The following is a 57,671-nucleotide window of genomic DNA, read 5'->3' as shown; positions in this document are numbered from 1 at the left end:
TCGGTCAAGCCCTTCTCGTGGTCGGTCTTTTGGATCCACTTCCATCATATTCGAATCCAATAAGGGGTAAGTGCATGAATCTGGATTTCGACAAGGCCATCGACGTGTCGGTGCCGATCCACCCCGGAATGCTGCACTGGGGCCGCCGCCCCGAGGTGGAGATCGTCGAGTCCCGCACCGCCGGCGACGCCTCCAATGTGAGCCGCTGGCGCATTGGTACCCACACCGGCACGCACATCGACGCTCCCGCCCACTTCATCGACGGCGGAAAGACGGTCGACCGGCTCGATTTGTCCGCTCTCAACGGCGCCGCGCGGGTGCTGGACCTGACGCATGTGAAGGAGCAGATCACCGCCGCCGACCTCGACGCGGCCGGCCTCGGCTCCGAAGAGCGCGTGCTGCTGCGCACCAGCAACTCGGAGGGCGTACTGCGCAGCCCGTGGAAGGCCCGGCAGTGGGTCGGACTGGCCCCGGACGGCGCGGAACGCCTCATCGAAGCCGGGGTGCGCACCGCGGGCATCGATTACCTGAGCATCGAGGCCGTCGCCCACACCACCGACTGGCCGACCCACCAACTGCTGTGCGCCGCAGACGTGTTGATCCTGGAGGTGGTCGACCTGCTGCATACGCCGGCCGGGGTGTACGACATGCTCTCCCTCCCGGTGCCGTTGCAGGGCGCCGAGGCCGCCCCCTCGCGCACCGTGCTCCTGCCGCGGGACGAGGCGTGACCGCCGCCTCCCGGCTGATCCTGGCCGCGCCGCATCCGGCGGCGCTGACGGCCGCCCGGCGGGCGGCGGAGCGGGGCGGCAACGCGGTGGACGCCGCACTGGCGGCGGCGGTCGTCCTCACCGTCGTCTATCCCCACCAATGCTCTCTCGGCGGCGACCTGATCGCACTCGTCCACTCCCCCGACGGCACGGTGCGCGCGGTGCTGTCGGCCGGCGCGGCCGCACACGACGTCGATGTCGACACGCTGCGCGCCGCGGACCGGCGGATGCCCGCGCAGGGGCCGCAGACCGTGACCGTACCCGGCGCGGTGGCCGGCTGGGCCGAGCTCGCCGAAGCCCATGGCACACCGGGGACCTTGGCCGCCACCCTGCGGGACGCCGCCGCGCTGGCGGAGGAGGGTGCCACCGTATCGGCGGGGCTGGCGCGCGCCGTGCGCGAACAGTCCGCGCGGATCGCCGCGGATCCCGGGCTCAGCGCGCTGCTGACCGGGCCCGGCGGGGCGCCGCTCGACGAGGGCGACCCACTGCCGCAGCCGCGGCTGGCCGCCGTACTGCGTGCGCTGGCGGACGATCCGTCGTCCTTCTACCGGGGGGCGGTTGCCGAGGCACTGGCGGACGGGCTGCGCCGGGCCGGCAGCCCACTGACCGCGAGCGACCTCGCGGCCCACCGCACGGAGAGCGTCGAGGCACTGACGCTGGACGTGTTCGGCACCCGCTGGTGGACCGCGCCGCCACCGAGTCAGGGCGCGAGCCTGCTGGCCGTCCTGGAGGCCGCCGACGCGGCCGCGACACTCCCCGAGCCATGGCGGACCGGCCTCCTGGCGGCCCGCTGCCAGGACGCTTCGGCGGCCCGTGACCGGCTGCTGGGCGATCCACGCGGCACGGAGGTGGGCTTGGACGGACTGCTGCGGCCGGCGCCGCTCGCCGGTGCGCGGCCGCCGAAGCCGCCGTTCCGGCCCGCCGGGGACACGGTCGCGGTCACCGCCGTGGACTCCTCGGGGCTGGCGGTCTCTCTGATCCAGAGCGTCTACCAGACCTTCGGCTCCGGCATCTGCGAGCCGGACACCGGCATCGTGCTGCACAACCGCGGCTCGGCTTTCAGTCTGCTGCCTGGCCACCCGGCCCTCATCGGCCCCGGGCTGCGGCCCCCGCACACCCTGTGCCCCGTGCTCGGCCGGTCCGCCGACTTGCTGCTGGCGGCCGGCTGCCAGGGCGGCCGGGCCCAGCCGCAGATCCTCGCCCAGACGGTGCCGGATCTGATGGACCCGGCCGCCGACCCGGCCGCCGTGCTGGACCGGCCACGCTGGGTGGTCGGCGCCCGCGACATCGGCCACGCAACGCAGACCCTGCTGGCCGAGCCCGGGTCCGTCCCCGCCGCCACGCCCGGCTTCCCGTCGAACGTACCGGTCGTTGTCGCTCCCGGCCGCACCGACCTGGCCGGTCACACCCAGGTTGTGCGGCTGGCCGCCGACGGCCGGCTGGACGGCGCCTCCGATCCACGCGCCGACGGCGCCACCGTGTTCCACGGCCCGCCCCACGGCGGCGCCGCGGCAGACCTCGCCGGATTTTTGGAAGGAAACCCCCGATGAGCACCCTCGCCCCCGAGCCCGTACCGGCGGACGCACCGCATCCGCTGGACCCCCTCACCGCGGCCGAACTGGCCACCGCCGCCAAGGTCCTGCGGGGCGACGCCCGGGTCACCGAGGACGCGCGCTTCTGGGGCGTGACACTGGACGAGGACCACGCCCGCCGTGCCGCCCCCGGCGACACCCGGAGGGCCCGCGCGGTCGTGATCTGCCCCTCCGCGCACCTCGCGTACGAGGTCGGCCTCGAACTCGGCGACACGCCGCGGAGCACCGCCTGGCGGGAGCTGGATGTGCGCAGTCCGGGCTGCTCCTCCGAGGAGGCGCGGCAGGCCGCTGCCGCTTGCCGGGCGGACCCGCGCTTCCAGCGGGCGCTGGCGCTGCGCGGCATCCACGACGTGTCGCTGGTGATGGTGGACCCGGAGTCGATCGGCGGCTTCGAACCGCCCGAGTACAAGGGCCGCCGGCTGACATGGGGCAGCGTGTGGCACCGCACCTCCGAGGACGACAACGGCTACGCGCGCCCCGTGCAGGGCGTGGTGCCGATCATCGACATGGAGTCCATGGAGATCCTGCACATCGAGGACCACGGCGTGGTTCCGCTGTCGCAGGAGTCCGGGGTGTTCTCCACCGGAGTGGTGCCGCCCCGGCCGGGTCTGCGGCCCCTGGAGGTGGTCCAGCCCGAAGGCCCCAGTTTCACCGTCACCGGTCAGCGGATCGACTGGCAGGGTTGGTCGGTGCGGGTCGGCTTCACCCACCGCGAGGGCCTGGTGCTGCACGACCTGACCTTCGACGCGGGTGGCAAGGGCCCGCGGCAGGTGATCCGGCGCGCGGCCGTCAACGAGATGTACGTCCCCTACTTCGACACCGCCTCCACTCAATACCGCAAGAACTTCTTCGACTGGGGCGAGTACGGCGCGGGCCCGCTCACCAACTCCCTGGCCCTGGGCTGCGACTGCCTGGGCGTCATCCACTACTTCGACGCCGCGGTGCTCGGCGGCGACGGCGTCCCCCGGGTCATTCCCAACGCCGTCTGCCTGCATGAGGAGGACGATGGCATCCTGTGGAAGCACCACGACGGCCGCAGCGGCCGCACGGAGGTGCGCCGGTCCCGCCGTCTGATCATCTCCGCGTTCGCCACGGTGGCCAATTACGACTACGGCTTCTACTGGTCGCTGTACCAGGACGGCTCGGTGATGCTGGAGATCAAGATGACCGGCATCCTCTCCGCCACCGGCGTGGCGGAGAGCGAAGAGACCCCCTACGCCCGGCGGGTCGCCCCGAACGTCGCGGTCACCAACCACCAGCACTTCTTCAGCGTCCGCCTCGACATGGCCGTGGACGGCCCCCGCAACCGGCTGGTCGAGGTCACCGCCGAGCACGAGACCGACCCGGAGCTGGACCCGTACGGCAACGCCGCCCGGACCGTGCTGCGCCCCATCCTCAGCGAGGCGGAGGGAGCCCGGCGCACCGATCCGTCGCGTGCGCTGCACTGGCGGGTGGAGAGCGCCGAGGCCCGCAACCGGATGGGCGAACCGACGGCGTACCGGGTGCACCTGGAGAACACCGCGGTCCTGCCGGTGCGGGAGGACAGTGTGTGCGCCCGCCGCGCTCCGTTCGTGGGCCGGCAGCTGTGGGCGACCGCCTACGACCCGGACCGACGGTTCGTCGCCGGTGAGTACCCCAACCAGGCCGAGCCGGGTGCGGACGGCGTGCACAAGTGGCAGGAGGAGGACCGCTCGCTGGACGGCACGGACCTGGTGCTGTGGGCCACCGTCGGCTCGCACCACTTCCCGCGCCCCGAGGAGTGGCCGGTGATGCCGGTGGCCAGGGCGCGGCTGCGGCTGGAGCCCGACGGGTTCTTCGACCGCAACCCGGCCCTCGACGTGCCCCCACCCGTCTCCTGCCATGCGCCGCGGCCCGCGGCGGCCGGCCACGGGTCCGGGGCGCCGGACCACTGCTGCGAATGAGCCGGGCCCTGCCGCGGCCGCTCTGGCCGACAGCGGCGGGGCTGGTGGCGGTGGCCGCGACGCTCACCGCGGCCGCGACGGCGGGCGGCACCGGGCCGGTACACGCTCCGCACACGCACGCCGCCGACGCCGCCCCGGGCCTGGTCACCGCCGTGTCGGCGTTCACCCTCGCGGTGAGCTGGCCCGCCCTCCGGGTGGCCCTGCGACCGGAGCGGCGCCGTATGACGTGGCGGTCCCTGCTCGCCGCGACGGCCGGTGCGCTGGCGCTGGCCGTACCGCTGCGCTGGGCGCACCCCGCCGACGGCTTCGACGCCCATCTGTGGGCGATGGCCCGGTTCGAGCTGCTCGCGGGGGTGGGGCCGGGTCTGCTGGCGTACGCCGTCCACGCGACCGAGGGGGCCGGGCGGTCCGCGCCTCCCCCGCGCCGGGCCCGCTCTCGCCTTCCGGAAGCGGTGTCGGGCGCCCTGGCCTGGACGGTCACGACGTACGCGTGGCACCTGCCTCCGCTGCTGGTGCTGGACGGTCCGGCCGCCCAAACCGTCTGATGCTGACGGCGGACGCCGCGATGGCGGCATGCCTGCCGCGCGGGCCGCTCGGCCTTTGCACACCCCGAGCTGTTACACGCCCGTCTCTCACACGGGCCCGAATAGGACAGAAAGGCGTCCGATGCGCGAGGAAGAAAACAAACGGCTCACCCGAACCGGACCTGGCACCCCGGCCGGGGAATGGATGCGCCGCTACTGGCAGCCCATCGCCCTCAGCGAGGAGCTCGACGGCATACGGCCCCTGGTGGCTCCCAAGGTGATGGGCCAGGACCTGGTGCTGTTCCGCGACGACGGCGGCCGGCTCGGCCTGGTCGACCGCGGCTGCCCGCACCGCGGTGCCGACCTGTCGCTCGGCCGTCTGGAGGACGGCGGACTGCGCTGCTGCTTCCACGGCTGGCTCTTCGGCCGCGACGGCTCCTGCCTGGACACACCCGCCGAGCCCGTAGGCAGCACGCTCGCGTCCCGGGTCACGCTGGGCAGCTACCCGGTGCGCGAGCGGAACGGCATCATCTGGGGCTACCTCGGCCCCGGCGAGCCGCCGGAGCTGCCCGCCCTCGACTGTTTCCGGGCGCCCGCCGACCGCGCGTTCGCATGGAAGGGCCTGCTGGAGTGCAACTGGCTCCAGGCCCTGGAAGTCGGCATCGACCCCGCCCACGCCTCCTACCTCCACCGCTTCTTCCAGGACGACGATCCCCAGGACGGCTACGGCAAGCAGTTCCGCGCCGCCTCCCAGGGCACCGAACTGCCGATGACGAAGATCCTGCGCGAGTACGGGCGGCCCGACATCGACGCCGTCCGCACCCCGTACGGCATCCGCATCACCGCCCTGCGCACCCTCGACGGCACCGACACCGAGAGCCGGCCGATGGACGGCAGCCGCACCCACGTCCGCATCACCCACCAGGTCTTCCCCCACGCCTTCCACATCCCGCTCGACGCGGAGACTGCCATCACCCAGTGGCACGTGCCCATCGACGACACGTCCTGCTACTGGTACGCGCTGTTCACCAGCATCGGCGGCCCGGTGGACCGGCAGGAGATGCGCCGGCAGCGGGTCGGCGCGGTCACCCTGCCCGACTACCGCCCGCGCTACGGCCGTTCGAACAACTACGGCTACGACCCGGCGGAACAGCTGACGAGCACGTACACCGGCCTCGGCACCGACATCAACGTGCACGACCAGTGGGCGGTGGAGGGCCAGGGAGCCGTCCAGGACCGCACCCGCGAACACCTGGGCCGTTCCGACAAGGCCATCGTGATGTACCGGCGGATGCTCGGCGAGGCCATATCCGCCGTCGAACGCGGCGACGACCCGCCCCTGGTGCTGTCCCCCGAGGAAGCCGCCCGGATCAAGGGCCCGGCCACCCTCGACGGCATCGGCCCCACCGAGGGCTGGCATGAGTACTGGGCCGCCGTCACCGCCAAGCAACGCGCCGACAGCAGTTGGGCGCAGCCCCTGGAAACGGACGGCTGAGCGACGTGGGATTCATCGAACACCACGCCCTGTGGAGCGCCGAACAGACCGCCGCGGCGGGCGAGATACGCGAGCGCGCTGCGGCCGGTGGAATGACGGTGGTGCGCCTGGTCTTCGCCGACCAGCACGGTCTGCTGCGCGGCAAGACCGTCACCGTGGCCGAACTGCCCAACGTGCTGCGCGACGGCACCGGCATCGCCTCGTCCTTGCTCGCCAAGGACACCTCCGGGCGGACCGTCTTCCCCCTGTTCACCAAGGAGACGCCGCTCGGGCTGCCCGAACTGCGCGGCGCCGCCGACATGGTCATGGTGCCCGACCCGTTGACCTTCCGGATGCTGCCCTGGTCGCCGGGAACGGGCTGGCTCCTGTGTGACCTGCGCTTCACCTCCGGAGCGCCGGTCCCGCTCTGCACACGAGGGCTACTGCGCTCGGTGCTGGCCCAGGCCGACGGGATGACGTACCGCACCGGCCTGGAGGTGGAGTTCCACCTCTTCCGGCTGGACGACCCCCGGCTGGGCCCCGGTGATCTGGGACAGCCCGGCGCCGCGCCCGAGGTCGGCATGCTCAACCACGGCTACCAGTACCTCAGCGAGTTGCGGTACGACGAGCTGGACCCCATGCTCGACCTCCTGCGCTCGCACCTCGAGGGCCTGGAACTGCCGCTGCGCAGCCTGGAGGTGGAGTTCGGCCCGAGCCAGTTGGAGCTGACCCTCCAGCCGGCCGACGGGCTGGGCACAGCCGACGCGATGGTGCTGCTGCGCGGCGCCGTCAAGCAGGTCGCCGCCCGCCACGGCCACCACGCCACCTTCATGTGCCGCCCCCATCTGCCCGGGGTGTTCTCCAGCGGCTGGCATCTGCACCAGAGCGTGTTGCGGGACGGCGTCGGTGTCTTCGCCCCCGAGGACGGGAGCCGCGCCGCGGCCGGCCCGCCGCTGTCTGCGTACGGCACCGCCTTCCTCGGCGGACTGCTGCGGCACGCGCGGGCCACGAGCGCGTTCTCCACGCCCACCCTCAACGGCTTCAAGCGCTTCCGCTCGCTGTCGCTGGCCCCCGACCGCGCGGTGTGGGGGTGCGACAACCGCGGGGCGATGGTGCGCGTGCTCGGTGACGGGCCGGCGTCGGTGCGGTTGGAGAACCGGATCGGAGAGCCCGCCGCCAACCCCTACCTCTACCTCGCCTCCCAACTCGCCGCCGGACTGGACGGTGTGGCGGGCGACATCCACCCCGGCCCCGCAGCCGACGAGCCGTACGCCACCCGGGCCGAACCGCTGCCCCGTTCGCTGGGCGAGGCCCTCGACGCACTGGAGGCGGACCAGGCGCTCGCGAGCCGCCTCGGCAAGGACTTCGTGTCCTACTACACGAGCATCAAGCGCGCCGAGATCAGCCGCTTCGACCAGGAGGTCACCGACTGGGAGCAACGGGAGTACTTCCGTGTCTTCTGACACCTTTCGCGCCGACGGAGTCCCCATGACCTCACCGACCACCGAACGTCTCCTGGTGAAACAGGCCCGCTGGGTCGCCCACGACGTGGTGGAACTGCGGCTGATCCGGCCGGCCGGCGGCACCCTGCCGTCGTGGGAACCCGGAGCACACGTGGAACTGACCCTGCCCTCAGGGCTGCGCCGGGCCTACTCGCTGTGCGGGGACGTCGCGGACACCGAGTCGTGGACGGTCGCGGTCCATCGGGTGCCCGACGGGCGCGGCGGGTCACGGGAGATACACGACACCGCCCTGGTGGGCCGGGAGCTGAAGGTCCGGGGGCCGGTCAACCGGTTCCCGCTCGTGCCCGCGGAGGGCTATCTGCTGCTGGCCGGCGGCATCGGCATCACCCCGCTGCTGCCGATGGCACGCGAGCTCACCACCCGCGGCTTGCCCTGGCGGCTGGTCCTGGGCGCCCGCGATCGGTCCCGTCTGGCGTACACCGAGGAGTTGGTGGCGCTGGGCGGGGACCGGGTGCTACTCGTACCGCAGGACGAGGCGGGTCTGCCGGACCTGGCCGCCGAACTCGCCGCATCCCCGCCCGCTCACGCCGTCTACGCGTGCGGCCCGCAACCGATGCTCGACGCGGTGACGGCCTTGTGCCGGGCCGCGGACCCAGTGCGGACGCCTCGCCTGGAACGCTTCGCCCCCGCCGATTCCGGGCTCCCGGAGCGATCCGGCTCGCAGAGGGGTGAGTTCGAGGTGGTGCTGCGCCGTTCGGGGGTGCGGACGACCGTGCCCGCCGACCGTTCCGTGCTGGACGTCGTCCGCGAGAAGCTGCCGGACGTGCCCTATTCCTGTGAAGAGGGCTACTGCGGCAGCTGCGAAACATCGGTCACGGCCGGGATCCCCGACCACCGTGACACGGTGATCGACCCGTCCGAACGTCCCACCGCCACCACGATGATGATCTGCGTGAGCCGGTCCGCCTCCCCCGTGCTGGAGCTCGACCTGTAGGGTGTACGTGCCAGAAATCTCGTCCGGTGCTGCTGCGACTGCCCTTGAAAGTTGTCAATATTCACGATCGGGCTGCTGAGCCGGGCATTTCCTGTGGATGATGAGGCAGCCGGGGCGGCATGGCGTGGTACTCGTTGAGCAGCCCACCGAGTTGAAGGGTGTCATTACTGCCGTATAACGGCTGACCTGGTGCTTTGCGATGGCCCGAATTTGGGCATGATCGCTGATCGTGGGGCTGCGATTGCTCTACCTGATCTTCTGCCGACTGCTGGGGTCCCTCCTGCTGTCGGGTGTGGGGCTCGGTTATTCATCGCTGCTGGTCCAACGCCCCACGCGGCGCGCAGAGAGCTGCGACCATGCTGGGATGATCGTGTCGCTCCTGTACCAGGTGACTCGACGCCTTCTCGCCGTCCCGACGGTGCTTCTGCGGCGGGACACCTCGAAGGAGGCCGAACTACTCGTCCTGCGCCATGAAAACGCCGTGCTACGACGCCAACTACAAGGACGAGTACGGTACGAACCCGCGGACCGCCTGTGGTTCGCCTCCTTGTCCTCCCTAATCCCCCGCCGCCGCTGGGCCAAGGTCTTCCCCATCACGCCCAGCACTGCGCTTGCCGGAAACCTCATCCGCCCAGGTCATGCGGCATGTCGGTATTCGCGGAGGATGCCGCCGAGGCGATCACGACGTCGTATGTTGAGGCGGGTAATCTTCTCCGGATCGGCGATCGCTGGCGGTAACGGGTGCAGCGGGCGGGCGTTGGCGATGCCCTGGTGTGGCCGGTGTCCGTTGTAGAACTGCTCGAACTCGCGCAGGGCGTGGAGCAGGTGCCGGTGATTCCAGATCAGAGTACGGTCCAGGAGTTCCCGTCTGCAGGTCTGCACCCACCGTTCCATGATCGAGTTCATTCTCGGCATCCGAACACCGCCACACCTCCGCCCAACGCAACCTCTTCAACCGACTGCTCGGATGCCTCCACCACTGCCTCACCCACAGCACCCACTACAACGAAACAACCGCATTCCCCGCACCGACAAACCCCGCCCCCGCAGCAGCCGCTTGACAGATCATCCGCATCGGACGTCTTGACCCCCAGCCCAGCGACCACTCTCCGCGATAATCCGTACCGCACCGTAGCAGCCTGCCTCGAGGTCGTACACCGCCGTACAGGGCAAGAGAACGCCGCTACCAGCAACCGGCTCCCGAGCGCACCAATCCTGCTACGCAACGCTCCAAGCCGACGGCACGACCATTCACCAGCTCGGCGTCGCCATCGCCCGCACCTCTTCGCCCCGAACACCGAGCCTGCGGAGCTCGGGCCCCAGGACCCCGACCGCCCCCACTTCGATATCACCAGCCCCGAAACAGACCCGTCCAACCCCCTCGGCGATACCCGCACGGCCATCGACCTCAAAACGACACCATTTCAGTGCCTCATACTGCTATCATTTCGGGTGTCACTGCGCCTGGCAGGAGGAACTTGATGTCGCGCACCATGATCGATCTCGACGATGAGATGGTAGAGCAGGCGATGCGCCTGTACGGCGTGAAAACGAAGGCCAAGGCCGTGCGCATGGCCATGGAAGAGGCCGTCAAGCGTCGACTGCGACAGGAGGGCATCGACGCGATCAAGTCCGGTGACCTGGACCTGACCTACGACAGCCGGACAGAGCCCGACAGCAGGAACGTGGCGTGAGTGAGCGCTTCCTGATCGACAACTCCGCCCTCCAGCGATGGCGCAAGCCGAAGGTGGCGGAGGTCCTCGACCCGCTCCACGAGGATGGCGTACTGGCTGTGTGCGGACCGGTCGAGATAGAAGTGATGTACTCCGCGCGCAACGAGAACGACGCGAAGCGCCTGCATTGGTTCCTGGCCGGCTTCGACTACCTGCCGATGACCGACGAGGTGTGGGACCGTGCCAAAGACGTCCAGCGACAGGCCATCGCCAAGGGCAACCACCGCGCGCTGTCCATGCCGGACCTGTTGATCGCCGCAGCGGCCGAACGGCATGTGGTGACGGTGCTGCATTACGACCAGGACTACGACATGATTGCCGCGATAACAGGCCAGCCCATGAAGTGGGTCGTGGAGGCGGGCACAGCGGACCACTGACTTGTCGGGTACGCGGAAGCTCCTGTCGATCCCGGCTGTGCTTCTGCGCCGACAGACCGCCAAGGGCACGGAGTTACGACCAGCACCGCGGCCCACTCAAGGCCCCCCACTCCCCCACTTCGGCCCTCACCTCACCCACCGCGTCCCAGCCCGGGACACGTGCGCCAACGCGGCCCCCGGTCCGACGATGAAAGACCCGGTGGGCACGTCTGTCGGTCGCCACCCGGCCATACGTATCGCGCGACGGTGAGCGGGACGTCGCTGCGGGTTCAGCAACTTCTGGCACACGTCGAGACCGTCGAGGTCCGGCAGACCCAGGTCGAGCAGCACCACGTCCGCGGCGGCCGGGTGAGTCCGTCCCGCCCCGTGGCTGCCCATGTCACCTCACAGCCGTAGCGGTGTCCTTGCCGAGAATGTCATCTGTGCTGGTCATGGGGTGTGTCAATTTAACGGCTGATCTTGGTGGGTGAGTGGTCAGTTGTTGCTCGGGGTCAGGTGGCCCTCGAAGGCGACCTGGAAGGCGTTCAGGGGTGCCTTCCAGCGCATGGTCCACCTCTTGCGGCCTGTGGGTGCCGGGAATTATGTCACCTGGGCTGACCTGCTGGTTCGGATCTGCCAGACCTCAGGAGCAGCGATCCGTTCTGAGGCAGCATTGAGGTTCCCCCGAGATGCGAGGAGGGGCGACAGGGCCGTCATGGCGGCACTGCTCCCGCTCGTCAGCGCAAAGCGGCGATCACAACTGGCCTTGCTGGTCTCTCCACGGTCAGTGCTGCGCTGGCACGCACGGCTCATCGTCTGGAAGTGGACCTACCCATCCCGTCGTCCGGGCCGACCTGTGCCGTTCGGAAACTCGTCGCTGCTGGTCAGGCGGCGTATCTGTACTCGTTGATCACGCCGCCGAGTATTCGGGTGTGCAGGAGCCGGTGAGTAGTCGGAGCGCTCATGGGCTTCGGGTGTTCGTGGGCGAGGGGAGGGAGCTGTGCCCGGGCCTGGTGTGGGCGATGACGGTTGTAGTGCTGGGCGTAGGCGTCGAGGATCTGTCGGGCATGGGTTTCGTTCCGTATGAGCAGGTGGTCGAGGACCTTGCGCCGCAGGGTTCCGATGACCCGTTCGCATGGCGTGTTCATCCGTGGCGTTCGAGGCGTTGTCGGCACGACCTCGATGTCATCGGCTGCGAAGACTGCGTGGAAGGAATCGGTGTACTTCGCGTCCTGGTCGCGAAGCAGGAAGCGCAGCGTGTCCATCCGCACACCCAGCTCGATGGCGAGGTTTCTCGCCTGTTGCACCGTCCAGGGCCCGGTGGGATGGGCTGTCACGCCGGCGATGTGCAGTCGGCGTGTGTCGTGCTCGAGGAACAGCAGCGCGTACACGCGGCGCAGGTCGATCAGGTCGACGTACAGGAAGTCGCAGGCGATGATGGACTCGGCTTGCGCGGTCGGGAACTCGCGCCGCGTCGGGCCTCCCCGGCGTGGGGCTGGATCGATGCCTGCCGCTGTGAGGATTTCCCAGACCGTCGCCGACCGGGTGTCCGAGCCGGATGAGTTCGCCCTGGATCCGTCGGCAGCCCCACCGCGGATTCTCCTTGGCCAGCCGCAGCACCAGCGCCTTCACCACAGGCGCGGTCGGCGGTTTCCCGGGCCTGGCCCGGCGCTTGCTGTAGTCCCACTTCCGAGCGGTCAGCCTGCGGTGCCATACGAGCGGCGTCGCGGGCGTCACCGGGAACGCGTTCGCCTACCGGCACCGGGGGATTAGCGGCGACAGCGCCGCGAACCACAGCCGATCCGCCGGCTCGTACCGCACAGGCCTCGTGAGCTGCCTGCGCAGCACCGCGTTCTCGTGTCGCAGCACCAGCAGTTCCGCGTCCTTGGCCGCGTCCCGACGCAACAGCAACGCCGGGAACGCGAGCAGCTTCCGAGCCACCTGGTACACCAGAGAGACGATCACCCGGACAGGGTTCCAGCAGACCGTGATGGAACGCCAGACCCGCCCCGAGCAGCAGCGATGACATTCCGAACGGCACAGGCGGGGCTGCCGGTGAGCGTGTACCACTCGTCGGCCCCGGCGCACTGGAGACCCCGTCGACTCGCATTGTCGGCAGCCCAGCCAAGGATCTGCCGCCCGCCCCGGCGCCGTACGGAAACCCGGCAGCCGGGGCGAAGGGCCCGCGATCAGGCAGCGCGTGCGGCGCGGCCGGCCACCCACGTGGCGGCGGCATCCGCGACACGACGCCCCAGCGCCTCGGCGGTGGCAATGTCGCTGGCCGTCACCCCCTCGGTCCCCTGATCCGCGTTGGACTGAGCGGCGGCACCCAGGAAGAAGCCCAGCCTGTTGAGATCGTTCTCGCTCCCTTGGGACGAGTTCCAGCCACCCGGCAGGCCGAGCGCGATCCAGTGCATACCGTGCTGCGACGCCAGCGTCGAGAAGTACTGGAGAGTTGACTGCTTGTCGCCCGCCTTGGAAGCCGAGTTGGTGAATCCGGCCGCCAGCTTGTCCTTCCAAACCTGCCCGAACCAACGCTCGGAACTGGCCTCCGCGAAGCCGTGGAAAGCGGTGGCAGCGGTTCCCATGTAGGTGGGGGAACCAAAGATGATCGCATCCGAGGCGTCCAGCTGCCTCCACTGGGCTTCGGTGATCTCACCGACGGCGATCAGGTTCACGACGGCGCCGGCCTCCTTGGCACCACGCTGAACAGCCTCGGCAATGACGGCGGTGTGGCCGTAGCCGGAGTGATAGGCAACGGACACGATGGGCGAAGTCACAAGTACCTCCTACGCTTGAAAATGAAAGCTTCGAGATTCAACTTATTGGCGTCCTCGCAGGTGAACCAGGTAGGAGGCTGACAGATCATGGTTAAAATCCGACACTTGGGTGTGACGGCTACTCCGGTTAAGCTGGTAACGGCCAGGTTCCCTGCGTGATGGTGGCTACTGGTGACGGTGAGAAAACGACAGGGCACATCGCGCGAGATCGCGGACATCGGCTTCGCTCCCGCCGTCGGAACACCTGCCGGCATCGAAATCATCTCTCTGGCCGACCTGCGGGAGCGGGCCGCCGTCCACATGGGCGAAGGAGGGCTGCAGGCACCGCAGCGACCCACGTTTCACCACCTGATCACCCTCTCCAGCGGCTCGTTGTGGCACACGGTGGACTTCACCGGCTACGCCCTCAAGCCGGGCTCCTGGCTCTGGACCCGACCTGGTCAGGTGCAGCAGTGGGGTGATCTGGACGACGCCGAGGGCACCCTGGTCCTCTTCGAGGGCGACTTCCTGGATCCGGCCACCGTGGCCGCAGCGCGGATGGACGATCCGTACGCCCCTACGCTCCAGGTTCCCGGTCCCGAGGACCGTCACGCGCTGGAGATGGCCGTGGACCATCTGGCGCTGGAGTTCCAGGCGTTGCGTGGCATCTCCCTGGAAGCGCACTTGGCGGTGTTGCGCCACCTGCTGGCAGTCCTCGTGCTGCGCCTTTCGCAGCGCACCGCGCCCGTCGGCAGCCCGGCACCGGACCCAGGGCAGACATTCCTCCACTTCCGTGACGCGGTCGAACGCGACTTCACCCGCACCCGTCGCCTGGAGGACTACGCCCGAGCCCTGGGCTACTCACCCCGCACCCTCTCCAGGGCCGCGCTGACCGGAGCCGGGGTGGGGGCGAAGGAGTTCATCGACCGGCGGGTCGTCCTGGAAGCCAAGCGCCTCCTGGCGCACGGCAATCAATCAGCCGCCCGTGTCGCGGCGCAACTGGGCTTCACCAGCGCCACCAACTTCAGCAAGTTCTTCCACCAGCGCACCGGCCAGTCTCCGATCTCCTTCCGTGTGACCGTCCGCGGCCGCTCCTCGGAGGATGGCGGGAGCGAAACGGCCGACGCCAGGCGACCTGGGCGGTGAGCGCCGCTCCCGCGAGCGGAGCCAATAGACAGAGACCCACAGAGGCCGCCTACCGGCGGGCCGGTTCGCATCAGCAGCAGGGTGACACCGAGGATCGCCGCTCAGGACACGGCTTCGGCGATGAACAACGCAGCGTCCGGCCAGGCAGGGGCGGACTCAACTGCGGCGTAGTCGATCCGCCGCCGGTCCCCACACGAGGCGGGCCAGGCGGCCATTGCCGACTACGAAACCAGCGAGCAGGGGCGATGTACACCGTCGGCGGCCGGGGAAGACGCCTGTCAACCACAGGCCGAGGGCGGCGGCCGGGTTGAGGTGTCCGCCGGAGTGACGACCCCATGGAGACGGCGGCGCCCACACGAGCACCGCGCCGACGATCACCGCCACGAACTCGAGCCGAAGGTGCGGCTCCGGCAGGTCCCGGCCGAGTGGGGAACCCACCATCACCCAGCGGACGGTGGTGGCCGCGGCGAAGAAGACACCGCCGGTCAGGACGGACTCCGCGGCGGTTGCGCCCCAGGTGGTGGTCACGGTGGCCCACCACCCGGCGCAGGGGCCCTCGTGAGTATGGGTCAGCCCCAGCTCATCTCGCCGGTGGCGACCTTGGTGCCCAGGTCCAGAGCCACCGCCAGGCCCAGGTCTGGGTAACGCTGGAGCATCGCGGACTTCAGAGCCTCGGAGTCGTTGCCGTGCTTGGCCAGTTCCTCCTCGAACTCGGCGAGTTAGGTGCGAGTGAAGCCGATCACCGAAGCATCGGTGGCGGAGTCGGCGGAACGGTGGCCGGCGACCACGAACCGGGGGCGAGCCGCTCCATCTCGGCCAGTGTCTCGGCCCAGGCGTGCCGCTCACGCGGCGTAGGGGTGTCGGCGGTCCACGCATGCAGACCGGCGAAGAGCAGGCCCCCGCCCACCACCGCGCGGTCCTCGGACTGCCACAGGTACTCGGTGCGCCAGACCAGGTCGGGGTGGCCGCCGCGCAGCTCGAAGTCGTGGCCCTCGATGCTGACGTGGTCTCCTTGCAGCACCTCCGGGACGATCACCTCGGTGGTCAGGTTCTTGCCCAGGTGTGCCCAGGTCTTGAGCTTGCCCTGCCAACTTCTCTTGATCCGCTCCACGGTGGTGGCGGGGCGACGATCCGCACCTCCGGGAACGCCTGGCGGATCACTTCCAGGCCGAAGTAGTAATCAGGGTCGGCGGTGGTGACCACGACGGTGGTCAGCTCCTTGCCGCTGTCGATGACGTCCCCCAGGATCCGGTGCTGCTCGGCGAGCGTGAACTGGCCGTCGACCAGGAGTGCTTCGCGCTCGCCCGTGACGAGGACGGACGACTTGTCCAGGCCGGTGTCGTCGGCCGTGTGAACGGAATACGTCGGGCTGGACATGGGTGCACTGCGCTTCGAGGGGTTGTGTGAGGGGTGGTTTCAGGCGGCCGTGGTGGCGGCCATGTGCTGGTCCAGGGCGTGGGTGAGCGCGTCGGCCGAGGCGACCGGGCCGCCCAGGCGGTCGGTGCCGTGGGCGGTGTGCAGCAGCAGCGTCGGGTAGGCATCGACGCCCAGGCGGCGCACCTCGAGGAAGTCGGCCTTCGCCTCGGCACGGGCGGCGGGCGAAGCGAACGCGGCCGCCACCGCCTCGGCGTCCAGACTCAGCTCGGCCGCGAGCTCCCGGTACACTCCGGCAGCGGACAGGTTGCGGCCGTCACGGTACCAAGCACGCTGCATCGCGGCCGCCGCTTCCAGGGCGTTCACGCCTGGCTGGCTGCGCAGCGCGACCAGGCCGGTGGCGGCATCGGCGGAGTCCATCACCACGTTTCCGTCCGCCAGCGCGGCCCGGTAACCGTCGCCGAAAGTGACACCGGTCAGTTGGGTGATGCGCTCGTTGGCGCCGGGGATGTGCGGGTAGGACGACACCGGAAGTGCGCGCGAGCCGGTGAACAGACCGCCGGACAGCACTCGCAGCTCCAGCCGGTCCGCGTTGGCGGTGGCGAACTCGTGCAAGGCGGGGCCGAAACCGTAGCACCAGCCGCAGTAGGCGTCGAAGGCATACGTCAGCCGAATGCGCTCCACAGAACTCATCGCGCTTCGTCCTTTCCGGAATCCGTCACCCGGCTCTCTGTATCGGTCGGGCCGACGCCGTCAAAACTATGCTCAGAAGCCCGTCGTTGCCGGATACGCAGACGACTCCCCATGGTCAAAATCCGACTGCCCGGCGATCCCCCCAGGGGAGAAGGGCGAGATTTCGGGCGGAGTCGGCTGTATGTCATGCAGATGCCATGCAAAACGCCCGGCCGGACGTCTCCGGCCGGGCGTTCCGTGGCTGCGACACGGCAGCCCCACGTCTGCCCTGTCGCTGTGCGGCTAACGCAGCGTGGTGTTGCCTTCGCCGCCGACGACGACGGGGGCGTCCTTCACCGGCGTGGCCTCGCCGAGATCCCAGCCCTTCGGCTTCGCGCCGGGCACCTCGACGACGGACGGCCCATCGGCCGTGACGGGGCCGCCCTCGACGACCGTGAGGTCGCGCAGCTTCTGTGCGGTGCCCGGCTTGATGTGCTGCGGGTGCGGGTTGCCGGGCGCCTCGGAGACCGTGGCGCCGTGGTGCTTGGTGGTGCTGCTGCCGGTCGCGGCCGCAGCGGCAACCCCGCCCGAGGCGAGCAGCACGGCCAGTGCGCCGGCCATCACGGCACCCTGACGACGCGAGATGCTGTTCCTACGCACCTTCATGCGATCAACTCCTTCGCAGGTGGAGGGAGACAGGGGTACCGGCACGCGTCCGGCCCCGTTTCCCTCGGGATCGAGAACGAGGCAACTCTCGCCCCTGCCGGCTGAAGATCCGCTGAACGTCCTGAAGATCCCCTTCAGCACCTGATGTCTCAGGCTCGATGCCTGGCGTCGAAGTCGACGGAGTGGGCGGTCAGCTTGCCAAGTAGCTCGACCAGCATGCGGGTCTCGTCCTCGCTGAGGGCGCCCGCCCACTCCTGCTCCCGCTTGTTGTGGGCGAGGAACGCGGAGGTGATCGCCTCCTGGCCGGAATCGGTGAGCGAGAGTCCCACGGCGCGTCCGTCGTAGGCCGCGCGCTCCTTCCGCACCATGCCGTCGCGCTCCAGCGTGTTCACCAGTGCCGACACGGCCGCGCGGCTCATGCCGGACAGCTCCGCGACCTTCTTCGCCTCGACCGCCGAGCACAAGGACACCCTGACCTACACCTCCCCCACCTCCGGCGAACCGGTCGGCACCTCGTTCCTGACTCCGAAGACCCCGGACGACCTGGTCAAGCGGCGCAAGGCGTTCAAGGTGTGGGCCGACTACAGCAACGGCATGCTCGGCCGCACCAGCGACTACATGAACAGCTCCCTGATGGCGCTGGCTTCCGCCGCCGACTGGTTCGCCCAAGCCGACCCGGCGTTCGGCGAGAACATCCGCCGCTACTACGAGCAGGTCCGCGAAGAGGACCTGCTGTGCACACACCCTGATCCCTCCGCAGGTCAACCGGGCGGTGGCCGGCACCCAGCGGGCCAGCGGCAAGCGTTGGTTGCGATCGGGGCCACCGGGGGGCGAGCCCTATGCGCTGCGCAGTCTCCTCGCTGAGTACGGTGCCGATGTCCGGCTGCTGCCTGTCGGATTTCCCAGCCATCTCGCCGACGTGCTGAACGGCACACTAAGCCAACCCGATCATCTCGTTCTGAGCTGTCATGGCGACGAGCGAGGCATGCTGCTCGATACGCTTGCCCCCGAGATCGCTCAGCACCAGCCTTTCAACGACGTGCTCACTCCTCAGATCGCAGCCGAGCTGGGGCGTCTGGCCAAGCTGGTGGTGCGCTCCACCGGCTGCATGCCGTTGGCTGACGCCCAGTGGGCACGGATCGCACCCGTGTCACCCGACCGGGTGCCAGGGCGGGGGTGGGCGGTGGCGGGGTCGACACGATCACGTTCAAGTACCGGACCGGCCCGCTCTGCCGACCCAGGCCGACACCGAAGGCAACCTCGGCTGGATCGTCGCGGTGGACTCCACTGTCGCCTGCGCTCACCAGCACACCGCCGGGCCCGTCAAAAGCAGCGCCGACCCCGCAGCCCACCGCGCGTTCACCAGCGCCGGGTCCAGTTGTCGAGGTTGCCCCTGAAGTGCACCAACAGAACCAGGGGCACTCCGCCCTCGCCGACCTCACGGTACGCGTACTCCATTCCGTTGGCGGCGGTCACCTTTCTGGTCGGCGCCTGAGAGTAGTTCAGCGCCATCGGAGCTGTCCCTTCCACCGGATCCACCTCTCACCGGAGCGTGCCTGGGTCCCCGGTCCGGGGTACCGGAGGCACGCGGTCACCCTTGGGATGCCGTTCCAGCGCCGTGAGCCGCCACGAGCGTTAACCAGGGCGCCCGTCCAGCCGTGTCCGGCTTCGCACGGACACCGGATCTGAATCCAGCGTCGATGATCAATCGGCCGCTTGTCTCTCACATGAATGGGCGATGAACCATTCTCCGGACCGCGGGGCCGTAAAGAGCGCAGAACACCTCTCTCGACTCTCGACGCCACGGGGGCCTTGAGCACGGCACCCACTCACGCGCCCTCACACGCGTCCGATCTTCAGTCGCGCGGCCGCGATGTGCTGTGCGGTTGGTCTTGCCTGGCGGTGATCAGGAGCAGACGGGCACCCCCGTCAGTGGTCCGAGGTGGTTCGGCAGTGAGCGTCCCCCCGTGAGCGGTCGCGATGTCGCGGGCGATAGCGAGGCCAAGACCTGTGCCTCCCTCGCTGCGGGTACGGGCGTTGTCCAGACGCGTGAAGCGGTCGAAGACCCTCTCCCGGTCGGGTTCGGGGATGCCCGGACCGTCGTCGCTCACCTCGACGACCACTTCGTGCTCCGTGTGACGCACCTCCACCGTCACCGTGCTGTGTGCGTGGCGCAGAGCGTTGTCGAGGAGGTTGGTGAAGAGGCGGGCGAGTGCCGTACGACTGCCCAGGACCGCCTCATCGGGGTCGGAGTCCGCTACGAGGACGACAGGTTGACCGGGGTAGCGCTCGGCGAGGGTCCGTCGCAAGAGGTCAGTCACGCGAAGAGGTTGGAGTTTCAGGGGCTGGCGGGCGTCCAGGCGGGCAAGGAGCAGCAGATCGGCGACGATGTCCTCAAGACGTGTGGTGTCGCGCAGCGCCTCGCTGCCGACCGCGGTCCATTCAGCCCGGTCGGGACGGGCCAGGGCCAGCTCGAGACGGGCCTTCAGGGTGGTGAGGGGGCCACGCAGTTCGTGCGAGGCATCCGAGGTGAAGGTCCGCAGGCGGCCGACGGAACGCTGGAGTTGATCGAGAGTGCCGTTCATCGTCTCCGCCAGCCATGCGACCTCGTCGTCGGAGTCGGGGACGGGGACGCGTCGCTGCAGACTGTGGGCGGTGATGTCGGCGAACTCGGCACGGATGTTCTCCACCGGTCGCAGTGCCCGGCCCATGGCGTACCACGCCAGGTAGGCCACCAGCAGGACCAGCAGGGCGGTACAGGGGACCAGGGCCCAGGTCAGAGTGATGACGGCGGTATGCGCGGGAGCACGGTTCGGAAAGGCCTGCACCAGGATCGGCCCCGTGGGCGTGCCCACACTGGCACTGGCACCCTGGTCTGCCGACGCAGTGGACGACGCATCGGCAGTGGGCGCGGTGTCCAGGATGATGTCCGGCAGGGCGGCCTGTACGTCGGCCGGAGGTGTTCCTGAGCCGAGTTGGTGGGCTGCCTTGTCGACGTGGTCACGAGCCGCGTTCTGGGCGGAGGCGACCAGGTTGGTGTGGACGGCGTAGAGCAGGACCACCGAGCAGGCGGCGAGGGCAAGGCTGGCGACCAGTGCGACGGCGGCGGTGGCACGGACGCGCACGGTCTGCGGCCGCAGCCCCAGGCGTCGGCGGTGTCCGCGGTCACGCTCCGTCGGAGCGGAGCCGGTAGGCCCCGCCGGGCACGGTTTCGATACTGGCCCGGCCGAAGGGTCGGTCGATTTTCCGGCGAAGAGCACTGACGTGGACCTCCACGATGTTCGGGCCGCCCTCGTACGCGCTGTCCCAGACCCGGTCCAGGATGGCGGCCTTGCTGATGGCGATGTCCGGTGTTGCCGTGAGCAGCGCGAGAACATCGAACTCGCGAGGAGTGAGGGCGATGTCCGTGCCTGCGCGGCGGCAGCGGCGGCCTCCTGTGTCGATCTCCAGGTCCCCGAAGTGCTGGACGACCTGCCGCTCCGGGCGCGCGCGACGTATCAGGGCGTGCAGCCGGGCGGTGAGGACGACGAAAGAGAAGGGCTTCGTCAGATAGTCGTCGGCCCCGGTCTCCAGTCCTTCCGCTTCGTCGTACTCACCGTCTTTCGCCGTCAGCATGAGGATCGGGGTGTTGTCGCCGATCGAACGCAGATGGGCGCACACCTTGTAGCCGTTCAGGCCGGGCATCATGACGTCGAGAATGATCACGTCGTAGTTGTCGGCTGCTGCCTTGGCGAGACCATCAAGGCTGTCGCTCGCGGCGTCCACCGCGAAACCCTCTGCGCGAAGGCCCTGTTGGAGCAGCTCCACGAGACGGGTGTCGTCGTCCATCACCAGCACACGCATGCCCTCTACCTTGCCTGACCGGTCGGGCCAGGCGCTGAAGAGGATCTTCAGGACGTTCAGCGACCCTTCAGTCGACGGATCGGACTGCCTGCGCGACCGGCGGGCAGAGGCGCCCGAATTCGCCGCCTGGCCCGGCAGCATATTCAACGGCGACGAGTTAATCGACCGGGTGGTGCCCCCATCATCTATCGGGTCATCTTCCTGCCCTGGATTTCCTGGCGGTGGCGATACTGCGAGCATAGAAGTAGCTGCGGACAGTGTGGTTGAGCAGCCATTCCGGAGAGTGCTCGGCAGTGAAGGCAACAGCGGCCTCCGTGGCCGCCGTACGCGGCCAGCCTCCGATCTCCTCCGGCACATTCTCGAGCACGCTCACTTGGCCTCAGCCTTCAGTGCCAGGTGCTCGGCGATGACCGCATCGGCCGGCCGCAGCTCACCCACGACGTTGGACTGCTCGAAGTAGGTGTACCAGCCGGAGCTCTCGACACCGCTCAGGAACACGTCTGCCACTTCCCTCGAAGGGGCCTGCCAGACCGCAAACCACTCATAGGACGCGGAATGCGCGGCCGGTTCCACCCTGCCCCAGCCGAGCGTCACGAATCCGATTTCCGCGAGCTGCTTCATGGCTTCCTGAATCCCTGTGAACAGGTCGTTCCGCGCCTCCTCGTCGGCGGCGAAGGAACGCGGGCTTCGGTGTCCACGTCTCGACGACTACGTACATGTTGCGTATCTCCTCATTAATCGCGATCGGCGTGACGCGACCAGCCTAGGAAGACCGAGGACACCGTACGATGGCCAGATGGACAGTAATCCCAAAGATCCGGCCAAGGTCGTAGTGGTGGTGCAGCCGGGCTACGTCCTGTTGGACGTAGCCGTTCCCCAGCAGGTGTTCGGCCGCTGGCCGGACTGGGTGACCGCCTGCTGGCCCGGCAGCGCCCCCTACGAGCTGACCTTGGTGAGTGCGGTTCCCGCGGAAAACTCGCTGGTGCCCCGCGAGGTCGAGCCGCTCGACCGGCTGGACACGGCGGACACCGTGATCGTCGCCGGGGTGCAAGACCCCACCGAGTCTCCGGACGCCGAGCTGGTCGAACGGCTGCGTGACGCGTACAACCGGGGCAGCCGGATGGTGTCGATCTGCACGGGCGCCTTCGCCCTGGCTGCGGCCGGGATTCTGGACGGCCGCAGCGCCACCACCCACTGGCGCTGGGCCGGCCTGCTGCGAGACCGCCACCCGTCGGTCACGGTCCGCGAAGCGGAGCTCTACGTCGAGGACGCCGGCGTCTTCACCTCCGCGGGTGTCCTCGCCGGAACCGACCTGTGCCTACATCTCCTGCGGCTCGACCATGGTCAAGCCGCCGCGAACACGATGGCCCGCTTCCTGGTCAGCCCGCCCCACCGCGAAGGAGGACAGGCCCAGTTCATCGAGCACATCCCGCCCGGCGGCGACTCCGAGATCACCGACGTGATCACCTGGATCCTGGAACACCTCGACGAGCCGCTCACCCTGGAGTCGGTCAGCCGGCACAGCCACATGAGCACACGAACCCTGCGCCGCAGATTCCGGGCCGTGACCGGAACGAGCGTCATGAACTGGGTGGCCATGCAACGCGTAGCCTGCGCGCGCGAACTCCTCGAGACCACTCGCCTCGGCATCGACGACATCGCCCACCGATGCGGCTTCGGCTCCGCGGAGTCATTGCGAATCCACTTCACCGCGATGACCAGGACCAGCCCATCGAGCTACCGCCGCACCTTCGCTTCCTGATGTTGTTGTCAAGCGGTCGCAGCCACAGGGGGCGCCACTTCGTAGCACCTTCGGTCACGGATCAGGGCCCACGGGACGTTGACGCGCCAACGGGCGAGGGCGAGCTCGGCTTGGAGGTACTTCTTCCCTCCGGCGCGTCTGCGGTCGTAGAACTTCCGCGAGCTCGGGTCGTAGCGGACGCTGACCAGCGCGGAGGTGTAGAACACGCGCTGGAGCCTTCGGTGGTAGACCAGTGGTCGGTGAGGGTTGCCGCCGACCTTGCCCGGACTGCCGCACAGGGCCAAGGTGCGCGATCATGCCCGTACGGGCCACGAGCCTTCTCGACGCCCTACCGTGAGGCGATCTTCCTGCCCTGAGCACTGCCGGGGCGGACGCGCGCCTGGGTCGACGGACTCTGACCCGCGCAGTCTGGCCTTCGCATTCAGGCGGCCTGGTGCTGGAAGGTGCGGCGATAGGCCGTGGGGGTATTGCCGACGGTGTCACGGAAGCGGGCGCGCATGTTGGCGCCGCTGCCGAGTCCGCACCGGACGGCGATCTGCTCCACCTGGAGGTCGGTGGCCTCCAGGAGTTCTCGCGCGCGGTTGATGCGGGCGGTCAGGAGCCATTGGTGGGGGCTGACGCCGGTTTCCTGGCGCCATAGGCGGGTCAGGGTGCGTGGGGAGACGCCGGCATGGTCGGCGAGGTGGGGGATGGTGAGGTCTTCTTCGAGGTGGAGCAGGGCCCATTCACGAGTGTCGGCGAGCGTGGTGGCCTGGGGGGTGGGGAGGGTCCTGTTGATGTATTGGGCCTGTCCGCCGTCGCGGTGTGGGGCAGCGACGATGTCCCTGGCGATGTCGTTCGCGACGGCTGCGCCGAGGTCTTTGCGGACCAGGTGCAGACACAGGTCGATGCCGGCCGTGAAGCCCGCGGAGGTCAGGATGGTGTCGTTGTCGATGTAGAGGACGTTGCGGTCGACGCGCAGCCGGGGGTAGAGCTCTTCGAGGTCATCCGCCTTGGCCCAGTGGGTGGTGACGGTGCGGCCGTCGAGCAGTCCTGCCGAGGCGACGGCGAAGGCTCCGGTGCAGATGGAAGCGATGCGTATCCCGGCGCGGCCGGCGAGCTTGAGAGCGGCCCTCACCCGTGGACGCGGAGGGCGCCGGAAGTCCTCGAAGCCCGGGACGATGATCGTGTCCGCTTCGGCGAGCGCCTCGAGACCCGCGGTCAGCCCGAGGGTGAAACCGGCGCTCGCGGTCACGGCCTCCTCCGTGTCGCCGCACACGGTGAGCTCGTAGGGGGTGTTCGGACGGGCGTTGAAGATCTGCGTGGGGATCCCCAGATCCATGGGCAGCACGCCGTCGACCGCCAGGACCATGACCCGGTGCTTGTTCATGGCTGCAATATTACGTCCGACACCAATGTCGCAGCGAGGGCCAGGGAGTCGCCATGCCCCGACTCAGGGATGTTCCTGGGATAAATCCCCTGATCAAGCCGCTGATCGTGTGACCGGAAAGCAAGGGCTCACCAGCACCGTTCTGGCCCAAAAGATGCGAATGCTGGCAGATGAGCCGTGGCCTGGAAGGGAGGTTCCGGAGCAGGATCGAAGAGCGAGCGCGGGGCAGCCGACTCCACACACTGGTGGAGCGGTCCGAGAGCCCCGGCCGTGGACGAGGAGCCGGCAATGACTTTGCAGAATGTGGTGGGTCGCTTCTTCGACGTGCAGGGCGGCCAGGTGTACGCCCACGTCCGCGAGGGTGACGGCCCGGCACTGATCTTCCTGCACTACTGGGGAGGCTCACGGCGCACCTGGATCCCGGTGCTGCGGCGTCTGGATCCCGGGCAGGGCTTCATGGCCTACGATCAGCGTGGATGGGGCGACTCCACGAGCGTGCCGGGACCTTATGACCTGGAGCAGCTCGCGGACGACGCGCAGCGGGTCGTCGACGCGCTCGGATACTCCCGCTACGTACTGGTCGGGCATTCCATGGGTGGCAAGGTGGCTCAGATGCTGGCCGCACGCAGGCCCGCCGGTCTGAGGGGAGTCGTCCTCGTGGCGCCCGCGCCGCCCGCGCCGATCGGGGTGACCGAGCAGGTGCAGGAGACGGTTTCCCACGCCTACGACAACGAGGAGACGGTTCTTCAGAGCATCGACCTGATGCTGACCCGCGGCGGGCTGACTCCCGAGCTGCGCCGGCAGGTGGTCGAGGACAGTCTGCGCGGCGGCGACGAGGCCCGTCTCGAGTGGCCGCGCCAGGGCCTGGTCCAGGACGTGTCGGCCGGCCTCTCAGCCATCGAGGTGCCGGTGCTGGTTCTCGCGGGCAGCCACGACAAGGTCGACCCGCCGACCGTGCTCGCCGACCACCTGCTGCCGCTGATCCCGACCGCCACGCTGACCGTCCTGAAGGACACCGGCCACCTCTCGCCCCTTGAGGTGCCCGACCAGGTGGCCGCGCACATCGGCGCGTTCGTCGTCCAGCTGTAAGCACAGCACTCCAGCCGCACATCCCCCGTGTGGCGATCGGCTGTCACTCCGCGTGCCGTGCAGCCGCACCCCCATACCCGGCACGCGTGAGCGTGCTGCCCGGCCACCGTGCCGATCTGCCCCGGACCGGGGCCCAAAAGAAGGAGACACATCATGACCACCGACGCACACCTGTCCGTCTTCGAGCAGCTCGACCTCCCCGACACGAGCCTCGCCCGGGACACATACGCCTATGCGGCACAGGCCACGCCTGCCTACATTCACGATCACTGCGTCCGCAGCTACGTCTTCGCCCGCGCCCATGCCCAGAACCAGGGTCTGCGCGCCGGTACCGACTACGACGACGAACTGCTGTTCGTCAGCTGCGTCCTGCACGACATGGGACTGAGCGAGGAGGGCAGCAACGGCGACCAGCGTTTCGAAGTCGAAGGCGCCGACATCGCAGCGGCATTCCTCCGCGAGCGCGGTGTCGAGGAACGGCGTATCGCCGTCGCCTGGGACGCCATCGCTCTGCACACCTCGGACGGCATCGCCGAGCGGAAGGGCACGGAGGTGGCGCTGGCCCAGGCGGGCATCGGCACCGACATCCTCGGAATCCAGCGTGAGAGCCTTCCGCCCGGCCTCGCCGACGAAGTGCACGCCCTGCTGCCGCGTCAGGACCTGGCCTACGGGTTCAGCGACGCCATCATCACCCAGGCCAAGACCAAGCCCCACAAGGCGTCCCCGACGACCTTCATTGGCGACCTGCTGCGTCGCCACCTGCCCTACGGTGCCTATCCCAGCTGGTACGACCTGATCGACGCGGCCGGCTGGGGCGACAAGCCGGTCGGCGTCACCGCCCGGCGCCGTGCCGAGACGCCCCAGCAGGTGGGGACCTTGTACATGGAGTACCTGGAGGCCGGTGACATCGAGGGTTTGGTGTCGCTCTACGAGCCGAACGCCCACTTCGTCCCCACTCCCGGAACCCACCTGGTGGGCACGGACGCCATCCGCAAGGCCATGCAGCAGATGGTCGACAGCGGTGCCCGCCTCAAGCTCGAACCGCGCGAGATCCGACAGGCCGACGACGTCGCCCTGGTGTCGAACAACGCCATCCTCACCGGGGTCGGACCGGAGCCGGTGGTCTCCACCACCACCGAGATCCTCCGACGCCAGCCGGACGGCGGCTGGGTTCACGTCGTGGACGACCCATTCTTCAGCTGACCGCGTCGGGCGGCCCGGGCACGGATGCACAGGTCGCCCGCCCCTCCCAGGGCCTGTCGGGCATCTGATCAATGTTCAGGATGCTGTGAGGGATGTCCTTTGCGGGCCAACCGCGTCCCCGCCTCATCGCCCTGCGGCCCAGCCCCCCACGCTTGTTGAGGAGTTCCTCAATGCCTCCGACCAAGATCATTGCCATTCCCGTGTTCGGTCGGCACGCCGTCAATGCCTATCTGCTGCTGGGCAGGCAACCGATCATCGTTGACGCCGGAACACCTGGCAGCGGCCGGCTGATTCACGACCAGGTCGCCGCCCGCGGCGTGGACCCCAAGCGTGACCTGCACGGACGAGGTATTCGGCAAGCGCAGGCTTCGACAAGTCCGCCTTCGCTGTGGACTGGGACAACGAGCAGGCCACCTGCCCTCGCGGACAGGTCAGCCGGAACTGGGGCCACTGCCCATCAACGGCCATAACTACATCCAGGTTCGTTTCGACAAGGTCACCTGCCTGGCCTGCTCCGACCGCCCCCAGTGCACCACTTCCGCCACCCGCCCCCGCGCACTCGCGCTTCTGCCTTCACGTGAACTCTATGAGATCCAGACCGCAACCGGGTGGAACAGCAGACCGAAGCATGGCAGCGGCGCTATGCGATCCGCGCCGGGATCGAGGCCACCATCTCCCAGAACGTTCGCACCTGCGGCCTGCGCCGATCCCGCTACCGCGGCCTGGCCAGAACCCATGTCCAGCACATCCTGACCGCGCTGGCCTGCAACCTCACCCGCGTCGCCGACTGGATAGCCGAACCCACGACCACCCGCCGCCGATCAACACGCTTCCACGCCCTGTGCACGGCCACCGCATGACCCCAGAAGATCACCAACAGAGTCCCGGTGTTGGCCCTGGGACCCGTCCTTGACCATCGCGATGTCCGAGTGGGGCACAGCGGTAGTCGAGGAGATGGTCGCCGACTCGCTGCTCGATGACCTGTCAACCGTGGCGCCGGAGCCTACACGGCGGTGCCGCGGAAGCGGTTGATGAGGGGGAGGTAGCGGGTGCGGGATTCGGGGTCGGCTATGCCCAGGCCCTCCTGGGGGGCGAGGGCGAGGACGCCGACCTTGCCCTGGTGGCGGTTGCGGTGGACCTCGCGGACGGCCTCGGCGGTTTCGGCGAGGGGGAAGACCTCGGAGAGGGTGGGGTGGATCTTGCCCTTGGCGATGAGGCGGTTGGCTTCCCATGCCTCGCGGTAGTTGGCGAAGTGGGAGCCGATGATCCGCTTGAGGGACATCCACAGGTAGCGGTTGTCGTATTCGTGGCGGTAGCCGGAGGTGGAGGCACAGGTGACGATGGTGCCGCCCTTGCGGGTGACGTAGACCGAGGAGCCGAAGGTTTCGCGGCCGGGGTGTTCGAAGACGATGTCAACGTCCTCGCCGCCGGTGAGTTCGCGGATGCGCTTGCCGAAGCGTTTCCATTCGCGCTGGTCCTGGGTGCGCTCGTCCTTCCAGAAGCGGTAGTCCTCGGCGGCCCGGTCGATGATCGCGTCGGCGCCCATCGTCCGGCAGATCTCGGCCTTCTGCGGTGAGGAGACGACGCAGATCGGGTTGGCGCCGCCGTTCAGGGCGAACTGGGTGGCGTACGAGCCGAGTCCGCCGCTCGCGCCCCAGATCAGGACGTTGTCGCCCTGCTTCATGCCCGCGCCGTTACGGGAGACCAGCTGGCGGTACGCGGTGGAGTTGACCAGGCCGGAGCAGGCGGCCTCCTCCCACGTCAGGTGGGCAGGCTTGGGCATCAGCTGGTTGGCCTTGACCAGAGAGAGTTCGGCGAGGCCGCCGAAGTTGGTCTCGAAGCCCCAGATGCGCTGCTCGGGGTCGAGCATGGTGTCGTTGTGGCCGTCGGCGCTCTCCAGCTCCACCGACAGGCAGTGGGCCACCACCCGGTCGCCGGGCTTCCAGCGGCGTACCCCCGGGCCGGTGCGCAGGACGATGCCGGACAGGTCGGAGCCGAGGACGTGGTACGGGAGGTCGTGACGCGCGCCTTCGGGGCCCAACTGGGCGTAGCGTTCCAGGAAGACGAAGGTGGGCAGGGGTTCGAAGATGGCGCTCCACACCGTGTTGTAGTTGATGGAGCTCGCCATCACCGCGATCAGCGCCTCACCGGGGCCCGGCTCCGGCGTCGGCACCTGCTCGATGTGCAGCGACTTCCCGGGGTCCTTGTCCGCCGTGGCCAGTCCCTCGAACATCGCGACCTCGTCCTTGCGCACGACAGCACCGCGGTAGGACTCCGGCACCGGCAGCCCCGCGAACTCCTCGGAGGTGGCGTCGTCGCGGAGAGCGGCGCTGATGAGGTCTTCCATGAGGGCCCCGATTCATGGGTGGGTAATGCGGCCGGCCCGCTCGACACTAGGCCGGGCCGCCGGACCGTCAGTACCCCTAACCTCGCCTTTCGACCCGTGCGTCGCGGGGCCCGAACACGGTATGGGGGGATAGGGGTTTGCCAGGCAGTGGGACTTGGTCAAGCCTTGGCCCGAAGAGTTTCTTCAAGGAGGAGGGTCTGTGACCGCCATGCAGATGCCCAAAGCCAACGTGATACTCCGTGGAGGACCCGCCTCCCAACTGCCTGAGGGTGAACGCGTCCGTTATGTGGCGGACGCGGCGATCTCGCTGAAGCTTCCGCGGGGAAACCGTTACGAGCATTTCGAGCCGTCTCCGGAAACGATCAATCACGACGGAGTCGATCTGCAGGTCTTCACCTGGACTCGGGTCACCTACGTCGCGGAGTAGTCGGTCAAGAAGAAGGAGCCGACCAAGAAGAAGGAGTAAAAAAGAAATGCCGCGGCACCCTATACGGGGGAATAGCGGTGCCGCGGCGTTTTTGGGCCCTCAAGGGGCCTGGGGTCAGGAGGCCGAGTCGCTGGTCTCCTTGTCGTCTTCCTACGGGTTGGTGTCGTCCCGCGGGGCTCGGCGTCCGCGGGCAGGGCCGCGTGCTTGGGCATGAAGGCCAGGGCGAGCAGGGCGGCGACGACGCCGATGCCGGAGCAGACGAGCAGCAGGGTGTGCATCGCGTCCACGAAGGCGTCGCGCACGGCCGCCAGCATGTGCACGTCCTTCAGCTTGGAGGCCACCGCCACGCCGGTGGAGACGCTGCAGCCGGCCGCGTCCTCGATCTTCTGGGGCACCTTGAGGTCGAGGTTGCCGCGGTAGCCGGAGCTGGCGACCGAGCCGAGCACTGCGACGCCGATCGCGCCACCGACCTGGCGCAGCGCCTGGACGACGGCGGAGCCGACGCCGCTGCGCTCCTTGGACAGTGTGTTCAGCGCGGCCGACATCGCACCGGTCATGGTCATACCAAGTCCAGCTCCGATGACGACGAGCCAGGTGGCCACGTATCCGTAGCCGGTGGAGGTCTCGGTGTAGGTGCCCATGAACAGGCCGGCACCCACCAGGAGGAAGCCGAGGGCGGGCGCGGCCCGCGGACCGGCTTCGGCGGGCAGCTTGTTGCTCACGCCGGCCCCGACCAGCAGTCCGCCGATGAGGGGCAGCATCCGCAGACCGGTGCCGAGCGCGTCCGCCCCCTGACCGCCTGGAAGTACTGCGGCAGGGCGAACATGAGGCCGAACATCGCGAAGCTGACGATGGTGCTGAGGATCGAACCCCAGATGAAGCCGCGGCCGCGGAACAGGGTGAGGTCGACGAGCGGGTCACGGCCCGCGGCGGCGATCCTGGCCTCCCACACCACGAACAGGATCAGCGCGAGCGCGCCGCCGAGCAGCGACATCACCGTCTCGGTGCTGCCCCAGCCCTTCTCACCGGCCTCGATGGTGCCGAAGGTCAACGCCGTCAGGCCGACGCTGGAGATCAGGACGCCCACGAAGTCGATGCCGGTGTCCTGCGACCCGCGCGACTCGGGCACCAGCTTGGTCACCGCGACGGTGCCCACCAGGACCAGTGGCACATTGATGAGGAAGACCGAACCCCACCAGAAGTGGTTGAGCAGCGCGCCGCCGACAATGGGCCCGAGCGGCAGCCCGAGCATCTGTGAGACGGCGATGACGCCGACGGCCTTGTTCCGCTCCTGCTCCGTCTCAAAGAGGTTGAGCAGGACGGAGGTGGACGGGGGATGAGGAACGCGGCTGCCAGCCCCAGCACCGCACGTGCCGTGATCAGCTGTCCCGCGGAGCCCGCGTGCGCACACCACAAGGTGACGCATTCGAGTCGGCGCTGACTGTGGGTAGCGCGACATTGAGGATGGTGGCGTCCACACCGACGGTGAGCATACTGACCCCGATGGCGCCGAGCGCCCACCATTTCCGGGTCTCCTCATTACTCATGACGACATCCCAGTCCCGTCCTCGTCGTTGTGTTCTTCGAGCTGAACGCCGCCGTTGAGGGCGTCCCAGCGCTCCCACATGGGTCCGGCCTCGGAGTTCAGCCACTCGAACACCCGGTGCGTTTCCCTGATGCGCGCAGCCCCCGGCCCACCGTGGGGAAAGAGCCGCAGGCCCTCGGCCGTGATGTCCACGAAGGACGTCATGCTTTCGAGCCGTCTCTTCAGGACGCCGGACCAGGCGTCCTCAGTGATGCGGTAATAGGTCGCCCGCTTGCCGGCCCGGGTCATCGCCTGCACCATCCGGGCCTCGGTGAGCAGTCGCAGAGTGCCCGTCAGGGAGGCTCTGCTGGCCTGGACAGCCTTGGCGATCTGCGCGGCGCTCTGCTCCGGCGGGTCACTGACCATGAGCCAAGCCATGGTCCGTCCCATGATCGGCGCCCAGCCCGCTTGGTGCATGAACCAAGCCGCCACACGCTCCATCCAGGCTTGCACTTTCTCCAGGTCAGGATCCGGCTCCTGGTCAGCGGTGGACGTCATGATGCAGCACCTCCTACAACTTTCAGTAACTGCTAGAAGTTTCAGTTATTACTGTAATCACAAGATGGGGCGAGAGGAAAGCGCAACAACGCGGCCAGGAGCGGGAATTCGCTCCTGGCCGCGTCAAAATTCCGTCAAGGGCCGCTGCCCGGCCCTTGATCGCCGACAAGTCCGGACACGCGCGACTCCTCGCCGCTCAGCGTGGGCTCCGTCGCGTGCGTCAACTCCCCCGCCCTGCCGAGCGCGGCCTGCACCTCTGGGGACTCCAGCGCGTCGGTCGCCCCCGAGAGCGTATTGACCTGCATGGCGGCCGCGCACACGATCGGGTCGGCCAGCGCGACGGTGCCGATCAGATCACCCTGGGCACGCCGCTCGGCGGCGTACCGGGTCAGCCGCGGGTCCTCGGTCCGGGCGTAGACATCCGGATAGCAGATGTCCTGTGAGGTGCCCAGCGACCACGGAGTGTCCACCACCGTGCCGATGGCCCGCTGCGCGGCGCGCGCCAGGCCCGGCTTCACCCCCGTCTCGGCCAGCGCGGATTCCAGCGCTGCCGCGCTGAGGGCCGCGGCGCTCATGCCGTGGCCGTAGACGGGATTGAAGGCGGCCACCGCGTCCCCCACCACCACCAGCCCGTCGGGCCAGTCGATGAGCCGATCGTAGAAGAGGCGGCGGTTCGCGGTCGAACGCGACGCCTGAACGCCGGTCAGCGGCTCGGCGCGACGGACCAGTTCGGCCAGCAGCGGATGGCGCAGGGTCTCCAAATACGCCGTGAAACCCTCCTCGGTGGCCGGGGGCTCGCCGCCGCGGGTGCCGGACAGGGTCACCATCCAGCGGCCGTCCTCGATGGGCAGCAGGATGCCATTGCGGCCCGGTATTCCGGCCCGGTGATCGGCGTACACGCTGACCAGGGGGAACTTCTTCCGGGCGCCCTCCGGGGCCTGGAAAATACGGGTCGCGTACGCCATCCCCGAGTCGATGACATCCTCCTGCACCGGCGGCAGTCCGAGCCCGGTGAGCCAGCGCTTCATCGGTGAGCCGCGGCCGGTGGCATCCACCACCACATCGGCCTCCAGCACCGAGACAGTGCCCTCCCGGCGCGGCTTGTACGTGACACCGGTGATCCGCTCGGCGTCGCCGCGCAACCCGATGACGTCAATGCCGCCGAGCACGGTCACCTTGGGGTCGCGCGCCGCCTGGTCCCGCACGATCCAGTCCAGCAGCGCCCGGCTGGCCGCGATCATGAACTGGGTCTCCGGGAAGCGCTGCTGCCAGCCGTACGCGGTCAGGGAGACCAGGTCCTCCGGCAGGCCGATGCGGTGGGCACCCGCGTCCAGCAGCCGGCCGGTGGTGCCCGGAAGCAGCGACTCGATGACCCGGGCCCCGCCGGACCACAGCACATGGGTGTGCCGGGCCTGCGGCACACCTTTGCGCGGCTCGGAGTTGCCCGGAAGCCGATCGCGGTCCAGCACCGTGACGGTGTCGACGTGGCGGGCCAGCGCGGTGGCGGACAGCATGCCCGCCATGCCCGCCCCCAGGACCACGGCCTTGGTGTGTTCGGCCATCGTTGTCTCACATTCCTTTCCGGAAGGGGAGGATCTGGGGTGTGGGCCGGTCAGCCGGTCGGGACGGACATCAGCGCATCGGCGACGGCCCGGGCGATCCGCGGCCACTGCGCGGCCAGATAGAAGTGGTCTCCGGGAAAGGTGCGGAAGACGACCGGCCCCGATGTCACCGCACGCCATCCCTCGGCCCGCTCCCGGTCCGCCCACGCGTCGTCGGCACCGAGGAAGACGCTGACCGGACAGCGCAGCGGGGGCCCGGGACGGTAGCGGTAGCCGTCCACTGCCTTGTAGTCGCTGCGCAGCACGGGCAGCACCATCCGCAGCATGCCGTCGTCGGCCAGCAGACCCGCCGCCGTACCGCTGAGGTGGCGCAGGTCGGCGATGAGCTCGGCGTCGCTGCGCAAATGGAGACGCACCTCGTTGTGCAGGGCCGGTTCCGGCCGCCCGGAGACGATCAGATGGGCCGGGCCCGAGCCACGGTCCTGGAGCCGGCGCGCCACCTCCCAGGCCAGCAGCGCGCCCATGCTGTGGCCGAACAGGGCCAGGGGAAGGTCCCCGGCGTGTTCGAGGGCGTCGGCCACGTGGTCGGCGAGCTCCGGCAGGGAGTCGACGAACGGCTCGGCGCGGCGTTCCTGACGGCCCGGGTACTGAACCGCCAGCACCTCGGCCGAGTCGGGCATCTCCCGGGCGAAAGTGGCAAAGAAGGTGGCCGAGCCGCCCGCGTGCGGCAGGCAGATGAGCTGGGTGCGGTTCCCCGCCGCCGACGCCGGGGTGTACCGCGTGAGCCAGGGCCCGGCTTTGCGGTCCCATCCGGTCATAATCGTGTTCTCATTTCTGTGCGTCGTGTGCGTGACAGGGCCGGTGACCGCGCAGCCAGTCGTCGACGGCCCGGGCGCCGCGGGCCGCATGGGCGGCCTCGAGCATCGTGAAGTGGTCGCCGGGGACGTCCACGGTGGTGTGGTCCAGATGCCACGAGGGCCGCCAGTCGTCGGTTTCCGGCCGGAAACCGGCCATGGGCTCGGTGGCCCGCACCAGCAGCGTGGGCGTGGCCAGCTCCGGTACCGCGTAGTCGAAGGTGGCGTAGCAGGCCCGGGCGGTCACCCATGCCTCACCGTCGCCCGCGGTCGCGATCCGGTCCTGACGGGCCGCCAGCGCACCGTGGATCGCAGTCATCCACTCGGGTGAGCTCATCGCGTTGGGTGCTCCCCAGGTGGGAGTGTCCAGCAGGGCGAGCCCTCGGGCCGGGGAGCCGTCGCACTCCAGGCGCGCGGCCACCACGCTCGCAATGGAACCGCCCGCGGAGTGTCCGGCCAGCGCGAACGGTCTGCCGTCCGCCGCCCGCAGGACGGCCGTGGCGAGCACGTCGGCGAGCGCTTCCAGCGAGGCGGGCAGCGGTTCGCCGTCGGCGAAGCCGGGCAAGGTGATCACCGAGACACCTCGGCGGCCCTCGAATCCGGCGGCGAACCGAGCGTACTGGTAGAGGTTCTGCTGCCATACGAAGGAGGGGAAGCAGAACAGCTCCGCGCCGGCCGTCCCGGTCTCCTGGCGCAGCGTCACCCAGCGTGGGCCGTCGGGAAGTTCGGCGGCCGAGCCGAAGGTGGGGCGGAAGGCGGCCAGGCCCGCCATCAGCTTGTGCGCCGCCACGAACTTCCCCTCGGCGCAGGCCCGCAGGAACAGGGCGCTGAGACCCTCGTTCCCCCCGGCCTCCCGCTCACCGGCCGCCGCCGGGGCCGTGTCGCCGCCCGCGGCGCCGGCGCCGAGCCGGCCGGCCAGGTGAGCGGCGAGCGCACCGGCGGTGGGGTGGTCGAAGGCGACGGTGCCCGGCAGCCGCAGCCCGGTGGCCGCGCCGAGCCGGTTCCTGAGCTCGACGGCGGTCAGCGAGTCGAAGCCCAGGGTGGCCAGTTCACGGTCCGGGGCGACGGCTTCCGGGCCGGGATAACCGAGGATGTCGGCGATACGGGCCCGGACCAGCCCGGTGAGGGCGGCCGTGCGGTCCGGCTCGGGAAGGGCGGCCAGCCGCTCCCGGTCGGCCGCCCCGGGCTGCCGCCGGGCGGCATCCGGCTCCGCGCCGCCGCGCGGGGAGTCAGCGGCGGCACGGGCCGCCGCCGCTGCCCACTCCTCAGGGTCGACGGGGCGCAGGGTCAGGGAGCGTACGGAGGCGATGGGCGCGCCCTCGGCGTCCGCCACCCAGGCGGCCACCGACGCGTCGTCGCCCGGTGCGCCGGCCGCCGGGGACAGCCGTATCCGCAGCGTCCCCGAGCCGGGTGCGTGCAGGGTGACGCCCCGCCACGCGGCGGGGAGGGCCGCCTGGTCCGCCTCGGCGTACAGCGGGTGCAGCGCGGCGTCGAGTAGGGCGGGGTGCACCCCGAAGCCCGGCGCGGCGGGCAGCCCGTCGGGGGCCACGACCTCGGCGTACACCTCCTCGCCCACGGTCCAGGCGGCGCGCAGGCCGCGGAACGCGGGTCCCCAGTGGTATCCGGCGCGCGCCGCGCGCTCCCGCAGCCCGGTCACATCCAGTGGCCGGGCGCCCTTGGGGGGCCAGGCCCGCAGGTCGAAGGCGGGTGCGTCGCCGCGGCCGAGCAGGCCGGTGGCGCAGTGGGTCCACGACTGGCCGTCGTCCGCCGGGGTGTCCTGCGCTCTGGCGTACACCTCGACCGGATACCGCCCCTCCTCGACCGGTTCCGCCACGACGACGCTGACGGCCAGGCCCGCCCCGCCGGGGAGCGGCATCGGGGCCCGCACGGTCAGCTCCTCGACCCGATCGCGGTCCACCTCGCGGCCGGCCCGTAGCGCCAGCTCCAGCAGTGCGGTGCCGGGCACCGCCACGGCCTGGAGCACCGCGTGGTCGGCCAGCCAGGGCTGGGTGCGGGTGGTGATCCTGCCGGTGAGCACCACTCCGCCGTGGCCGGGCGTTCGTACGACCGCGCCGAGCAGCGGATGGCCGGCGGGGGCGAGACCGAGGGCGGAGGCATCGGCGGTGGTGCCGGGGCCGTTCTCCAGCCAGTAGTGGGCGTGCTGGAAGGCGTAGGTGGGCAGTTCGACGCGGCGTGCGCCGGTGCCGGCGTACGCGGTCTTCCAGTCCGGGACGAGACCGCCCACGACGGCCTCGGCGACCGAGCGGTGGAACCGTACGATGCCGCCTTCCTCCCGGCGCAGGGTGCCGACAGCGACGCCGTCCACTCCCGCCGTGTCGCAGATCTCCTGCACACTGACGGTGAGGACCGGGTGCGGACTGCATTCGACGAAGAAGCCGTGGCCGTCGGCCAGCAGGGCCCCGATCGTCTCGTCGAAGCGGACCGGCTGCCGGAGGTTGGCGTACCAGTACTCGGCGTCCAGGCGGCTCGTGTCGAGCGGCCCGGCGGTGACCGAGGAGTAGAACGGGATGGCGGCGCGGCGCGGCTCGATGTCCTTGACGAGGCTGACGAGCTGGTCGCGTACGACCTCCACATGGGGCGAGTGGGATGCGTAGGCGGCCGCGAACCGGCTCGCCCGTACGCCCTCGGCCTCGCAGCGGGCCACCAGCTCGTCGAGAGCCTCGGGGTCGCCCGCGACCATGGTCGAGGAGGGGCCGTTGACGACCGCGACGGTCGGCCCAGGGCTCCCGGTGGCGATGAGTTCGCGGACACGGGCGGCGCCCGCCCGTACGGAGACCATCGTGCCGCGCCCGGACAGCGCCTCCAGGGCGACCTGCGAGCGCAGCGCCACGACCTTGGCCGCGTCCTGGAGCGACAGCGCACCGGCCACACAGGCCGCGGCGATCTCGCCCTGACTGTGGCCGACCACCGCCGCGGGTTCCACCCCGGAGGACCGCCACAGCTCGGCGAGCGAGACCATCACGGCCCACAGCACGGGCTGGATGACGTCCACGCCCTCCAGCGGCGGGGCGCCCGGTGCGCCGCGCACCACATCGGTGGCCGACCACTCGGTGTAGGGCCGCAGCGCCTCGGCGCACGCGGTGAAGCGTTCGGCGAAGGCCGGGGAGGAGTCGAGAAGTCCGGCGGCCATGCCCGCCCACTGGGAGCCCTGGCCCGGGAAGACGAACACGGCCTTGCCGCGCGCCCTCACCACGCCGGCGGCCGCGGCCGGGTCCTCGGCGCCCTGGGCCAGCGCGGTCAGGGCCCGCAGCGTGTCCTCCCGGCCGGCCGCCACCACCGCGCCGCGGTGGTCGAAGGCGGCCCGGCCGGTGGCCAGGGAGTAGCCGATGTCCACCGGCCGCAGGCCGGGGCGGGAGCGCACATGGTTCAGCAGCCGCCGTGCCTGGTCGCGCATCGCGGCCTCGGTGTGCCCGGATACGGTCCACAGCGCCACCGGTTCCTCGGCGGCCGGAGCCCGCCCATCGGGCTCCTCGGCGGGGGCCTCCTCCACGATGACGTGGGCGTTGGTGCCACTGACGCCGAACGAGGAGACGCCCGCCCGGCGCGGCCGGTCCCGCTTTGGCCACCGGGCCTCGTCCATCAGCAGCCGGACCGCGCCGGCGGACCAGTCGATCTGCGGTGACGGGGCGTCCACGTGCAGTGTTTTCGGCAGCATCCCGTGGCGCAGCGCCTGCACCGTCTTGATGACACCGGCCACGCCGGCGGCTGCCTGGGTGTGGCCAAGGTTGGATTTCACCGAGCCCAGCCACAGGGGGCGGTCCTCGGAGCGGCCCCGTCCGTACGTGGCCAGCAGGGCCTGGGCCTCGATGGGGTCACCGAGGGTGGTGCCGGTGCCGTGCGCCTCGACCAGGTCGATGTCGTCGGGCTTCAGGCGGGCGTTGGCGAGCGCGGCACGGATGACCCGCTGCTGGGAGGGGCCGTTGGGGGCGGTCAGCCCGTTGCTCGCGCCGTCCTGGTTCACGGCCGAGCCGCGCACCAGGGCCAGCACCGGATGCCCGTTGCGGTGGGCGTCCGAGAGCCGTTCCACCAGTAGGACGCCGACTCCCTCGGAGAATCCGGTGCCGTCCGCCGCGGCGGCGAACGGCTTGCACCGGCCATCCGAGGCGAGCACGCCCTGCCTGCTGAACTCGAAGAACTCCACCGGGCTCGGCATCACCATCGCCGCGCCCGTGAGCGCGAGCGAGCAGTCGCCCGCGCGCAGCGCCTGGCACGCCAGGTGCAGCGCCACCAAGGACGAGGAGCAGGCGGTGTCGACCGTGACGGCCGGGCCCTCGAGGCCGAGGGCGTAGGCGACGCGCCCGGACGCCACGCTGGTGATGGAGCCGGTCATGGAGTACGCCTCGACACCCTCCGGAATCCGGTCCGTGTCGATGCCGTACCCCGCGTAAGAGGCCCCGTAGAAGACGCCTGTGGAGCTGCCGCGCATCCCGGACGGGTCGATGCCGGCGTGCTCGAACGCCTCCCAGGAGGTTTCGAGCAGCAGCCGCTGCTGGGGGTCCATCGCCAGCGCCTCGCGCGGGGAGATGCCGAAGAATTCCGCGTCGAACTCGGCACAGTCGTACAGGAATCCGCCCCGGAAGGAGTCGGCGCCACCGTGCTCACCGTACGGGCCGAGGCAGTCGGCCAGCAGTCCTTCGACGTCCCATCCGCGGTCGTCCGGGAGCGTGGAGATCGCGTCCCGACCGGAGGCGATCAGGTCCCACAGCCCGTCGGGGGAGGTCACCCCGCCGGGGAACCGGCACGCCATCCCGACGATGGCGACCGGCTCCCTGGACGCGGCGGTCAGCTTCTGGTTCTGCCGCCGCAGCCGGTCCGTCTCGGCCAGCGACGACCGCAGTGCTTTGACGATCTGCTCGGTGGAAGTTGCGGCGGGTTCTGCCATGATCGGCGCTCCTCGTGAAGGGGTGTCTCAGTTGTCGGTGTCTTCGAGCGCCATGCGTACGAGGTCTCCCACGTCCATCGTGGCGATGGCGTGCGCTTCGTCCGCTGCCGCGAGGCCCTCGTCGGCCGCGGTCCGCACCGCGCCGTCGCGGGCGAGGCGCAGCAGGGTGTCGAGGACACCCGCGGCGCGCAGTTCGCCGATCGGGACGGCCGCGAGCGCCGCCCTGACCTCCGCCTCCTCGGTCGCGTCCGGCATATCGCCGGCCGCGGCGCCGCCGGGGGGGCCGCCGAGTTCGTCGGTGAACTCGGCGAGGAGGTACCGGGCCAGCGCGTCCGGTGTCGGATAGTCGAAGATCAGCGTGGCGGGCAGCCGCAGTCCGGACAGGGCGTTGAGCCGGTTGCGCAGTTCCACGGCGGTGAGCGAGTCGAACCCGAGGTCCTGGAAGGCCCGGTCGGCCCGGACCGTGTCCACCGTGCTGTGTCCGAGGACGGCCGCGGCGTGGCCGCGCACCGTCTCGGTCAGCGTCTCCAGGCGGCGTTCGGCGGGCAACGCGGCCAGCCGCGGCAGCAGCGTCGCTGCCTCGGCGGGCGCGGCGCCGTCCGCGGCGCGCCGGGCCCGGGCCCGTACCAGCCCGTGCAGCAGCCTGGGCAGGACTCCGGCGGCGGCCTGGGCCTGGAGGACCGAGGGATCCAGTTTGGAGCCGAGCGCGAGCGGCTGGTCGTACGCCCGGGCCAGGTCGAACAGGCCGAGCCCGTGCGCGGCGGACATGGGCTGGGCGCCGCCGAGCCGGAACCGTTCGATCTGCGCGTCGTTCATGCCGGCCGTCAGCCCGCTCTCAGCCTCCCAGTAGCCCCAGGCGACCGCCATGGCGGGCAGCCCCTGGGCCCTGCGGTGGGTGACGAAGGCGTCCTGGAAGGCGTTGGCCGCGGCGTAGTTGGCCTGGCCGGGGTTGCCGATCAGCCCCGCGCCCGCGGAGAAGACGATGAACTGGGCGAGGTCCGTCTCCTGGGTGAGGTCGTGCAGATGCAGCGTGCCGTCGACCTTCGCGGCCATCACCCGCTCCACGCGCTCGGGCGTCATGCCCTCGACCACACCGTCGTCGACGATGGCGGCCGACTGGATGACCGCGGTGAGCGGGTGCTCGTCCGGGACGAGGGCCAGCGCGGCGGCGACCGCGTCCCGGTCCGCCACATCGCACGCGGCCCAGGTGGCGGTGGCGCCGAGGCCGGCCAGCTCCTCCTGGAGTTCGGCCGCGCCGGGCGACTCCAGGCCGCGGCGGCTGAGCAGCAGCAGATGGCGTACGCCGTGTTCGGCGACCAGATGCCGGGCGACCATCAGGCCGAGCGACCCGGACGCACCGCTGATCAGGACGGTCCCGCCCTCGGCGAACGCGGGCGGGGCCGGGTCCTTCGAGCCGTCCTGCGGCCGCACCCGGGCCAGCCGTGGGACCAGCACCTCGCCCTTGCGGATCGCCACCTGTCCCTCGCCCGCCTCGGCCGCGGCGGCGACCGCCCACTGGAAGACCGCGCGGCTCGCGTCCTCGTTGTCGACGTCGACCAGCAGGAAGCGGCCGGGGTGTTCGGACTGGGCGGAGCGGATCAGGCCCCACAGCGGGGCGTTGGCCAGGTCCAGCACGATCTCGTGCTCGCTGGTGGCCACGGCGCGGCGGGTGGTGACGACCAGCCGCGCACCGGTCAGCCGGGGCTCGGCGAGCCACTGCTGGACGAGGGCCAGGCCCCTGACCGTGGCGCCGCGCGCCCGGCGGGCGAGGCCGACGCCGACCCCGCCGCCCAGCGGCCGGAAGTGCACGCCGAACTCCGGTACGGGGCCGCCGCCGTCGATCGCCGCGCCCAGTTCGTCCACGTCCGCGTGGATGGACGCGCCAGCCGCCATGAACCCCTCCGACCAGGACGGCCGGATCTCCCCCGCGCTGACCAGCGGCCACGCCTGAGCCGTCGCGGAGGCGTCGGACGCGGGCAGCGGCAGGGGTTTCCAGTCGAGCCGGAACAGGGAGTTGTCGTAGCCGTCCTGGCCCCGGCGAAGCTGATCCACGGAGACCGGGCGGAACGCCAGCGACTCCACCGACGCCACCGGGGCGCCCGAGGCGTCGGCCACCTCCACCGCGACCGCGTCGGTGCCCGCCGACCGCAGCCGGGCGCGGACCGTCCTGGGCCCCTGGGCGAGCAGCGAGACGCCCCGCCAGCTGAACGGCATCAGCGCGCTGCCCGCGGTCTTCAGGAAGCCGCCGAGGCTCATCGCCTGGAACACTCCGTCCAGCAGCGCCGGGTGGAGGCCGAACCGGTCCGCGTCGCCCCGGAGCTCGTCCGCGAGCGCGACCTCGGCGAACACCTCGTCGCCGCGCCGCCACGCGGCCCGCAGGCCCTGGAAGGCCGGGCCGATCCAGTAGTCGGAGCCGACGGCCCGGTCGTAGAAGCCGTCCAGGTCCACCGGCTCGGCGCCGGCGGGCGGCCACACGGACAGCTTCTGGCCCGCGTCGGCGGCCTCCGCCACCAGGGTGCCCACGGCATTGCGCGTCCACGGCGCGCCGTCTCCGGTGTCCTGGGCGCGGGAGTGCACGGCGACGGTGCGGCGCCCGGACTCGTCGGGGGCGCCTACCAAGACCTGCACGAGGACTCCGCCCTGTTCGGGGATGACCAGCGGGGCACCCAGGGCCAGTTCCTCCAGGGCGGCGCATCCGGCCTCCTCGCCGGCGCGCAGCGCCAGCTCCACGAACGCGGTCCCGGGCAGCAGGATCATCCCGCCCACGGCGTGGTCGGCCAGCCACGGGTGGGTGTGCCGGGACAGGCGCCCGGTGAGCAGCAGTTGGTCCTCCCCCGCCACCTGGACGGCAGCGCCCAGCAGTGGGTGGCCGGCCGGGTCGAGGCCGAGGCCCGCGGCGTCGGCCGTGTCGTACTCGGCGTCCAGCCAGAAGTGTTCCCGCTGGAAGGCGTAGGTGGGCAGCTCGGTGCGGGCCGCGCCGGAACCGGTGAACACCGCGTCCCAGTCGACCGGCAGGCCGCGGACGTACCCCTCGGCCAGCGAGGCGAGGAACCGCTCGGCGCCACCGTCGTCGCGGCGGATCGTGCCGAGGGCCGAGGCGTCGGCGCCCGCGTCCTCGAAGGTCTCCTGGAGGCCGACGGTCAGCACCGGATGGGCACTGGACTCGACGAAGAAGCGGTAGCCGTCGGCCAGCAGGGCGCGGACCGCCTCGTCGAAGCGGACGGTTCGGCGCAGGTTGGTGTACCAGTACTCGGCGTCGAGCCCCTCGGTGTCGAAGAGGCCGCCGGTGACGGTGGAGTAGAAGGGGATGTCGGCGGTGCGCGGCCGGATGTCCTTCAGCGCCTCGACGACCCGGTCGCGGATGGCCTCGACCTGGGCGGAGTGGGAAGCGTAGTCCACGGCGATACGGCGGGCGCGCACACCGTCGGCCGCGCAGGCCGCGAGCAGTTCGTCCAGCGCCTCCGGCTCGCCGGAAACCACAGTGGAGGACGGGCCGTTCACGGAGGCCACCGAGACACGCGGCGCACATGGCGCGATGCGTGTGAGTACCTCGTCGGCGGTCAGCGGCACCGACACCATGCCACCACGGCCCGAGAGACCTTCGGCGATGGCCCGGGCGCGCAGTGCGACGCCCTTGGCGGCGTCCTCCAGGGTCAGGGCGCCGGCCACGGCGGCGGCGGCGAACTCTCCCTGGCTGTGGCCGATCACGGCGGCGGGCTCCACACCCACCGACCGCCACACCGCGGCCAGCGAGACCATCACGGCCCACAGCGCGGACTGTACGACCACCACGTCGTCGAGATCGGCGGCGTCGCCCTCGCCGCGGACCGCCTCGGTCACGGACCGGCCCAGGTACGGGCGCAGCGCCGCGTCGCACGCGGCCAGCCGCTCGGCGAACACCGGCGAGGACTTGAGCAGTTCCGCCGCCATCCCCCGCCACTGCGAACCCTGCCCGGGGAAGACGAAGGCGACGCGGGGGGCGCCCGCTCGGGCGGCGCCGGTCACCACGTTCGCCACGGGCACGCCCTCGGCGAGGGCGGCCAGCGCGCGCAGCGCGTCGTCGCGGTCGGCGGCGAGCACCACGCCCCGGCGCTCCATCGCGGCCCGGGTGGAGGTGAGGGACCAGCCGAGGTCCGGCAGCGACAGGTCCTCGCGGCCGGCGGCGTACGAGGCGAGCCGGCCGGCCTGGGCGCGCAGGGCCGCGTCGCTCCTGGCCGAGACGGGCCAGGGCACGACCGGCAGTTCGAGCCGGGGGGTGCCCGTCGGCGCGGCGGTGGCCACGGCGGTGGGCGGCGTGTCCTGGGATCCGGCCGGCTCCGCCGGGTGCACGTCGTCCTGTTCCGGGGCCTCTTCGAGGATGACGTGCGCGTTCGTGCCGCTGATGCCGAAGGCCGATACACCGGCCCGGCGCGGGTGACCGTCGCGTTCCCACGGCATCGGCTCGGTGAGGAGTTCCACCGCACCGGCCGACCAGTCGATGTGCGGCGAGGGGGCGTCGACGTGCAGGGTGCGCGGCAGTACGCGGTGGCGCAGCGCCATCACCATCTTGATCACGCCGGCGACTCCGGCCGCGTGGGCGGCGTGTCCGATGTTCGACTTGACCGAGCCCAGCCGCAGCGGTTTGCCCTCGGGCCGTCCCTGCCCGTATGTGGCCAGCAACGCGTGCGCCTCGATCGGGTCGCCGAGGTGGGTACCGGTGCCGTGTGCCTCCACCGCGTCCACCTGGTCGCCCGAGAGCCGGGCGGTGGCCAGCGCGTCACGGATGACGCGTTCCTGGGAGGGGCCGTTGGGGGCGGTCAGGCCGTTGCTCGCGCCGTCCTGGTTGATCGCCGTGCCGCGGATGACCGCCAGCACCCGGTGGCCACGCCTCCGGGCGTCCGAAAGCCGCTCCAGCAGCAGCACCCCGGCGCCTTCGGACGGGCCGAACCCGTCGGCGCCGGCCGCGAACGAGCGGCACCGGCCGTCGGGGGACAGCACCCGCTGGCGGCTGAAGGCGACGAATCCCGCCAGGGTGGGCATGATGGCCGCGCCGCCGGTGAGCGCCATCGTGCAGTCACCGTCCCGCAGCGCCTGAACGGCGAGGTGCAGCGCCACCAGCGACGACGAGCACGCGGTGTCCACCGAGACGGCGGGCCCCTCCAGGCCGAGGGCGTAGGCGACCCGGCCGGAGATCACACTGGCGAACGAGCCGGTGCCGGTGTATCCCTCCAGACCCTCGGGGACACGCTGGCGGCCGGTGACGTAGTCGATGGTCGCGGCGCCGACGAAGACGCCGACCCGCTGGCCCTTCACCGAGGTCGGCGCGATGCCCGCGCGTTCCAGGGCCTCCCACGAGGTCTCCAGCAGCAGCCGCTGCTGGGGGTCCATCGCCAACGCCTCACGGGGGTTGATGCCGAAGAAGTCCGCGTCGAAGTCGCCCGCCCCGTGCAGGAATCCGCTCTGCCTGACGTACGTCTTGCCCTCCGCGTCAGCATCGGGGTCGTAGATCCCCTCCAGGTCCCAGCCACGGTTGTCCGGGAAGTCGGAAATCGCGTCGCGGCCCGAGGCGACCATGCCCCACAGCTCCTCTGGCGAGGAGGCGCCGCCGGGGTAGCGGCACGCCATGCCGACGATGGCGATGGGCTGCGGCTCCTGCAACTCACGCACGCGCCTGCGTGCCTTGCGCAGATCCGCCGTCGCCCGCTTGAGGTACTCGCGGAGCTTGTCTTCGCTGTCCATCAGGCGTTACACCTATCCATGGTCGAGTCCAGCCGGTTGCCGAGGGCGTCGCGGGCCGCGGTCACGGCGTGTCCAGTTCGTCGTCGAGCAGCGCGAAGAGTTCGCTGTCGGAGGCGGAGCCGAGGTCCTCGTCGGATCCGTCGGCCGCCTGGGCGGTGCCGCCCGTGCCCGCGTCGTTCCACTTCGACATCAGGGCGTTCAGCCGGGCCGTCACCTTCTGGCGTGTCCCGGTGTCGGTGGCCGCCACCGCGAGCAGGACGGACTCCACCCGTTCCAGCTCCTCGAGGGCGGGCGGCAGGGCCGTACCCCCCTCCGGACCGAGCTGCTCGAGGACGAACCCGGCGGTGGCGTTCAGCGTCGGGTGGTCGAAGACCAGACTCGCGGGCAGTTGCAGACCGGTGGCCGCCTGGAGCCGGTTGCGCAGTTCGAGCGCGGTGAGGGAGTCGAAGCCGAGCTCCTTGAACGCGCGGTCGGGCTCGATGGCCTCCGGTGTACCGTGCCCGAGCACCGAGGCGACATGGCCCCGGACCAGCTCGACCAGGGTGTGGTGTCGGTCCGCCGCGGACAGCCCGCTCAGCCGCCGCGCCAGGCCCGCCTCGCCGGACTCCCGCTCGGCCGCCCGGGCGGCGCGCCGGGCGGGCGCCGCGCGCACCAGGCCGCGCAGCAGGTCCGGCAGGGTGCCGTCGGCGGCGCGGGTGCGCAGCGCGGCGGTGTCCAGTGTGACGGGCATCAGCAGGGCTTCGTCGAGGGCCGCCGCTGCGTCGAACAGCCCCGTGCCCTCGTCCTCGGACATCGGCAGGATGCCCGCCCGCGCGAACTTGGCGGTGTCGGCCGCCTCGCCCATGGCGCTGCTCCCTGCCCACAGGCCCCAGGCCAGGGACTGGGCGGGCAGCCCCTGAGCGCGGCGGGCCTGGGCGAGCGCGTTCAGGAAGGCGTTCGCCGCGGCGTAGTTGGCCTGCGCGAGGCTGCCGAGCACACCCGACGCGGAGGAGAACAGCACGAACGCCGTCAGCTCGGCGTCGCGGGTGAGCTCATGCAGATGCACCGCCGCGTCCACCTTGGGGGCGAACACCCGGGCCAAGTCCTGGCCGGAGAGCGATTCGAGGGGGGCGTCGGAGAGCACGCCCGCGGCATGCACCACACCGGTCAGCGGGTGTTCGGCGGGGATGCCGGCGAGGAGCCGGGCGAGCGCGTTCCGGTCGGAGACGTCGCACGCCGCGACGGTGACGGTCGCGCCCATGGCGGTCAGCTCGCGCTCCAGGTCCCGCGCGCCGGCCGCCTCGGGGCCGCCACGGCTGACCAGCAGCAGGTGGCGTACTCCGTGCCGGGTGACCAGGTGGCGGGCGAGCACGCCGCCGAGGCCACCGGTGCCGCCAGTGATCAGCACGGTTCCGCGGTCGCTCCAGGACGGGGCGGCGGCGCCGCCGGCGGCGGCCCGCACCACCCGGGGTACCAGGACGGCACCGGCCCGCAGGGCGATCTGGGACTCGCCGGAGGCGATGACCGCCGGGACCGCACTCGGGAACACCGCGAGGGAGCCCGGGTCCACGTCGATGTCCAGCAGCGCGAAGCGGCCGGGGTGCGCGGCCTGCGCCGACCGCACCAGCCCCCACAGCGGTGCGTACGCCAGGTCGGCCGCCGCGTCGGCGGCGCACGCGGCGACTGCGTCCCGGGTCGCGACGACCAGGCGTGAGTCCGTGAACCGCTCGTCGGCCGACCACTGCTGGACGAGGGTGAGCAGCCGGGATGCCGACTCCAGGGCCTCGCCGGTGAGGTCGCCGCCGGTGCGCGCGGGTCCGCCACGGGAGACCACGACCAGCTCGGGCGCGGGCAGCCCGGCGTCCACAGCCTCGGCCAGCGCGTCCAGGTCCCGGTACATCTGCGGGTAGGCGCCCGACTCCTCCAGCGCGTCGGTCAGCCCGAGCGGGTCGTCGCCGAGGATGACCCAGTCGGCGGTCTGGCCGGGCGCGGGCACCGGGGACCACTCCACCCGGTACAGCGAGGCGCGGGACGCTCCCGCGCCGCGCATCTCCTCGGCCGTCACCGGCCGGGGCGCCACGGCGTCGACGGAGGCGACGGGCGCGCCGGTGGCGTCAGCGACGGTGACGGTCACCGCACCGTCGTCGCCGGCCGGGCGGATGTGCACGCGCAGGATGCTCGCGCCGACGGCGCTCAGCGTCACCCCGGTCCACTCCGACCACAGGGTGCTGCCCTGCGCCTCCAGCAGCGCCGGGTGCAGCGCGGCGTCCAGCAGGGCGGGGTGGAGGCCGAACCGTGCCGCTTCGGCGGCCCGTTCCTCGGGCAGCGCCACCTCGGCGTAGTACTCCTTGCCGACGCGCCACACGGCGCGCAGGCCGTCGAAGGCCGGGCCGTAGGTGTGGCCCGCGTCGGCCATCCGGGTGCGGAAGTTGGCCACGCTGACCGGCTGCGCGTCGGCGGGCGGCCAGGCCGCCGGATTCGGGACCGCCGGCGCCTCCGGCGCGGTGGCCGCGAGCACACCGGTCGCGTGCCGGGTCCACGGTGCGTCGAACTCGCAGCCCTCGGCGCGCCCGTACACGCCCAGGGCCCGGTCGCCGGAGGTGTCGGGGGCGGCCACCGTGACCTGGATCTGGACGGCGCCGGTCGCGGGCAGCGCCAGCGGGGTGTCCACGGTCAGCTCCGCGAGGTGTTCACATCCGGCGGCCTCGGCGGCCCGCAGTGCCAGCTCCACGAAGGCGCTGCCGGGCAGCAGCGCGGTGCCGTGGGCGGCGTGGTCGGCCAGCCAGGTGTGGGTCCGCGTCGACAGACGGCCGGTCAGCAGCGTCTCGCCGCCGCTCGCGAGCCGTACCGCTGCGCCCAGCAGCGGATGGCCGGTGTCACCGAGCCCGAGCCCGGCGGGGTCGCCCGCCTGCCCCGCGGTGGTCTCCAGCCAGTACCGCTCCCGTTGGAAGGCGTACGTGGGCAGGTCGGTATGGTGCGCTCCGGTGCCCGCGAACACGGCGTCCCAGCCGACCGGCAGGCCGCGCACGTACCCCTCGGCGAGCGAGGTGAGGAACCGGGTGGGGCCGCCCTCGTCACGGCGCAGCGAGCCCAGGGCCACCGCCTCGGTGCCGGCGTCCTCGAAGGTGGCCTGCATGCCCGTCGTCAGCACCGGGTGGGCGCTGTTCTCGACGAAGAACCGGAAGCCGTCGGCCAGCAGAGTGCGGACCGCGCCCTCGAAGTCCACCGGCTGCCGGGCGTTACGGAACCAGTAGCCGGCGTCGAGGGTGGCGGTGTCGACCAGGCCACCGGTGACCGTGGAGTAAAACGGCACCTGTCCGCGGCGCGGAGCGACATCGGCGAACATCTTCAGGATGCGTTCGCGCAGCGGGTCCACCTGCGCGCAGTGCGAGGCGACCGTGGAGCCGACCACACGGGCGCGGATCTCCTCGCGCTCGCATTCGAGGACGAACTCCTTGAGGGCCGCCGTGTCCCCGGCCACGGTGACCGCGCCCGGGCCGTTGCGGCCCGCAATCACCAGCGAGCCGTCCCACGGGGCCAGCCGCTCGGCCACCACGCCGGCCGGCAGCGCCACCGAGGCCACCGCGCCCCGGCCGACCAGTTCCTCGGCGAACAGGGCGCTGCGCTGGACGACGATCCGGGCCGCGTCCTCGAGGGAGAGGCCGCCCGCCACGTACGCGGCCGCGATCTCGCCCTGGCTGTGGCCGACTACGGCGGCCGGCTCCACACCCGCCGCCCGCCACAGCGCGGCCAGGGAGACGTTGACGGCGAACAGCACCGGCTGGAGCACCTCGATGGGCTCCATGGACAGCGCGTCGGCCGCACCCCGGACCACATCGTCGACCGACCAGCCCAGGTGCCGCCGCAGCGCCGCGTCGCATTCCGCGAACCGCTCCGCGAACACCGGCGAGGAGGCAAGCAGTTCCTTCGCCATGCCCCGCCACTGCGAACCCTGACCGGGGAAGACGAACACCACACGGCCGCGGACATCGACGATGCCGGAGACGACATGGGCGGCGGGCGTGCCCTCGGCAACGGCGCTCAACCCCGACCGCACGGTGTCGGGCCCGTCGGTCAGGATCACACTCCGGTGCTCCAGCGCCTCGCGGGACAGCGCCAGCGACCGGCCGGTGTCCACGGCACGGAGGGCGGGGTGTTCCCGGACATGGGCCGACAGCCGTTCGGCCTGGGCGCGCAGCGCGGCGCCCGTGCGGCCGGACACCGGCCACGGCACCACCCCGCCGACCAGGCCCAGCGTGGGCCGCGGGGCGATCGCCTCGCCGTTCGCCGGCGCCTCGACGGCTTCCCCGGGCTCCTCGGCGGGGGCCTCTTCGAGGATGACGTGGGCGTTGGTGCCGCTGATGCCGAAGGCCGACACCCCCGCCCGGCGGGTCCGGCCGTTCGCCGCCCACTTCACCGGCTCGGTCAGCAGCCTGACGGTGCCCGCCGACCAGTCCACTCGCGGGGTGGGTGCGTCCACGTGCAGCGTCTTGGGCAGCAGGTCGTGGCGCAGCGCCTGCACCATCTTGATCACCCCGGCCACGCCCGCGGCGGACTGGGTGTGGCCGAGGTTGGACTTCACCGAGCCCAGCCACAGCGGCCGGTCGGCGGAGCGGTCCTTGCCGTAGATGGCAAGCAGCGCCTGCGCCTCGATCGGGTCGCCCAGCGTCGTCCCCGTGCCGTGCGCCTCCACGGCGTCGATCTCGTCGGCGGTGAGGCGGGCGCTTGCGAGCGCGGCCTCGATGACGCGCTGCTGGGAGGGGCCGTTGGGGGCGGTGAGGCCGTTGCTGGCGCCGTCCTGGTTGACGGCGGAGCCGCGGACGACGGCCAGCACCCGGTGGCCGTTGCGGCGGGCATCGGAGAGCCGCTCCAGCAGCACCAGCCCGGCGCCTTCGGAGAACCCGGTGCCGTCGGCGGCGGCCGCGAACGCCTTGCAGCGGGCGTCGGCGGCCAGGATTCGCTGGCGGCTGAACTCCACGAACTCCATGGGGCTCGGCATCACCATCGCGCCGCCCGCGAGCGCCAGCGAGGACTCCCCCGCGCGCAGCGACTGCACCGCCCAGTGGAGTGCGACGAGCGACGAGGAGCAGGCCGTGTCGATGGTGACGGCGGGCCCCTCCAGGCCGAAGGTGTACGACACGCGGCCGGAGACGACGCTGTTCGCGGACCCCGTCATGGTGTAGCCCTCGAGGCCGTCGGGGATCTGCTCGACGTCCGCGCCGTAACCGGTGTACGAGGCGCCGACGAATACGCCGGTGCGGCTGCCACGCAGCATTCCCGGGTCGATTCCGGCCCGTTCGAACGCCTCGTAGGAGGATTCCAGGATCAACCGCTGCTGCGGGTCCATCGCAAGGGCCTCGCGCGGGGATATGCCGAAAAGGCCCGGGTCGAAGTCGGCGGCGGTTTCGATGAATCCGCCCTCGCAGGCGAGTTCCTTGCCCTCGGGGTCGGTGAGGTCCAGGGCCGTCAGGTCCCAGCCGCGGTTGCCGGGGAAGGGGGACATCGCGTCGCCGCCCTCTGCGAGCAGGTTCCACAGACTCTCCGGGGACTCCGCGCCGCCGGGGTAGCGGCAGGCCATGCCGATGATCGCGATGGGCTCGTGGTCCTTGCCCTCGACCGACCGCAGCCGCCGCTGGGTCTGGCGCAGGTCGGTCATGACCTTATTGAGGTATTCCCGAAGCTTCTTTTCGTCGTTCGTCATGTCAGTACTCTCCGGTGATAGCTGAGAAACCTGAGGGACTTTCCGGCGAGCAGGTCACGTAGTTCCCAGCTCTCGATCAATAAGGTCGAACATCTCGTTGTTGCTCACGGCCGTGAATTCGGTGTCGTCCGGCTCCGCACCGTGGACCGGAGTGGCGGTGGAATCGTTCGCACCCCATTTCCACAGCAGCTTTTCCATCCGGCCGGTGAGGGCCGCGCGGGCCGCGTCGCCGGGCGGAGCTTGCGCCAGGACGGCTTCCAGAGCCTCCAGTTCGGCGAGCCCGGGCAGCGCGCCCTCGTCTGCGGCGAGGCCCATCTCCCGCCACAGGTGCTGGGCGACGGCCTCGGGCGTGGGGAAGTCGAAGACGAGGGCGGAGGGGAGGGTGAGACCGGTGGCGGCGCCGATCCGGTTGCGCAGTTCGACCGCCATGAGGGAGTCGAAGCCCAGCTCGCGGAAGGGCTTGTGGGGGTCGATGGCGTCGCGCGCGTTCTCGTCCAGGGTGACGTGGCCCATCACGACGCCCGCGTGCGAGCGGACCACTTCGAGCAGTTCGTGTTCCTGCTCGGGCCGGGACCGCCCGGCCAGCTTCGCCCGCAGGCCGTCGGCCGCCGCGCCGCCGGTCGCGGGGTCCTCGGCCGCCGCGCCGGCGCCGTCCGCCGCGAGTGCCCGTACCGCCTCGGGGATCTCGGCGAACAGCGCGGTGGGCCGCTTGGCGTGGAAGACCGGCGCGAAGCGGTCCCAGCGCAGGTCGATGAGGACGGCGGTGGTCTCGTCGCGGTCCAGGACGTGCCGGAGGGCGGTGACGGCCAGTTCGGGCGCCATCTCGTGGATGCCTTCGAGCCGGCCGCGCGCGCCGACCGCCCCGGCGGCCATCCCGGTTCCCGCCCAGGTGCCCCAGGCCACCGAGGTGGCGGGCAGGCCCTCGGCGCGGCGGGCCTCGGCGAGCGCGTCCAGGAAGGCGTTGCCGGGCGCGTAGTTGCCGAGGGCGGGCAGTCCGAAGGTGGCGCCGAAGGACGAGCACAGGACGAACGCGGACAGGTCGAGGTCGCGGGTCAGTTCGTGCAGATGCAGCGCGCCGTGCGCCTTGACCCGCAGGACGCGGTCCATCTGTCCGGGGGTGAGCGAGTCCACCACCCCGTCGTCCAGGACGGCGGCGACGTGGATGACGGCGGTCAGCGGATGCTCGGCGGGGATGCCGTCGAGCATCCGCGCGACCGCCTCGCGGTCGGCGACGTCGCAGGCCACGACGGTGACGCGGGTACCGAGCGCGGTCAGTTCGGCCACCAGCTCGTCCGCGCCGGGCGCCTCGGCGCCGCGCCGCCCGGCCAGCACCAGATGGCCGGCGCCGGCGCGGGCCAGCGAGCGGGCCAGATGGCCGCCGATGCCACCGGTGCCACCGGTGATCAGCACGCTCCCGTCCGGTTTCCACGCGCGCACCACAGGGGTGCCGGCGGCCGGGGCGTGGACGAGGCGGCGGGCGTGGAGTCCGGCGCCGCGTACGGCGAGGTGGTCCTCGTCGGCCGGACCGGCGAGCCCGGCTGCCAGCCGGGCGACGGCGGCGTCGTCCACGGTGGCGGGCAGGTCGGCGAGCCCGCCCCACAGATGGGGCTGTTCGAGCGCGAGGACCCGGCCCAGGCCCCAGACATGGGCCTGTACGGGGTGGGTCAGCGGATCGTCCGCGCCCACCGACACCGCGCCGCGGGTGGCGCACCACAGCCGCGGGGTGGCACCCGCCTCCTCACTGGCCTCGACGAGCGCCTGGGCGAGGGCCACGGTGACGGCCAGGCCGGTGGGCAGGGCGGGGTGCCCGGGGTGCGGGGCCTCGTCGAAGGCGAGGAGGGACAGGACGCCGGCGACGCCGTCGGGGTGGGTGAGCTCGGTACGCAGCAACTCGGCCAGGTGGCCGCGGTCCGCCCCGGCCGGGTCCACGACCAGCCGCTCGGCCCGGGCACCGTGGCCGGTGAGGGCCCGGAGCGCACCGTCCGCCCAAGGATCCTCGGCCGCGCCCTCCGGAACCAGCAGCAGCCAGCGGCCGGTGAGGGACAGCGAGATGGCGGGGGCGAGCGGACGCCAGGTGACGCGGTAGCGCCAGCCGTCGACGGCCGACTGCTCACGGCGCCGCCTGCGCCACGACGACAGCGCGGGCAGCACCGCGCTCAACGGCTGGTCGGCGCCGATCTCCAGCTCGGCCGCCACCTGGTCCAGGTCGCCGCGCTCGACCGCCTCCCAGAACCCGGCCTCCGCCGGGTCGGCCGCGGGGGCCGTAGTGGTCCTGTCCGCCCCGGTGGGCTCCTCCAGCCAGTAGCGCTGCCGCTGGAAGGCGTACGTGGGCAGCTCGACGGGGCGGGGGTCCGTCCCCGCGAACACCGCGTCCCAGTCGACGCCGAGGCCGCATACGTACCCCTCGGCGAGCGAGGTCAGGAAGCGGACGGGACCGCCCTCGTCGCGGCGCAGCGTGCCCAGCGCGACGGCGGCACGGCCGGTGTCCTCGAAGGTCTCCTGGAGACCGACGGTGAGCACCGGGTGGGCGCTGGACTCGACGAAGAAGCGGAAGCCGTCGGCGAGCAGCGCCCGGACCGTCTCGTCGAAGCGGACGGTCCGGCGGAGGTTGGTGACCCAGTACTCGGGATCCAGCCCGGCGGTGTCCATGAGCCCGCCGGTCACGGTGGAGTAGAAGGGGATGTCCGAGCCGCGCGGTGTGATGCCGTCGAGGGCGTCCAGGACCTGGGCGCGAATGGCGTCCACCTGGGCGGAGTGGGAGGCGTAGTCCACGGCGATCCGGCGGGCGCGTACGCCGTCGGCCTCGCAGGACGCCAGCAGTTCCGCCAGCGTCCCGGGCTCGCCCGAAACCACCGTGGACGAGGGCCCGTTGACAGAGGCCACCGAGATCCGCTCACCCCACGGCTCGGCGCGCTTGGCGGTTTCGGCGGCGGGCAGCGGGACGGACACCATGCCGCCCTTGCCCGACAGCACCTGGCCGATCGCCCGGGCCCGCAGCGCCACCACGCGCGCCGCGTCCTCCAGCGACAGCGCGCCGGACACCGCGGCGGCGGCGATCTCGCCCTGGCTGTGGCCGATCACGGCGTCCGGTTCGACGCCCGCGGACCGCCACACCGCGGCCAGCGACACCATCACCGCCCACAGCGCCGACTGCACGACCTCCACCTCGTCGAAGGAGGGCGCGCCCGGGCCGCCGTGGATGGCCTCGGTCACCGACCAGCCCACATGCGGCCGCAGCGCGGCCTCGCACTCGGCCAGCCGGGCGGCGAACACGGGTGAGGCGGAGAGGAGTTCGATCGCCATGCCGCGCCACTGCGAGCCCTGGCCGGGGAAGACGAACACGACCCGGCCCGGCTCCTTCGCCACACCGGTGACCACTCCGGCGGCCGGCAGCCCCTCGGCCAGCGCCGCGAGCCCCGCCAGCGCGCCCTCGCGGTCCGCGGCCAGCACGGCGCCGCGGTGTTCGAAGGCGGTGCGGGTGGTGGCGAGGGAGTGGCCGGTGTCCGTCAGGGAGAGCCGCGGGCGGGCGGTGGTGTGCGCCGCGAGCCGGGCGGCCTGGGCCCGCAGCGCGGGCTCGGACCGGCCCGACACCACCCACGGAACGACGGCCGAGGTGAGCCCGGCGCCGCCCGCGATGCCGGGCGCGGTGCCGGTCTGGGTGTTGGGCTCGGTGCCGGTCCGGATGCCGGGCTCGGTGCCGCCCGCGGTGCCGGGCTCGGGCGCCTCCTCGAGGATCACGTGGGCGTTGGTGCCGCTGATGCCGAAGGCGGAGACCCCGGCCCGGCGCGGCCGCCCCTCGGCCGGCCGCCACTCCATGGGCTCGGTCAGCAACTCGACCGCGCCCGAGGACCAGTTGACATGCGAGGTGGGTCGGTCCACGTGCAGCGTCCTGGGCAGCTTCCCGTGTCGCATGGCCTGCACCATCTTGATGACCCCGGCCACGCCCGCCGCCGGGCCGGAGTGGCCGAAGTTGGACTTGATCGAGCCGAGCCGCAGCGGCCGGTCCGCCGGCCGCCCCTGCCCGTACGTGGCCAGCAGCGCCTGCGCCTCGATCGGGTCGCCGAGGGTGGTGCCGGTGCCGTGGGCCTCGACCACGTCTACATCGGCGGGGGTGAGCCGGGCGTTGGCGAGGGCGGCGCGGATGACCCGTTCCTGGGCGAGGTTGTTGGGGGCGGACAGTCCGTTGCTGGCGCCGTCCTGGTTGAGGGCGGAGCCGCGGATGACGGCGAGCACCCGGTGGCCGTTGCGCTGGGCGTCCGACAGCCGCTCGACCAGCAGAACGCCCGCGCCCTCGGCCCAGTTGGTGCCGTCCGCCGCCTCCGCGAACGCCTTGATCCGCCCGTCCGGGGCAAGCCCCCGCTGACGGCTGAACTCCACGAACGCGTCCGGGACCGGCATCACCGTCACGCCCCCGGCCAGCGCCATCGAGCACTCCCCCGCCCGCAACGCCTGCACCGCCAGATGCAGCGCCACCAGTGAGGACGAGCACGCCGTCTCCACGCTCACGGCGGGCCCCCGGAGCCCGAGGGTGTACGCGATACGGCCCGAAGCGACGCTCGCCATGGTGCCGGTGATCACATACCCCTCGACCGACTCCGGTGTCTCGCTCAGCCGCGACACATATTCGGTGGCGACGATGCCGGTGTAGACACCGACCTGGGTCTCCTCCACGGCCCGCGGGTCGAGCCCGGCCCGTTCGAACGCCTCCCAGGAGGTCTCCAGCAGCAGTCGCTGCTGCGGGTCCATGCCCAGCGCCTCGCGTGGGGTGATGCCGAAGAAGGCCGGGTCGAAGTCGCCCGCGCCGGTGAGGAATCCGCCGCTGCGGACGTAACTCGTGCCCCGGGAGTCCGGGTCCGGGTCGTACAGCCCGGCCACGTCCCAGCCCCGGTCCTCGGGGAACGGGCCGATGGCGTCCCGGCCCTCCGCCACCAGCTCCCACAGGTCCTCGGGGGATTCCACCTCGCCGGGATAGCGGCAGGCCATGCCGACGATCGCGACCGGCTCATGGTCGGCCGCCTCCGCCTCACGCAACCGCCGGCGGGTCTGGCTCAGATCCGCCGTCACCCGCTTGAGGTAATCGCGAAGCTTCTCTTCGGTGTTGCCCATGTCCCCCAGCACTCCTTCGAAACCCCGTCAAGCCCGTCAGCCCGTCTGTGCCGTGCACCGCCGCGTCCGCGCCGTGAACCGCTCCGCTCAGGAGGCGCCCAGTTCCTTGTCGATCAGCGCGAACATCTCGTCGTCCGAGGCGGTGTCGAGCGCGTCCCGCCCGAGCACGCCCGCTGAGGCGTCACCCGGATCACCGCTCCACTTCCACAGCAGGGCCTCCAGCCGCTGGGTGATCTGGTCACGTATCCCCGGGTCCGGGGCCGTGGCCAGCTCGGACAGTTGGGCGTCGAGCCGGTCCAGCTCGGTGAGGACCGGTGGCACGGCGGCCTCGCCCGGCCGCATCTCGTCCAGCAGGAAACGGACCAGCGCCAGCGGCGTCGGGTAGGTGAAGACGAGGGTGGCGGGCAACTGCAGCCCGGTGGCCGCACCGAGCCGGTTGCGCAGCTCGACGGCGGTCAGCGAGTCGAAGCCGAGATCCTTGAACGCCCGGTCGGCGGCCACGTCGTCCGCGGTGGCGTGGCGCAGTACGGCGGCCACCTCCGTACGCAGCAGCTCCAGCAGGGTGCGCTCCTGATCGGGGCGGCCCATCCCGGCCAGCCGCCGGGCCAGTTCGGTCCGTCGCGCCCCCTCGCCGCCCGGTCCCGGCGCCGCCGCCCGGCGCGCCGGGGCGCGCACGAGGCCGCGCAGCGGGGCGGGCAGGGCGCCCGGGGTGGCGGCCGTGGCCAGCGCCGGGGTGTCGAGCCGTACGGGCACGGTCAGCGCGTCGGCGCCCCGGAGCGCGGCGTCGAACAGGGCAAGCCCCTCGGCAGTGGTGAACGGCAGCACACCCGAGCCACGGGCGTCCGAACCCTCCGGTGCGGCGGCCTCCCACGGGCCCCAGGCCAGGGATACGGCGGGCAGCCCGGCGGCGCGGCGGTGCTCGGCGAGCGCGTCCAGGAAGACGCCCGCCGCGCCGAGGTTGGCCTGCCCGGGGTTGCCGAGCGTCCCGGCGACCGACGAGAACAGGACGAAGGCGGCCAGACCTGGGTGGTCGCGGGTAAGGTCGTGGAGGTGCGCCGCCACGTCCGCCTTGGGCCGCAGCACACCGTCGAGCTGGTCGGCGGTCAGCGCCCCGATCAGCCCGTCGTCCAGGGCGCCGGCCGCGTGCACGACGGCGGTGAGGGGATGCGCTGCGGGGACGGTGTCCAGTACGGCGGCGAGCGCGTCGCGGTCCGCCGCGTCGCAGGCCGCGACCTCGACGCTCGCCCCGGCCTCGGTCAGTTCCGCCAGCAGCCGAGCGGCCCCGGGCGCGGCCGGCCCCCGGCAGCCGACCAGCAGGAGGTGGCGTACGCCGTGCTCGGCGACCAGGTGGCGGGCCAGCAGCCCGCCGAGCGTGCCCGTGCCACCGGTGATGAGCACGGTGCCCTCGGGGTCCAGGGGGACGGGCCCGGTGGCGGGGCGCGGGGCGCGGACCAGGCGCGGTACGAGGACGGCCCCCTCGCGGATCGCCACCTGCGGCTCGTCCGACGCGACCGCGGTGGCGACGGCCGCCGCCAGCGCGCCCCGCGAGGACTCGCCCTCGTCGATGTCCACCAGCACGAACCGGCCCGGCTGTTCGGCCTGCGCGGCGCGCACCAGCCCCCACAGCGGGGCGTGGACGAGGTCCGCCACGCCCTCCCCGTTACGGACCGGCACCGCGCCCCGGGTGACGATGACCAGCCGCGAGGTGGCGGAGCCGGTGTCGGCCAGCCACTCGCGCAGCAGTCCGAGCGCCCCGGCGGTCGCCTCGCGGGCGCGCCCGGCGAGGCCGGGAAGACCGGACACAGCGTCCACGGCCGGTCCGTACGACACGACGGCGAACTCGGGTGCGTCGTCGTCCGCGACTTCGGCGGCGCTGAGAACGGTGGCGAGCTTGAGGTCGTCGGTGTCCAGCACCGTCCACCGGGCGGTGGCGGCCGGATCCGGCGCTTCTGTGATCCGCGGCGCGGGAACCCAGTCCAGGCGGAACAGCGCGTCGCGCGTGACGCCCACGGCTGCACGCAGCCGCTCCGCCGCGACCGGGCGCACGGCCAGGCCCTCGATGGACGCCACCGGGGCGCCGGTCGTGTCGGCGAGCGCCACGGACACCGCTCCCGCCTCGTCGGCGGGGCGGATCCGGACGCGGAGCGCGGTGGCGCCGACGGCGTGCAGCACGACGGCCGTCCAGTCTGCGGGCATGCGTATCGCGCCGGTGTCCGGTCCATCGGATTCACCAGGTTCACCGGATGCACCGAAGAGGGCGGGGTGCAGTGCGGCGTCCAGCAG

Annotated in this window: 40 protein-coding genes and 5 pseudogenes; 19 read left to right on the top strand and 26 right to left on the bottom strand. The window is 71.4% G+C overall.

What is annotated here, in order from left to right; genetic code table 11:
* The first annotated feature begins 74 nt into the window (after positions 1-74).
* The 8 genes and pseudogenes from CCN51_RS13820 to CCN51_RS57320 all read left to right on the top strand — a co-directional run.
* On the top strand, positions 75-728 hold the full coding sequence (locus tag CCN51_RS13820) for a cyclase family protein (RefSeq protein WP_014174023.1): 654 nt from the start codon (positions 75-77) through the stop codon (positions 726-728).
* Positions 725-2,317, top strand: a complete 1,593-nt coding sequence (locus CCN51_RS13815; protein ID WP_170061304.1) for a gamma-glutamyltransferase — start codon at positions 725-727, stop codon at positions 2,315-2,317. The genes CCN51_RS13820 and CCN51_RS13815 overlap by 4 nt, the downstream gene beginning before the upstream one ends.
* Positions 2,314-4,281 carry a primary-amine oxidase gene (locus tag CCN51_RS13810; RefSeq protein ID WP_043489115.1) on the top strand — a complete coding sequence of 656 codons (1,968 nt, stop codon included), beginning with the start codon at positions 2,314-2,316 and terminating at the stop codon, positions 4,279-4,281. The genes CCN51_RS13815 and CCN51_RS13810 overlap by 4 nt, the downstream gene beginning before the upstream one ends.
* Positions 4,278-4,826 carry a hypothetical protein gene (locus tag CCN51_RS13805; protein WP_014174021.1) on the top strand — a complete coding sequence of 183 codons (549 nt, stop codon included), beginning with the start codon at positions 4,278-4,280 and terminating at the stop codon, positions 4,824-4,826. The genes CCN51_RS13810 and CCN51_RS13805 overlap by 4 nt, the downstream gene beginning before the upstream one ends.
* Before the next feature lie 121 nt (positions 4,827-4,947).
* Entirely contained in the window at positions 4,948-6,300 is a 1,353-nt protein-coding gene (locus CCN51_RS13800; RefSeq protein ID WP_014174020.1) for an aromatic ring-hydroxylating dioxygenase subunit alpha, read from the top strand.
* Between the two features lie 5 nt (positions 6,301-6,305).
* Entirely contained in the window at positions 6,306-7,742 is a 1,437-nt protein-coding gene (locus CCN51_RS13795; RefSeq protein WP_014174019.1) for a glutamine synthetase family protein, read from the top strand.
* Between the two features lie 25 nt (positions 7,743-7,767).
* The gene (locus CCN51_RS13790; protein WP_014174018.1) at positions 7,768-8,736 is read left to right on the top strand and encodes a PDR/VanB family oxidoreductase; all 969 of its coding nucleotides are present in this window, start codon (positions 7,768-7,770) and stop codon (positions 8,734-8,736) included.
* Positions 8,737-9,100: 364 nt separating this feature from the next.
* Positions 9,101-9,352, top strand: a pseudogene (locus CCN51_RS57320) (integrase core domain-containing protein); the annotation flags it as partial.
* Between the two features lie 20 nt (positions 9,353-9,372).
* On the opposite strand, the gene CCN51_RS13775 reads toward CCN51_RS57320, so the two are convergent.
* Positions 9,373-9,630: a transposase gene (locus tag CCN51_RS13775; RefSeq protein ID WP_245881612.1), complete on the bottom strand. Its 258-nt coding sequence runs from the start codon at positions 9,628-9,630 to the stop codon at positions 9,373-9,375.
* A 29-nt stretch (positions 9,631-9,659) separates the two neighbouring features.
* Between CCN51_RS13775 and CCN51_RS59945 the strand changes: the two are divergent.
* From CCN51_RS59945 to CCN51_RS54925, 4 genes and pseudogenes are all read left to right on the top strand, one after another.
* Positions 9,660-9,797: pseudogene (locus CCN51_RS59945) on the top strand (IS110 family transposase); the annotation flags it as partial.
* A gap of 420 nt (positions 9,798-10,217) precedes the next feature.
* The gene (locus tag CCN51_RS13770; RefSeq protein WP_014174016.1) at positions 10,218-10,430 is read left to right on the top strand and encodes a type II toxin-antitoxin system VapB family antitoxin; all 213 of its coding nucleotides are present in this window, start codon (positions 10,218-10,220) and stop codon (positions 10,428-10,430) included.
* Complete coding sequence (locus CCN51_RS13765) at positions 10,427-10,846, top strand: PIN domain nuclease (protein WP_014174015.1); 420 nt, start codon at positions 10,427-10,429, stop codon at positions 10,844-10,846. The genes CCN51_RS13770 and CCN51_RS13765 overlap by 4 nt, the downstream gene beginning before the upstream one ends.
* Positions 10,847-11,092: 246 nt before the next feature.
* Positions 11,093-11,242 (top strand): hypothetical protein, encoded by a 150-nt coding sequence (locus CCN51_RS54925; protein WP_158104668.1) that lies wholly within the window; start codon positions 11,093-11,095, stop codon positions 11,240-11,242.
* A gap of 467 nt (positions 11,243-11,709) precedes the next feature.
* Here CCN51_RS54925 and CCN51_RS13750 read toward each other — a convergent pair.
* Both CCN51_RS13750 and CCN51_RS13745 read right to left on the bottom strand, forming a co-directional pair.
* Positions 11,710-12,790: pseudogene (locus CCN51_RS13750) on the bottom strand (integrase core domain-containing protein).
* Positions 12,791-13,014: 224 nt separating this feature from the next.
* The gene (locus CCN51_RS13745) at positions 13,015-13,605 is read right to left on the bottom strand and encodes a flavodoxin family protein (RefSeq protein WP_014174011.1); all 591 of its coding nucleotides are present in this window, start codon (positions 13,603-13,605) and stop codon (positions 13,015-13,017) included.
* Positions 13,606-13,776: 171 nt separating this feature from the next.
* Between CCN51_RS13745 and CCN51_RS13740 the strand changes: the two genes are divergently transcribed.
* Positions 13,777-14,730 carry a helix-turn-helix transcriptional regulator gene (locus CCN51_RS13740; RefSeq protein ID WP_014174010.1) on the top strand — a complete coding sequence of 318 codons (954 nt, stop codon included), beginning with the start codon at positions 13,777-13,779 and terminating at the stop codon, positions 14,728-14,730.
* A gap of 156 nt (positions 14,731-14,886) precedes the next feature.
* Here CCN51_RS13740 and CCN51_RS13735 read toward each other — a convergent pair whose 3' ends face one another.
* The 6 genes from CCN51_RS13735 to CCN51_RS13715 form a co-directional block, all read right to left on the bottom strand.
* Positions 14,887-15,258: an aquaporin gene (locus tag CCN51_RS13735; protein WP_014174009.1), complete on the bottom strand. Its 372-nt coding sequence runs from the start codon at positions 15,256-15,258 to the stop codon at positions 14,887-14,889.
* A gap of 211 nt (positions 15,259-15,469) precedes the next feature.
* Positions 15,470-15,841: an MBL fold metallo-hydrolase gene (locus CCN51_RS57315; protein ID WP_238545295.1), complete on the bottom strand. Its 372-nt coding sequence runs from the start codon at positions 15,839-15,841 to the stop codon at positions 15,470-15,472.
* On the bottom strand, positions 15,775-16,107 hold the full coding sequence (locus CCN51_RS57310) for an MBL fold metallo-hydrolase (protein ID WP_238545294.1): 333 nt from the start codon (positions 16,105-16,107) through the stop codon (positions 15,775-15,777). Before CCN51_RS57310 ends, CCN51_RS57315 begins: the two co-directional genes overlap by 67 nt.
* A gap of 39 nt (positions 16,108-16,146) precedes the next feature.
* Positions 16,147-16,797: a DsbA family protein gene (locus CCN51_RS13725; RefSeq protein WP_055413861.1), complete on the bottom strand. Its 651-nt coding sequence runs from the start codon at positions 16,795-16,797 to the stop codon at positions 16,147-16,149.
* Between the two features lie 282 nt (positions 16,798-17,079).
* Positions 17,080-17,442: a hypothetical protein gene (locus tag CCN51_RS13720; RefSeq protein ID WP_014174007.1), complete on the bottom strand. Its 363-nt coding sequence runs from the start codon at positions 17,440-17,442 to the stop codon at positions 17,080-17,082.
* A gap of 149 nt (positions 17,443-17,591) precedes the next feature.
* Positions 17,592-17,861 carry a MarR family winged helix-turn-helix transcriptional regulator gene (locus tag CCN51_RS13715; protein WP_055413860.1) on the bottom strand — a complete coding sequence of 90 codons (270 nt, stop codon included), beginning with the start codon at positions 17,859-17,861 and terminating at the stop codon, positions 17,592-17,594.
* On the opposite strand from CCN51_RS13715, the gene CCN51_RS13710 reads away from it, so the two are divergent.
* Complete coding sequence (locus CCN51_RS13710) at positions 17,860-18,306, top strand: 4-hydroxyphenylacetate 3-hydroxylase N-terminal domain-containing protein (RefSeq protein ID WP_043486222.1); 447 nt, start codon at positions 17,860-17,862, stop codon at positions 18,304-18,306. The two genes, CCN51_RS13715 and CCN51_RS13710, sit on opposite strands and share 2 nt — an antisense overlap.
* 495 nt (positions 18,307-18,801) lie before the next feature.
* Here CCN51_RS13710 and CCN51_RS54920 read toward each other — a convergent pair whose 3' ends face one another.
* From CCN51_RS54920 to CCN51_RS13695, 4 genes and pseudogenes are all read right to left on the bottom strand, one after another.
* Positions 18,802-18,954: a hypothetical protein gene (locus CCN51_RS54920; RefSeq protein ID WP_014174004.1), complete on the bottom strand. Its 153-nt coding sequence runs from the start codon at positions 18,952-18,954 to the stop codon at positions 18,802-18,804.
* A gap of 344 nt (positions 18,955-19,298) precedes the next feature.
* Positions 19,299-20,567 carry a HAMP domain-containing sensor histidine kinase gene (locus CCN51_RS13705; RefSeq protein ID WP_014174003.1) on the bottom strand — a complete coding sequence of 423 codons (1,269 nt, stop codon included), beginning with the start codon at positions 20,565-20,567 and terminating at the stop codon, positions 19,299-19,301.
* Positions 20,568-20,607: 40 nt separating this feature from the next.
* The gene (locus tag CCN51_RS13700) at positions 20,608-21,285 is read right to left on the bottom strand and encodes a response regulator transcription factor (RefSeq protein ID WP_014174002.1); all 678 of its coding nucleotides are present in this window, start codon (positions 21,283-21,285) and stop codon (positions 20,608-20,610) included.
* A 369-nt stretch (positions 21,286-21,654) separates the two neighbouring features.
* Positions 21,655-21,945: pseudogene (locus CCN51_RS13695) on the bottom strand (DUF6616 family protein); the annotation flags it as partial.
* Positions 21,946-22,081: 136 nt separating this feature from the next.
* Between CCN51_RS13695 and CCN51_RS13690 the strand changes: the two are divergent.
* Complete coding sequence (locus CCN51_RS13690; protein WP_014174000.1) at positions 22,082-23,047, top strand: GlxA family transcriptional regulator; 966 nt, start codon at positions 22,082-22,084, stop codon at positions 23,045-23,047.
* An 8-nt stretch (positions 23,048-23,055) separates the two neighbouring features.
* Here the strand turns inward: CCN51_RS13690 and CCN51_RS13685 are convergent.
* Both CCN51_RS13685 and CCN51_RS13680 read right to left on the bottom strand, forming a co-directional pair.
* Positions 23,056-23,310 (bottom strand): annotated as a pseudogene (locus CCN51_RS13685) (IS110 family transposase); the annotation flags it as partial.
* Between the two features lie 158 nt (positions 23,311-23,468).
* Positions 23,469-24,416, bottom strand: a complete 948-nt coding sequence (locus tag CCN51_RS13680; RefSeq protein ID WP_014173998.1) for a GlxA family transcriptional regulator — start codon at positions 24,414-24,416, stop codon at positions 23,469-23,471.
* 288 nt (positions 24,417-24,704) lie between these two features.
* On the opposite strand from CCN51_RS13680, the gene CCN51_RS13675 reads away from it, so the two are divergent.
* From CCN51_RS13675 to CCN51_RS13660, 3 genes are all read left to right on the top strand, one after another.
* Positions 24,705-25,505: an alpha/beta fold hydrolase gene (locus CCN51_RS13675; RefSeq protein ID WP_014173997.1), complete on the top strand. Its 801-nt coding sequence runs from the start codon at positions 24,705-24,707 to the stop codon at positions 25,503-25,505.
* Between the two features lie 153 nt (positions 25,506-25,658).
* The gene (locus CCN51_RS13670) at positions 25,659-26,708 is read left to right on the top strand and encodes an SgcJ/EcaC family oxidoreductase (protein WP_014173996.1); all 1,050 of its coding nucleotides are present in this window, start codon (positions 25,659-25,661) and stop codon (positions 26,706-26,708) included.
* Positions 26,709-27,316: 608 nt separating this feature from the next.
* Positions 27,317-27,568: a transposase gene (locus CCN51_RS13660; protein ID WP_014173995.1), complete on the top strand. Its 252-nt coding sequence runs from the start codon at positions 27,317-27,319 to the stop codon at positions 27,566-27,568.
* Positions 27,569-27,711: 143 nt separating this feature from the next.
* On the opposite strand, the gene ccrA is transcribed toward CCN51_RS13660, so the two are convergent.
* Positions 27,712-29,055: a crotonyl-CoA carboxylase/reductase gene (ccrA, locus tag CCN51_RS13655; protein WP_014173994.1), complete on the bottom strand. Its 1,344-nt coding sequence runs from the start codon at positions 29,053-29,055 to the stop codon at positions 27,712-27,714.
* A gap of 208 nt (positions 29,056-29,263) precedes the next feature.
* Here ccrA and CCN51_RS13650 point away from each other — a divergent pair, with 208 nt between their 5' ends.
* A complete protein-coding gene (locus tag CCN51_RS13650) occupies positions 29,264-29,482 on the top strand; it encodes a DUF5988 family protein (RefSeq protein ID WP_043489106.1) in 219 nt (72 codons plus the stop codon).
* Positions 29,483-29,541: 59 nt separating this feature from the next.
* Here CCN51_RS13650 and CCN51_RS56425 read toward each other — a convergent pair whose 3' ends face one another.
* The 10 genes from CCN51_RS56425 to CCN51_RS13605 form a co-directional block, all read right to left on the bottom strand.
* Entirely contained in the window at positions 29,542-30,243 is a 702-nt protein-coding gene (locus CCN51_RS56425) for an MFS transporter (protein ID WP_014173992.1), read from the bottom strand.
* Positions 30,201-30,908, bottom strand: a complete 708-nt coding sequence (locus CCN51_RS56420) for an MFS transporter (protein ID WP_202948289.1) — start codon at positions 30,906-30,908, stop codon at positions 30,201-30,203. Before CCN51_RS56420 ends, CCN51_RS56425 begins: the two co-directional genes overlap by 43 nt.
* A gap of 117 nt (positions 30,909-31,025) precedes the next feature.
* Positions 31,026-31,565 carry a GbsR/MarR family transcriptional regulator gene (locus CCN51_RS13640; protein WP_014173990.1) on the bottom strand — a complete coding sequence of 180 codons (540 nt, stop codon included), beginning with the start codon at positions 31,563-31,565 and terminating at the stop codon, positions 31,026-31,028.
* 134 nt (positions 31,566-31,699) lie between these two features.
* Positions 31,700-33,127, bottom strand: a complete 1,428-nt coding sequence (locus CCN51_RS13635; protein WP_014173989.1) for an NAD(P)/FAD-dependent oxidoreductase — start codon at positions 33,125-33,127, stop codon at positions 31,700-31,702.
* Between the two features lie 50 nt (positions 33,128-33,177).
* Positions 33,178-33,945 (bottom strand): thioesterase II family protein, encoded by a 768-nt coding sequence (locus CCN51_RS13630; protein WP_014173988.1) that lies wholly within the window; start codon positions 33,943-33,945, stop codon positions 33,178-33,180.
* A 10-nt stretch (positions 33,946-33,955) separates the two neighbouring features.
* Positions 33,956-38,884 (bottom strand): type I polyketide synthase, encoded by a 4,929-nt coding sequence (locus tag CCN51_RS13625; protein ID WP_014173987.1) that lies wholly within the window; start codon positions 38,882-38,884, stop codon positions 33,956-33,958.
* 27 nt (positions 38,885-38,911) lie between these two features.
* Complete coding sequence (locus tag CCN51_RS13620; protein WP_425444760.1) at positions 38,912-44,605, bottom strand: type I polyketide synthase; 5,694 nt, start codon at positions 44,603-44,605, stop codon at positions 38,912-38,914.
* Positions 44,606-44,663: 58 nt separating this feature from the next.
* A complete protein-coding gene (locus CCN51_RS13615; protein ID WP_086859580.1) occupies positions 44,664-50,282 on the bottom strand; it encodes a type I polyketide synthase in 5,619 nt (1,872 codons plus the stop codon).
* 54 nt (positions 50,283-50,336) lie between these two features.
* On the bottom strand, positions 50,337-55,388 hold the full coding sequence (locus CCN51_RS59195; protein WP_014173984.1) for a type I polyketide synthase: 5,052 nt from the start codon (positions 55,386-55,388) through the stop codon (positions 50,337-50,339).
* Between the two features lie 87 nt (positions 55,389-55,475).
* The coding region (locus CCN51_RS13605) for a type I polyketide synthase (protein ID WP_143675798.1) at positions 55,476-57,671 on the bottom strand (2,196 nt) is incomplete at its 5' end.

The organism is Streptomyces milbemycinicus, from assembly GCF_002154605.1.
GTDB lineage: Bacteria > Actinomycetota > Actinomycetes > Streptomycetales > Streptomycetaceae > Streptomyces > Streptomyces milbemycinicus.
The sequence above is the reverse complement of the archived record's forward strand: the minus strand, read 5'-3'. Positions and strand labels throughout refer to the sequence as shown.

Coding starts and splice junctions, on each gene's coding strand:
- CCN51_RS13790 (WP_014174018.1), top strand. CDS start 7,768: ATGACCTCACCGACCACCGAACGTCTCCTGGTGAAACAGGCCCGCTGG.
- CCN51_RS56420 (WP_202948289.1), bottom strand. CDS start 30,908: ATGCGTCACCTTGTGGTGTGCGCACGCGGGCTCCGCGGGACAGCTGAT.
- CCN51_RS13670 (WP_014173996.1), top strand. CDS start 25,659: ATGACCACCGACGCACACCTGTCCGTCTTCGAGCAGCTCGACCTCCCC.
- CCN51_RS13725 (WP_055413861.1), bottom strand. CDS start 16,797: ATGAGTTCTGTGGAGCGCATTCGGCTGACGTATGCCTTCGACGCCTAC.
- CCN51_RS59195 (WP_014173984.1), bottom strand. CDS start 55,388: ATGGGCAACACCGAAGAGAAGCTTCGCGATTACCTCAAGCGGGTGACG.
- CCN51_RS13775 (WP_245881612.1), bottom strand. CDS start 9,630: ATGGAACGGTGGGTGCAGACCTGCAGACGGGAACTCCTGGACCGTACT.
- CCN51_RS13700 (WP_014174002.1), bottom strand. CDS start 21,285: ATGCGTGTGCTGGTGATGGACGACGACACCCGTCTCGTGGAGCTGCTC.
- CCN51_RS13680 (WP_014173998.1), bottom strand. CDS start 24,416: ATGAACAAGCACCGGGTCATGGTCCTGGCGGTCGACGGCGTGCTGCCC.
- CCN51_RS13770 (WP_014174016.1), top strand. CDS start 10,218: ATGTCGCGCACCATGATCGATCTCGACGATGAGATGGTAGAGCAGGCG.
- CCN51_RS13635 (WP_014173989.1), bottom strand. CDS start 33,127: ATGGCCGAACACACCAAGGCCGTGGTCCTGGGGGCGGGCATGGCGGGC.
- CCN51_RS13810 (WP_043489115.1), top strand. CDS start 2,314: ATGAGCACCCTCGCCCCCGAGCCCGTACCGGCGGACGCACCGCATCCG.
- CCN51_RS54920 (WP_014174004.1), bottom strand. CDS start 18,954: ATGGCGCTGAACTACTCTCAGGCGCCGACCAGAAAGGTGACCGCCGCC.
- CCN51_RS56425 (WP_014173992.1), bottom strand. CDS start 30,243: ATGCTGCCCCTCATCGGCGGACTGCTGGTCGGGGCCGGCGTGAGCAAC.
- CCN51_RS13690 (WP_014174000.1), top strand. CDS start 22,082: ATGGACAGTAATCCCAAAGATCCGGCCAAGGTCGTAGTGGTGGTGCAG.
- CCN51_RS13650 (WP_043489106.1), top strand. CDS start 29,264: ATGCAGATGCCCAAAGCCAACGTGATACTCCGTGGAGGACCCGCCTCC.
- CCN51_RS13625 (WP_014173987.1), bottom strand. CDS start 38,884: ATGGCAGAACCCGCCGCAACTTCCACCGAGCAGATCGTCAAAGCACTG.
- ccrA (WP_014173994.1), bottom strand. CDS start 29,055: ATGGAAGACCTCATCAGCGCCGCTCTCCGCGACGACGCCACCTCCGAG.
- CCN51_RS13805 (WP_014174021.1), top strand. CDS start 4,278: ATGAGCCGGGCCCTGCCGCGGCCGCTCTGGCCGACAGCGGCGGGGCTG.
- CCN51_RS13800 (WP_014174020.1), top strand. CDS start 4,948: ATGCGCGAGGAAGAAAACAAACGGCTCACCCGAACCGGACCTGGCACC.
- CCN51_RS13615 (WP_086859580.1), bottom strand. CDS start 50,282: ATGACGAACGACGAAAAGAAGCTTCGGGAATACCTCAATAAGGTCATG.
- CCN51_RS13820 (WP_014174023.1), top strand. CDS start 75: ATGAATCTGGATTTCGACAAGGCCATCGACGTGTCGGTGCCGATCCAC.
- CCN51_RS13715 (WP_055413860.1), bottom strand. CDS start 17,861: ATGAGCCGCGCGGCCGTGTCGGCACTGGTGAACACGCTGGAGCGCGAC.
- CCN51_RS57310 (WP_238545294.1), bottom strand. CDS start 16,107: ATGTCCAGCCCGACGTATTCCGTTCACACGGCCGACGACACCGGCCTG.
- CCN51_RS13710 (WP_043486222.1), top strand. CDS start 17,860: ATGCCGGACAGCTCCGCGACCTTCTTCGCCTCGACCGCCGAGCACAAG.
- CCN51_RS13720 (WP_014174007.1), bottom strand. CDS start 17,442: ATGAAGGTGCGTAGGAACAGCATCTCGCGTCGTCAGGGTGCCGTGATG.
- CCN51_RS13630 (WP_014173988.1), bottom strand. CDS start 33,945: ATGACCGGATGGGACCGCAAAGCCGGGCCCTGGCTCACGCGGTACACC.
- CCN51_RS13640 (WP_014173990.1), bottom strand. CDS start 31,565: ATGACGTCCACCGCTGACCAGGAGCCGGATCCTGACCTGGAGAAAGTG.
- CCN51_RS13675 (WP_014173997.1), top strand. CDS start 24,705: ATGACTTTGCAGAATGTGGTGGGTCGCTTCTTCGACGTGCAGGGCGGC.